This is a genomic window from Priestia sp. D3YE.R1, assembly GCF_049199565.1.
Taxonomy (GTDB): domain Bacteria; phylum Bacillota; class Bacilli; order Bacillales; family Bacillaceae_H; genus Priestia; species Priestia aryabhattai.
On sequence record NZ_JBLTHW010000002.1, the window covers coordinates 634,387 to 692,057 of the forward strand.

General features: G+C 38.5%; 57 protein-coding genes and 4 riboswitches (1 of these 61 running past the window's edge). Of the genes, 42 read left to right on the forward strand and 15 right to left on the reverse strand.

Annotation, left to right across the window (positions count from 1 at the left end):
* The 3 genes from ACOZIR_RS15405 to sigI all read left to right on the forward strand — a co-directional run.
* Nucleotides 1-1,208, forward strand: the end of a protein-coding gene (locus ACOZIR_RS15405) for a PAS domain S-box protein (protein ID WP_237758473.1). Its footprint begins 1,816 nt before the window's first position; 1,208 of the gene's 3,024 nt are visible here — the last part of the coding sequence; its start codon lies off the left edge, out of view; its stop codon occupies nt 1,206-1,208.
* A gap of 76 nt (nt 1,209-1,284) precedes the next feature.
* Nucleotides 1,285-1,380, forward strand: a riboswitch (yybP-ykoY riboswitch).
* 96 nt (nt 1,381-1,476) lie between these two features.
* Nucleotides 1,477-2,292 (forward strand): TerC family protein, encoded by an 816-nt coding sequence (locus tag ACOZIR_RS15410; protein ID WP_045293015.1) that lies wholly within the window; start codon nt 1,477-1,479, stop codon nt 2,290-2,292.
* Nucleotides 2,293-2,657: 365 nt separating this feature from the next.
* Complete coding sequence (sigI, locus tag ACOZIR_RS15415; protein WP_045293013.1) at nt 2,658-3,368, forward strand: RNA polymerase sigma factor SigI; 711 nt, start codon at nt 2,658-2,660, stop codon at nt 3,366-3,368.
* A 50-nt stretch (nt 3,369-3,418) separates the two neighbouring features.
* On the opposite strand, the gene ACOZIR_RS15420 is transcribed toward sigI, so the two are convergent.
* From ACOZIR_RS15420 to phaQ, 3 genes are all read right to left on the reverse strand, one after another.
* Entirely contained in the window at nt 3,419-3,616 is a 198-nt protein-coding gene (locus tag ACOZIR_RS15420) for an alpha/beta-type small acid-soluble spore protein (protein WP_013055933.1), read from the reverse strand.
* Nucleotides 3,617-3,759: 143 nt separating this feature from the next.
* Nucleotides 3,760-4,272 (reverse strand): polyhydroxyalkanoic acid inclusion protein PhaP, encoded by a 513-nt coding sequence (phaP, locus tag ACOZIR_RS15425; RefSeq protein ID WP_014461097.1) that lies wholly within the window; start codon nt 4,270-4,272, stop codon nt 3,760-3,762.
* Between the two features lie 168 nt (nt 4,273-4,440).
* Nucleotides 4,441-4,881 carry a poly-beta-hydroxybutyrate-responsive repressor gene (phaQ, locus tag ACOZIR_RS15430; RefSeq protein WP_013055935.1) on the reverse strand — a complete coding sequence of 147 codons (441 nt, stop codon included), beginning with the start codon at nt 4,879-4,881 and terminating at the stop codon, nt 4,441-4,443.
* 392 nt (nt 4,882-5,273) lie between these two features.
* Here phaQ and phaR point away from each other — a divergent pair, with 392 nt between their 5' ends.
* From phaR to ACOZIR_RS15460, 6 genes are all read left to right on the forward strand, one after another.
* Entirely contained in the window at nt 5,274-5,873 is a 600-nt protein-coding gene (gene phaR / locus ACOZIR_RS15435) for a polyhydroxyalkanoic acid synthase subunit PhaR (protein ID WP_028407873.1), read from the forward strand.
* A gap of 81 nt (nt 5,874-5,954) precedes the next feature.
* Nucleotides 5,955-6,698 carry an acetoacetyl-CoA reductase gene (gene phbB / locus ACOZIR_RS15440; protein ID WP_014461095.1) on the forward strand — a complete coding sequence of 248 codons (744 nt, stop codon included), beginning with the start codon at nt 5,955-5,957 and terminating at the stop codon, nt 6,696-6,698.
* A gap of 76 nt (nt 6,699-6,774) precedes the next feature.
* Nucleotides 6,775-7,863 carry a class III poly(R)-hydroxyalkanoic acid synthase subunit PhaC gene (locus ACOZIR_RS15445; protein WP_028407874.1) on the forward strand — a complete coding sequence of 363 codons (1,089 nt, stop codon included), beginning with the start codon at nt 6,775-6,777 and terminating at the stop codon, nt 7,861-7,863.
* Nucleotides 7,864-8,345: 482 nt separating this feature from the next.
* Nucleotides 8,346-9,725 (forward strand): TrkH family potassium uptake protein, encoded by a 1,380-nt coding sequence (locus ACOZIR_RS15450; protein ID WP_328121564.1) that lies wholly within the window; start codon nt 8,346-8,348, stop codon nt 9,723-9,725.
* A gap of 257 nt (nt 9,726-9,982) precedes the next feature.
* Entirely contained in the window at nt 9,983-10,144 is a 162-nt protein-coding gene (locus ACOZIR_RS15455) for a hypothetical protein (protein WP_045292840.1), read from the forward strand.
* A gap of 2 nt (nt 10,145-10,146) precedes the next feature.
* Nucleotides 10,147-10,320 (forward strand): hypothetical protein, encoded by a 174-nt coding sequence (locus ACOZIR_RS15460; protein WP_310878194.1) that lies wholly within the window; start codon nt 10,147-10,149, stop codon nt 10,318-10,320.
* A gap of 27 nt (nt 10,321-10,347) precedes the next feature.
* Here ACOZIR_RS15460 and ACOZIR_RS15465 read toward each other — a convergent pair whose 3' ends face one another.
* Nucleotides 10,348-12,117, reverse strand: coding sequence for a B12-binding domain-containing radical SAM protein (locus ACOZIR_RS15465; RefSeq protein WP_045292838.1), 1,770 nt, complete (start codon nt 12,115-12,117; stop codon nt 10,348-10,350).
* Nucleotides 12,118-12,310: 193 nt separating this feature from the next.
* On the opposite strand from ACOZIR_RS15465, the gene ACOZIR_RS15470 reads away from it, so the two are divergent.
* From ACOZIR_RS15470 to ACOZIR_RS15505, 8 genes are all read left to right on the forward strand, one after another.
* On the forward strand, nt 12,311-13,030 hold the full coding sequence (locus ACOZIR_RS15470) for a FadR/GntR family transcriptional regulator (RefSeq protein WP_045292836.1): 720 nt from the start codon (nt 12,311-12,313) through the stop codon (nt 13,028-13,030).
* Between the two features lie 138 nt (nt 13,031-13,168).
* Nucleotides 13,169-14,689 (forward strand): nicotinate phosphoribosyltransferase, encoded by a 1,521-nt coding sequence (locus ACOZIR_RS15475; protein ID WP_045292834.1) that lies wholly within the window; start codon nt 13,169-13,171, stop codon nt 14,687-14,689.
* A gap of 35 nt (nt 14,690-14,724) precedes the next feature.
* On the forward strand, nt 14,725-15,555 hold the full coding sequence (gene nadE / locus ACOZIR_RS15480) for an ammonia-dependent NAD(+) synthetase (RefSeq protein ID WP_045292833.1): 831 nt from the start codon (nt 14,725-14,727) through the stop codon (nt 15,553-15,555).
* A gap of 476 nt (nt 15,556-16,031) precedes the next feature.
* Entirely contained in the window at nt 16,032-16,751 is a 720-nt protein-coding gene (locus ACOZIR_RS15485; RefSeq protein ID WP_114897360.1) for a (Fe-S)-binding protein, read from the forward strand.
* A 17-nt stretch (nt 16,752-16,768) separates the two neighbouring features.
* Nucleotides 16,769-18,208 (forward strand): LutB/LldF family L-lactate oxidation iron-sulfur protein, encoded by a 1,440-nt coding sequence (locus ACOZIR_RS15490; RefSeq protein ID WP_071276275.1) that lies wholly within the window; start codon nt 16,769-16,771, stop codon nt 18,206-18,208.
* Nucleotides 18,186-18,899, forward strand: coding sequence for a lactate utilization protein C (locus ACOZIR_RS15495; protein ID WP_328121558.1), 714 nt, complete (start codon nt 18,186-18,188; stop codon nt 18,897-18,899). Before ACOZIR_RS15490 ends, ACOZIR_RS15495 begins: the two co-directional genes overlap by 23 nt.
* Nucleotides 18,900-19,290: 391 nt before the next feature.
* Nucleotides 19,291-21,447, forward strand: a complete 2,157-nt coding sequence (locus ACOZIR_RS15500; protein WP_237758469.1) for a PAS domain S-box protein — start codon at nt 19,291-19,293, stop codon at nt 21,445-21,447.
* 19 nt (nt 21,448-21,466) lie between these two features.
* Nucleotides 21,467-21,961 carry a methylated-DNA--[protein]-cysteine S-methyltransferase gene (locus tag ACOZIR_RS15505; protein ID WP_045292830.1) on the forward strand — a complete coding sequence of 165 codons (495 nt, stop codon included), beginning with the start codon at nt 21,467-21,469 and terminating at the stop codon, nt 21,959-21,961.
* 9 nt (nt 21,962-21,970) lie between these two features.
* On the opposite strand, the gene ACOZIR_RS15510 is transcribed toward ACOZIR_RS15505, so the two are convergent.
* The 4 genes from ACOZIR_RS15510 to ACOZIR_RS15525 all read right to left on the reverse strand — a co-directional run bounded on the left by ACOZIR_RS15510 (nt 21,971) and on the right by ACOZIR_RS15525 (nt 25,696).
* Entirely contained in the window at nt 21,971-22,135 is a 165-nt protein-coding gene (locus ACOZIR_RS15510) for a hypothetical protein (protein WP_169746666.1), read from the reverse strand.
* 134 nt (nt 22,136-22,269) lie between these two features.
* Nucleotides 22,270-23,328 (reverse strand): S-methyl-5-thioribose-1-phosphate isomerase, encoded by a 1,059-nt coding sequence (gene mtnA / locus ACOZIR_RS15515; RefSeq protein WP_221816079.1) that lies wholly within the window; start codon nt 23,326-23,328, stop codon nt 22,270-22,272.
* A gap of 35 nt (nt 23,329-23,363) precedes the next feature.
* Complete coding sequence (gene mtnK / locus ACOZIR_RS15520; RefSeq protein WP_328121559.1) at nt 23,364-24,536, reverse strand: S-methyl-5-thioribose kinase; 1,173 nt, start codon at nt 24,534-24,536, stop codon at nt 23,364-23,366.
* A gap of 135 nt (nt 24,537-24,671) precedes the next feature.
* Nucleotides 24,672-24,822: riboswitch (SAM riboswitch) on the reverse strand.
* A gap of 91 nt (nt 24,823-24,913) precedes the next feature.
* A complete protein-coding gene (locus ACOZIR_RS15525; protein ID WP_216142579.1) occupies nt 24,914-25,696 on the reverse strand; it encodes a carbon-nitrogen family hydrolase in 783 nt (260 codons plus the stop codon).
* A gap of 112 nt (nt 25,697-25,808) precedes the next feature.
* Here ACOZIR_RS15525 and ACOZIR_RS15530 point away from each other — a divergent pair, with 112 nt between their 5' ends.
* The 10 genes from ACOZIR_RS15530 to ACOZIR_RS15575 all read left to right on the forward strand — a co-directional run bounded on the left by ACOZIR_RS15530 (nt 25,809) and on the right by ACOZIR_RS15575 (nt 36,242).
* On the forward strand, nt 25,809-26,981 hold the full coding sequence (locus ACOZIR_RS15530) for a pyridoxal phosphate-dependent aminotransferase (RefSeq protein ID WP_328121565.1): 1,173 nt from the start codon (nt 25,809-25,811) through the stop codon (nt 26,979-26,981).
* Nucleotides 26,982-27,111: 130 nt separating this feature from the next.
* A riboswitch (SAM riboswitch) is annotated at nt 27,112-27,218 on the forward strand.
* 79 nt (nt 27,219-27,297) lie between these two features.
* A complete protein-coding gene (gene mtnW / locus ACOZIR_RS15535) occupies nt 27,298-28,542 on the forward strand; it encodes a 2,3-diketo-5-methylthiopentyl-1-phosphate enolase (protein WP_045292825.1) in 1,245 nt (414 codons plus the stop codon).
* Entirely contained in the window at nt 28,539-29,204 is a 666-nt protein-coding gene (locus tag ACOZIR_RS15540; RefSeq protein WP_328121560.1) for a 2-hydroxy-3-keto-5-methylthiopentenyl-1-phosphate phosphatase, read from the forward strand. Before mtnW ends, ACOZIR_RS15540 begins: the two co-directional genes overlap by 4 nt.
* On the forward strand, nt 29,201-29,839 hold the full coding sequence (locus ACOZIR_RS15545) for a methylthioribulose 1-phosphate dehydratase (protein WP_045292823.1): 639 nt from the start codon (nt 29,201-29,203) through the stop codon (nt 29,837-29,839). The genes ACOZIR_RS15540 and ACOZIR_RS15545 overlap by 4 nt, the downstream gene beginning before the upstream one ends.
* 15 nt (nt 29,840-29,854) lie before the next feature.
* Entirely contained in the window at nt 29,855-30,370 is a 516-nt protein-coding gene (locus ACOZIR_RS15550) for a 1,2-dihydroxy-3-keto-5-methylthiopentene dioxygenase (RefSeq protein WP_045292822.1), read from the forward strand.
* A gap of 122 nt (nt 30,371-30,492) precedes the next feature.
* Nucleotides 30,493-31,569 carry a sugar ABC transporter substrate-binding protein gene (locus tag ACOZIR_RS15555; protein WP_328121561.1) on the forward strand — a complete coding sequence of 359 codons (1,077 nt, stop codon included), beginning with the start codon at nt 30,493-30,495 and terminating at the stop codon, nt 31,567-31,569.
* A gap of 16 nt (nt 31,570-31,585) precedes the next feature.
* Nucleotides 31,586-33,091 (forward strand): sugar ABC transporter ATP-binding protein, encoded by a 1,506-nt coding sequence (locus ACOZIR_RS15560; RefSeq protein ID WP_045292819.1) that lies wholly within the window; start codon nt 31,586-31,588, stop codon nt 33,089-33,091.
* A complete protein-coding gene (locus ACOZIR_RS15565) occupies nt 33,088-34,122 on the forward strand; it encodes an ABC transporter permease (RefSeq protein WP_045292817.1) in 1,035 nt (344 codons plus the stop codon). Before ACOZIR_RS15560 ends, ACOZIR_RS15565 begins: the two co-directional genes overlap by 4 nt.
* Nucleotides 34,123-34,208: 86 nt before the next feature.
* Nucleotides 34,209-35,549 carry a CoA-disulfide reductase gene (locus tag ACOZIR_RS15570; RefSeq protein ID WP_045292815.1) on the forward strand — a complete coding sequence of 447 codons (1,341 nt, stop codon included), beginning with the start codon at nt 34,209-34,211 and terminating at the stop codon, nt 35,547-35,549.
* 453 nt (nt 35,550-36,002) lie between these two features.
* Nucleotides 36,003-36,242 carry an aspartyl-phosphate phosphatase Spo0E family protein gene (locus ACOZIR_RS15575; protein WP_013082228.1) on the forward strand — a complete coding sequence of 80 codons (240 nt, stop codon included), beginning with the start codon at nt 36,003-36,005 and terminating at the stop codon, nt 36,240-36,242.
* A gap of 71 nt (nt 36,243-36,313) precedes the next feature.
* Here the strand turns inward: ACOZIR_RS15575 and ACOZIR_RS15580 are convergent, their stop codons facing one another.
* Together ACOZIR_RS15580 and ACOZIR_RS15585 are read right to left on the reverse strand one after the other, a co-directional pair.
* Nucleotides 36,314-37,045 (reverse strand): ZIP family metal transporter, encoded by a 732-nt coding sequence (locus ACOZIR_RS15580; protein ID WP_328121563.1) that lies wholly within the window; start codon nt 37,043-37,045, stop codon nt 36,314-36,316.
* Between the two features lie 153 nt (nt 37,046-37,198).
* Nucleotides 37,199-37,966, reverse strand: a complete 768-nt coding sequence (locus tag ACOZIR_RS15585; protein ID WP_045292812.1) for a DUF4931 domain-containing protein — start codon at nt 37,964-37,966, stop codon at nt 37,199-37,201.
* Between the two features lie 199 nt (nt 37,967-38,165).
* Here ACOZIR_RS15585 and ACOZIR_RS15590 point away from each other — a divergent pair, with 199 nt between their 5' ends.
* Together ACOZIR_RS15590 and ACOZIR_RS15595 are read left to right on the forward strand one after the other, a co-directional pair.
* Entirely contained in the window at nt 38,166-38,636 is a 471-nt protein-coding gene (locus tag ACOZIR_RS15590) for a MarR family winged helix-turn-helix transcriptional regulator (RefSeq protein ID WP_045292810.1), read from the forward strand.
* A 170-nt stretch (nt 38,637-38,806) separates the two neighbouring features.
* Nucleotides 38,807-40,501, forward strand: coding sequence for a M3 family oligoendopeptidase (locus tag ACOZIR_RS15595; RefSeq protein ID WP_328121566.1), 1,695 nt, complete (start codon nt 38,807-38,809; stop codon nt 40,499-40,501).
* A gap of 80 nt (nt 40,502-40,581) precedes the next feature.
* Here ACOZIR_RS15595 and ACOZIR_RS15600 read toward each other — a convergent pair whose 3' ends face one another.
* Complete coding sequence (locus tag ACOZIR_RS15600) at nt 40,582-40,716, reverse strand: hypothetical protein (protein WP_014461068.1); 135 nt, start codon at nt 40,714-40,716, stop codon at nt 40,582-40,584.
* A gap of 134 nt (nt 40,717-40,850) precedes the next feature.
* On the reverse strand, nt 40,851-42,434 hold the full coding sequence (locus tag ACOZIR_RS15605; RefSeq protein WP_328121341.1) for a PAS domain S-box protein: 1,584 nt from the start codon (nt 42,432-42,434) through the stop codon (nt 40,851-40,853).
* 340 nt (nt 42,435-42,774) lie between these two features.
* Between ACOZIR_RS15605 and ACOZIR_RS15610 the strand changes: the two genes are divergently transcribed.
* Complete coding sequence (locus ACOZIR_RS15610) at nt 42,775-43,041, forward strand: hypothetical protein (protein WP_328121340.1); 267 nt, start codon at nt 42,775-42,777, stop codon at nt 43,039-43,041.
* 48 nt (nt 43,042-43,089) lie between these two features.
* On the opposite strand, the gene ACOZIR_RS15615 is transcribed toward ACOZIR_RS15610, so the two are convergent.
* On the reverse strand, nt 43,090-45,207 hold the full coding sequence (locus ACOZIR_RS15615; protein ID WP_421535708.1) for an AAA family ATPase: 2,118 nt from the start codon (nt 45,205-45,207) through the stop codon (nt 43,090-43,092).
* A 419-nt stretch (nt 45,208-45,626) separates the two neighbouring features.
* Between ACOZIR_RS15615 and nhaC the strand changes: the two genes are divergently transcribed.
* From nhaC to ACOZIR_RS15630, 3 genes are all read left to right on the forward strand, one after another.
* A complete protein-coding gene (gene nhaC, locus ACOZIR_RS15620; protein ID WP_045292803.1) occupies nt 45,627-47,009 on the forward strand; it encodes a Na+/H+ antiporter NhaC in 1,383 nt (460 codons plus the stop codon).
* A 290-nt stretch (nt 47,010-47,299) separates the two neighbouring features.
* Nucleotides 47,300-48,181 (forward strand): alpha/beta hydrolase family protein, encoded by an 882-nt coding sequence (locus tag ACOZIR_RS15625; RefSeq protein ID WP_045292802.1) that lies wholly within the window; start codon nt 47,300-47,302, stop codon nt 48,179-48,181.
* An 87-nt stretch (nt 48,182-48,268) separates the two neighbouring features.
* Nucleotides 48,269-48,394 carry a DUF6254 family protein gene (locus ACOZIR_RS15630; RefSeq protein WP_013082238.1) on the forward strand — a complete coding sequence of 42 codons (126 nt, stop codon included), beginning with the start codon at nt 48,269-48,271 and terminating at the stop codon, nt 48,392-48,394.
* Between the two features lie 70 nt (nt 48,395-48,464).
* Here ACOZIR_RS15630 and ACOZIR_RS15635 read toward each other — a convergent pair whose 3' ends face one another.
* Nucleotides 48,465-49,184, reverse strand: a complete 720-nt coding sequence (locus ACOZIR_RS15635) for a 3-ketoacyl-ACP reductase (RefSeq protein ID WP_013082239.1) — start codon at nt 49,182-49,184, stop codon at nt 48,465-48,467.
* 207 nt (nt 49,185-49,391) lie between these two features.
* On the opposite strand from ACOZIR_RS15635, the gene ACOZIR_RS15640 reads away from it, so the two are divergent.
* From ACOZIR_RS15640 to ACOZIR_RS15680, 9 genes are all read left to right on the forward strand, one after another.
* On the forward strand, nt 49,392-50,990 hold the full coding sequence (locus ACOZIR_RS15640) for a spore germination protein (RefSeq protein ID WP_045292801.1): 1,599 nt from the start codon (nt 49,392-49,394) through the stop codon (nt 50,988-50,990).
* A gap of 24 nt (nt 50,991-51,014) precedes the next feature.
* On the forward strand, nt 51,015-52,214 hold the full coding sequence (locus ACOZIR_RS15645) for a Ger(x)C family spore germination protein (RefSeq protein WP_045292800.1): 1,200 nt from the start codon (nt 51,015-51,017) through the stop codon (nt 52,212-52,214).
* Between the two features lie 11 nt (nt 52,215-52,225).
* Nucleotides 52,226-52,462 (forward strand): hypothetical protein, encoded by a 237-nt coding sequence (locus ACOZIR_RS15650; protein WP_045292798.1) that lies wholly within the window; start codon nt 52,226-52,228, stop codon nt 52,460-52,462.
* A 26-nt stretch (nt 52,463-52,488) separates the two neighbouring features.
* On the forward strand, nt 52,489-53,610 hold the full coding sequence (locus ACOZIR_RS15655; RefSeq protein ID WP_328121335.1) for a GerAB/ArcD/ProY family transporter: 1,122 nt from the start codon (nt 52,489-52,491) through the stop codon (nt 53,608-53,610).
* A 72-nt stretch (nt 53,611-53,682) separates the two neighbouring features.
* Nucleotides 53,683-53,726: riboswitch (PreQ1 riboswitch) on the forward strand.
* A gap of 229 nt (nt 53,727-53,955) precedes the next feature.
* Nucleotides 53,956-54,621 carry a 7-cyano-7-deazaguanine synthase QueC gene (gene queC, locus ACOZIR_RS15660; protein ID WP_045292848.1) on the forward strand — a complete coding sequence of 222 codons (666 nt, stop codon included), beginning with the start codon at nt 53,956-53,958 and terminating at the stop codon, nt 54,619-54,621.
* Nucleotides 54,621-55,061 (forward strand): 6-carboxytetrahydropterin synthase QueD, encoded by a 441-nt coding sequence (queD, locus tag ACOZIR_RS15665; RefSeq protein ID WP_045292794.1) that lies wholly within the window; start codon nt 54,621-54,623, stop codon nt 55,059-55,061. Before queC ends, queD begins: the two co-directional genes overlap by 1 nt.
* On the forward strand, nt 55,054-55,785 hold the full coding sequence (queE, locus tag ACOZIR_RS15670) for a 7-carboxy-7-deazaguanine synthase QueE (RefSeq protein ID WP_080890186.1): 732 nt from the start codon (nt 55,054-55,056) through the stop codon (nt 55,783-55,785). The genes queD and queE overlap by 8 nt, the downstream gene beginning before the upstream one ends.
* Nucleotides 55,786-55,883: 98 nt before the next feature.
* Nucleotides 55,884-56,381 carry a preQ(1) synthase gene (queF, locus tag ACOZIR_RS15675; RefSeq protein ID WP_013055985.1) on the forward strand — a complete coding sequence of 166 codons (498 nt, stop codon included), beginning with the start codon at nt 55,884-55,886 and terminating at the stop codon, nt 56,379-56,381.
* Between the two features lie 68 nt (nt 56,382-56,449).
* A complete protein-coding gene (locus tag ACOZIR_RS15680; RefSeq protein ID WP_045292792.1) occupies nt 56,450-57,151 on the forward strand; it encodes an NAD(P)H-binding protein in 702 nt (233 codons plus the stop codon).
* A 32-nt stretch (nt 57,152-57,183) separates the two neighbouring features.
* Here ACOZIR_RS15680 and ACOZIR_RS15685 read toward each other — a convergent pair whose 3' ends face one another.
* Nucleotides 57,184-57,411 carry a hypothetical protein gene (locus ACOZIR_RS15685; RefSeq protein ID WP_045292790.1) on the reverse strand — a complete coding sequence of 76 codons (228 nt, stop codon included), beginning with the start codon at nt 57,409-57,411 and terminating at the stop codon, nt 57,184-57,186.
* Nucleotides 57,412-57,671: the final 260 nt, after the last annotated feature.

Consider the following 57,671-nt stretch of genomic DNA (forward strand, 5'->3'; position numbering starts at 1 on the left):
CATTTTATGATATTACAAAGCAGCAGGAACAAGAACAAGACCTGCTTCATTCCAATCAGCAAATGATTATAGCCAAAGAAGAAGCCGAAAAAGCCAATCAAGCTAAGTCAGAATTTTTATCAAAAGTAAGCCATGAACTTCGAACGCCTTTAAACAGTATTTTAGGATATGCACAAATATTGGAAGAGCAAGGGGAAAAAGATTTAACGGAAAAACAATTGAATCGTATACGAAAAATTTTAAAAGCAGGTAATCATCTTCTTTATTTAATAAATGAAACGCTGGATTTATCGAAAATTGAATCAGGTCACTTAGCGATTAACCTTGAACCGGTGTCGGTAAAAGAAGCAATTGAAGACGCGCTTAAAATTATGAAACCATTAGCAAAAGATAAGCATAGTATATTTTATACTCGCTTTCACGCATACCAAGAAGTCTTTGTTGAAGTAGATGAACTTCGGTTTCAGCAGATCTTATTAAATCTGCTTACAAACGCCATTAAATATTCGCCTGCTTATCGCGATATCATTATCTATACCGACATCACTCAGCATCACGTAACCATATTGATTGAAGATAGAGGCTTTGGAATTCCAGCTTCAGAATTAAATCGGATTTTTGAGCCTTTCTACCGTGTGAATAGACTAGAAAAAGACGGAACAGGGATTGGGCTGGCGCTTGTAAAGCAGCTTGTTACCTTAATGAATGGAACGTGCGGAGTGCGAAGTAAAGAAGGAAAAGGCAGTACATTTTGGGTTCGTTTTCCCTTAGTACATCCACCTGTTCCTAAACGCTTATCTAATGAAAGGGAAGTCGAGTTATTTTTAGGTTTTTCCATGCCGATCTCCATTGTGTATATTGAGGATAACGATACAAATATTGAGCTTATGCAATCGATTCTTTCTCCATATAAAAATGTTAAGCTCTTAGTTGCCAAAACAGGAGAACACGGTATCGGGCTAATCAGGTCCATTTCACCGGATATAATCTTAATTGATATTGATCTGCCTGATATGAATGGTTTTGAGGTATGCACACAGCTTCAGCTGGAAAAAGAGTTGAAGCATATTCCACGAATCGCCCTGAGTGCAAGTGCGATGCAAAGCGATATCGATCAAGCTTTTTTAGTTGGCTTTAGTGAATACGTAACAAAGCCTATTCATATTTCAACGTTTTTAAATGTATTAAAACGCTTAACAAAAGCTTAACAAAAGTTTAGAGGGCTTTTAATTGACTTATTAGTGAACCTTTTATAAAATAAGAGCAACTTAATACATTTACTTCTTACGGAGTAAAGGGGAGTAGCGTCAGGGAAACCTGAAACAAAGTCGTCATTACATGGAATATTCCATCGGCTTTGTTGGCATAATGATTATGCTTAGCAAGACCTTTGCCATATTTGGCAAAGGTCTTTTTGTGTTTTATTCCGGTAATGAGGATAAATAAACTTATACAAAGAAACGAGAGGGGATTTTTATGGATGCATCGATTTTGTTAGAATATGGATGGGTATTGCTAGTGCTGGTTGCATTAGAAGGAATTTTGGCGGCGGACAATGCGCTTGTGATGGCCATTATGGTCAAACATTTACCGGAAGAAAAACGCAAGAAGGCATTATTTTACGGATTAGCCGGGGCCTTTATTTTTAGATTTGGTTCATTGTTTTTGATTTCATTTTTGGTAGATGTATGGCAGCTTCAAGCCATAGGAGCCATTTACTTATTGTTTATTTCCATTAATCATATTGTGAAGCGATATGTGAAAAAAGGCGATCATGAAAAAGTAAAAGAAACGAACGGAAAAAAGGGCTCAGGTTTCTGGATGACGGTTTTAAAAGTAGAAGTAGCGGACATTGCTTTTGCGGTTGATTCAATTTTGGCTGCTGTGGCTCTTGCTGTTACGTTGCCAACAACCAATCTTCCTAAAATTGGCGGACTCGATGGCGGACAATTCTTGGTGATCTTTGCCGGAGGAATTATGGGATTAATCATTATGCGCTTTGCTGCAACTTGGTTCGTCAAGCTATTAAATACGCGCCCGGGGCTAGAAACGGCGGCTTTTGCTATCGTAGGCTGGGTAGGGGTTAAGCTAGCAGTTTACACTCTTGCTCATCCGGAGTTAGGTATTATTGATGAACACTTCCCTGAATCAAAAGTATGGAAAATTACGTTTTGGGTTGTGTTACTTGGCATAGCAACTTCAGGCTGGTTTCTATCTAAAAATAAAGAACAAACTGCTCTTGAAGGCTCAGAGAAAGAAAAAGATGCCTTAAAGAAAATTGAAAATCAGTAATACAAAAAAATGCGCTTTTAATGCGCGTTTTTTTGTATATTAAGATAAAATACCTAGTTTAAATCGTTTTGAGAAAGGGTAAAAGAACTAACTGGTGTTTAATTACTTTATATCCGAATGTTTTGCTTTTTCGTTCATATTCTGTAAAGAACAGAAAGCAGCGTTAGATAATTCAGTTCAATGAAGTTTATTTCAGTTCATAAACATATATTTCAAATGTATGTTAATTGGTAAAATTGAGCTATTATGGGTTATAATAAAGAGAAATTAAAAGGAGCAGAGCGCTTCTTAACCCTGTTCGTCATCAAAATAATGGATAGTAGCATGGTATAAAGCAACTGAGTATAGTAAAAGAGGTGAAGCCAATGCTCACAAAAGTTCAAACGCCTCCATCGCTTGAAACGCTTGTACTGACGATTCAGCAAGGGGATAAACAATTACATAACGAAATGATTCAACAATATAAACCGTTTATTGCTAAAGTTGTTTCAGCTGTATGTAAACGTTATATAAGTGAAGCTGACGATGAATTTAGCATTGGTCTGATTGCGTTTAATGAAGCCATTGAAAATTACACAATCCAAAAAGGACGATCCCTTCTTGCATTTGCCGAACTGATTATCAAAAGAAGAGTCATCGACTATATTCGAAAAGAGAAGCGAAACCAAACGCTGCTCTATAACCGAATTGAAAATGAAGGTTTCATTCAAGGTAAGCTAGAAATGGATATATCGCTTTCTAACTATAAGAGGCAAAGTGAAACTTCATATATTCAAGAGGAAATGACTTATTTTTGTCAGACGCTAAAATTGTTTAAATTAACTCTTGAAGACATTATTAACACTTCTCCTAAACATAAGGATGCAAGGGGAAATGCAGTGGAAGTTGCATCTTTTATCGTCAACGAAAAAGAATTAAAAGATAAGCTGTTTTTAAAGCGGCAGCTTCCTATTCGCTTGATTGAAAAACATGTCAAAGTGAGCCGGAAAACAATTGAAAGAAACCGGAAATATATCATCGCGATGGTTATTATATTAGCCGGGGACTACGTATATTTAAAAGACTATATTATGTAAGAAAAAGGCACACGCAGGTGCCTTTTTTAGCCATGTTATGAAGTTATATTTTATTTTTGTGTGCTGCCGCTTAAGTGAGCTTGAGCTTGTTGCACCAAGCGTTTTGTGATTTCTCCGCCTACTGAACCGTTGCTGCGTGCAGCAGTGTCAGAACCTAGAGTTACCCCAAATTCTTGAGCGATTTCGTATTTATATTGATCTAAAAATTGTTCTACTCCTGGTGTTAATAGTTTATTTGTTCTGGCCATGATTAGTCATCTCCTTTTTTAGTTGTACAGCAGTTCACTGCTGTACCTGTATTATTTGTTGTTTACTGTTTTGCATACTGGTAATGGTTTGCAAGAAAGTATAAAAAAGCCCAGCTTTCAAAGAAGCTGGGCTTTTTTATATATTATTTTACAACTGCATATTGCTCAAGAGACTGAGCAAATGATTTTTGAAGAGATTTAACTTGCTCTACGTATGCATCAGATACGTGTTGGAACTCTTGGCGCGTTTTCTTTTGCTCTTCTACTAATTGTGTTACTACTTGATGATATTGTTCTTGAGCTTGCTTTACTAAAGAATAGCTTGATTTGCTTTGGTTAAGAGAAAGCTCTTGTAATTTATTTAATGCTTCATGCGTGCGGTTTGTCCATTCCTCATAAGAATCGGCAACAGCGTTTCCAGCTGTTTTACGTAAGTTTTCAACTGTTTTTTGTTGAAGATCTTCTAATTCAGCTTTCCACTGTTTGTCTGTTGCTTGAAGTTGTTCAACTGCTTTTGTTACAAATTCTTGCTGTTGCTCAAGTGCTTTTAACGTCCATTGCTCAATTTGTTTGTTTCCGTCTGCAATGTTTTGTAACCCCTTTGTCCATTGTTCCCACATTGCATCAATTACTGTATCATACTTTACTGTTGACATAATCAAATTCCTCCTTGAATAATTTGGTCTGGCGAACAGTTATCGTAATGAACAAAACGTTAAAGAAGAAATTCGTAGTTGTGTAGTAAACCTAACATTCCGCGCTCGCTGTTTGACCGTGAAATTTAACATTATATTAGGAAACGCAGATGTACTGCGTGAATCCCTTTAATCGTTTTCTTCCTCTTTTGATTCTTTTGACTTTTTAGAAGAAGAAGAGCTAAAAGGGAACAACATGTCGGTATACATGTGAAAAAATGAATCTAACATGTTTTGATACTGTTCAAGCGAATTAGCCCACATGCTTAAATATTGTTCACCGGCATCTGTTAATGAATAAATCCGGCGTGCAGGTCCTTCAGCTGAGGTATCCCATTGCGATGTAATCAAGTTGTCTTTTTCAAGCTGTCTCAGCGTGCGGTAGACATTTCCTTGATCAACTGATGTGAATCCAAAGCTCATTAGTTGCTGAATGAGCTTGTAACCATGTAGATTCCAACCTCTTAAACTTAAAAGAAGAAAAGGAACCATCAAGTTTTTTGGTGCACCGCTAATCGATTTTTCTAAGTTGTTTGAATTAGAGGTGTTATCTTTTTCACTTGATCCCAAGGTAATCACCCCTTCGAAAAAAGAGAATTTGTTTTCTATATGTGTAATTTACACCTAGATGAAAAAATTGTCAACACTTTAAAACAGGTCTTTCAAATACAGGAAAAAAGAACGATTTTTTGGGTTTCGACAAAAAGCGTCAAAAAAATTCAAAAATAAACAAAGATTTAGAATTGTTTATTTTGGGAAACGAATTTATAATAGTACATGTAGGTAATTTTTATAACATTTATAATTTGTTGGTAAGTGAATTGTGAAAAGATTTACATTATCCAATAAATAAACGCAAAATTGGTTGCGTTTACTTAGAGCTTCTAATATGTCGCTTGTCACATTAAGTGTCCATATTGAAAGCCATCACTTTTAACGTACACAAGAAAGGAGATGGAGTTTTGGAACAGCAAAAAGTATTTGATCCGTTTCAAGCATGGAAAGACGTATATGACAAAACCGAATCTTACTGGGGTAAAGTTATTGGGGACAATATGAATCGTGAAGAATTTTCCCAGCTCATGGGAAATGTGCTAAATATGAACCTTCAATATCAACAAGCAGTAAATGAAGTAACCGGGCGCTATCTGCACCAAGTAAATGTACCCACAAAAGAAGATGTAGCAAACGTTGCGTCATTAGTCATCAATGTGGAAGAAAAAGTAGAATTATTAGAAGAGCAATTTGACGATCGTTTTGATGAATTAGAAGCACAGCAAGAAAGTGCATCTGCTTTGAAAAAAGATGTAACTAAGCTGAAATCTGATGTCAAATCGTTAGACAAAAAACTCGACAAAGTTTTATCTCTTCTTGAAGGGCAGCAAAAAACACAAGACGAGTTAAAAGAAACGATTCAACAACAAATTAAAACTCAGGGTGAGCAGCTTCAGGCTCAGCTGTTAGAAAAACAAGAAAAATTAGCTGAAAAGCCAAAGGCAGAAGCTAAATCTGAAGCAAAACCATCAAACGCTCAAAAAACTGAGCAGCCAGCTCGCAAGTAAGGTATATGGTTTTTTATAACAACATTAACTGCTGTATTTACAGTAAAAATCATCGCTGAAGAAGCAAGGGGGAAATTTTTCATGACAACATTACAAGGTAAAGTAGCAATCGTAACAGGCGGATCTAAAGGTATCGGGGCAGCAATTACACGTGAGCTTGCTTCTAATGGAGTAAAAGTAGCAGTAAACTATAACAGCAGTAAAGAATCTGCAGAAGCAATTGTAAAAGAAATTAAAGACAACGGCGGAGAAGCTATTGCGGTTCAAGCTGACGTGTCTTATGTAGATCAAGCAAAACACCTAATCGAAGAAACAAAAGCTGCGTTTGGTCAATTAGACATTCTAGTAAACAATGCTGGAATTACGCGCGACCGTTCATTCAAGAAGTTAGGTGAAGAAGATTGGAAAAAAGTAATTGATGTAAACTTACATAGCGTATACAACACAACATCAGCTGCGCTAACGCACCTTTTAGAATCTGAAGGTGGTCGTGTTATCAATATTTCATCAATTATTGGTCAAGCGGGCGGATTTGGTCAAACAAACTACTCAGCTGCTAAAGCAGGTATGCTAGGATTCACTAAATCATTAGCTCTTGAACTAGCTAAGTCAGGCGTAACAGTTAATGCAATTTGCCCAGGATTTATTGAGACGGAAATGGTAATGGCAATGCCGGAAGAAGTTCGTGCAAAAGTTGTAGCAAAAATCCCAACTCGTCGCTTAGGCCACGCTGAAGAAATTGCACGCGGAGTTGTTTACTTAGCAAAAGACGGCGCGTACATTACAGGACAACAGTTAAACATTAACGGCGGCTTATACATGTAATAGATGCTGGCCCTGACTTTTGTCGGGGCTGTGCTTGTTAACTAACTACTAATGAAATGAAAGGGTGTGTATATTCGTGGCAATTCCTTACGTGCAAGAGTGGGAAAAACTAATCAAATCAATGCCAAGTGAATATAAAAGTTCTGCAAGACGTTTTAAGCGTGCATATGAAATTATGACAACAGAAGCGGAACCGGAAGTTGGATTAACACCAAAAGAGGTTATTTGGAAAAAGAATAAAGCGAAATTATATCGCTATACGCCAGTAAAAGATAACCTGCATAAAACACCAATTTTACTCGTATATGCACTGATCAATAAACCGTATATTTTAGATTTAACGCCTGGAAACAGTCTTGTTGAATACTTATTAAACCGCGGTTTTGACGTGTATTTACTTGACTGGGGAACTCCTGGACTTGAAGACAGCAATATGAAGCTAGATGATTATATTGTGGATTATATTCCAAAAGCGGCGAAAAAGGTGCTGCGCACTTCTAAATCTCCTGAGTTGTCTGTTCTTGGTTACTGCATGGGCGGAACCATGACATCTATTTTTGCTGCATTAAATGAAGACTTGCCGATTAAAAACTTAATTTTTATGACAAGTCCATTTGATTTTTCGGATACAGGTTTATACGGGGCATTCCTAGACGATCGCTACTTTAATTTAGATAAAGCAGTAGATACATTTGGAAATATCCCTCCAGAGATGATTGACTTTGGAAACAAGATGTTAAAGCCAATCACGAATTTCTACGGTCCATATGTAACGCTGGTGGATCGTTCGGAAAATCAGCGTTTTGTTGAAAGCTGGAAGCTCATGCAAAAGTGGGTTGCTGATGGAATCCCGTTTGCTGGTGAAGCTTATCGTCAGTGGATTCGCGACTTCTATCAACAAAATAAATTAATTAATGGTGAACTTGAAGTTCGCGGACGCAAGGTAGATTTAAAAAATATTAAAGCTAATATTTTAAACATTGCTGCTAGCCGTGATCATATTGCGATGCCGCATCAAGTGGCAGCTTTAATGGACGCTGTTTCAAGTGAAGATAAAGAGTACAAATTGCTGCAAACAGGTCACGTATCTGTTGTTTTTGGTCCAAAAGCAGTGAAGGAAACATATCCTTCAATCGGCGATTGGCTAGAAAAACGCTCTAAATAAAATAAAGACGAGGCTGGGGCAAAAGTATTTTAGCCGAAGTGAAAAACGAACCATTGATATCAGTGGTTCGTTTTTTTTGTTATGGTGAACGTAGGTTTCAAGTACGTAGTTGCTTCTAGCTGGTGATTGGAGGGCAAGGCGAAGACTCCTGCGGGCGCAGCGGCCGCTCGCAGAAAGCGAAGTCTTGCACGGAAATCAACAGCGGTGTCTCAAGTGTCCATACGAGCTCATGTATCTCATTTATTTGTCTTTAGATTAGATTAATTTAATTATGTCTCGACCTCGTTTTTTGTGTAAACAGACAATATTGAGTGAAGGTTCTTTATGCGGGCTACTTGGATTTATGATATCTAATGACAAGTGAAGTGACTTCTTTTATACTAATGTAGTCACCTTCTTGAACATGGGATTTTTTACATGGATATTGGGATCCGTGTAACAATGAGTATGCTTTGGGAAGAAAGAAGAAAACTATTAGTATTATAATAAAAAAGGAATGTCAGATTATGCCGCAACCATGGAAACGACGAGTAAGGCAGATGTCTTCAGCTCAAATTATTGTTACATTTTACATAGTGGCTGTTACGCTTGGATTTCTATTGCTTAGTATTCCAGAAGCTTTAAGGCCGGGAGTGAAGTTAGCATTTATTGATCGCTTATTTATTGCCGTTAGTGCGGTAAGTGTAACAGGGCTGACACCTGTCTCTACTCCGGATACGTTTAGTACGACGGGCTATTTTTTGCTCGCTTTTATCTTTCAAATCGGTGGTATTGGTGTGATGACACTCAGTACATTCATTTGGATGATTTTAGGTAAGAAAATTGGTTTGAAGGAACGTCAGCTCATTATGACAGATCATAACCAATCCCGCTTATCAGGATTAGTTGACTTGATGAGAAATATTTTATTTATTATTTTTGCTATTGAACTAGCTGGCGCCATTATTTTAGGATTACATTTTCTCCGTTATTATTCGAGCTGGACAGATGCGTTTTTGCATGGTTTCTTTGCTTCTGTCAGCGCTACTACAAATGCCGGCTTCGATATTACAGGATCTTCATTTATTCCGTATGCCCATGATTATTTTGTACAAGTAGTAACCGTTATTTTAATTACGCTTGGAGCGATTGGATTCCCTGTATTAATTGAGATTAAGCACTATTTTTTAACTTTTAAAGATAAGCGTAAATTTCAATTTTCGCTATTTACGAAGCTAACAACCATTATGTTTTTTCTGCTGTTAGCAGGAGGAACAATATTAATTCTTGTGCTAGAGCATTCAGGATTTTTAGCAGATAAGTCTTGGGATGAATCGTTCTTTTATGCGTTTTTCCAATCCGCTGCCACAAGGAGCGGAGGAGTGGCGACCATGAATATTAATGAGTTTTCGCTTCCTACGTTAATTATGATGAGCGCGATGATGTTTATCGGGGCTTCACCGAGCTCAGTAGGGGGAGGAATTCGTACAACGACGTTTGCATTAAATATTCTTTTCCTGTTTTATTACGTAAGAGGAAATAAGACGATTAAAATCTTTCGCCGCGAAATTCATGAAGATGACATTATTAAATCAGTAGCTGTATCGATGTTAGCTGTAATCATTTGCTCCATTTCTCTTCTTATTTTAAGTATTACAGAACATTTTTCTCTCATTGAGCTTATTTTTGAAGTGTGTTCAGCTTTTGGGACAACCGGTTTATCAATGGGAATTACAGGAGGGCTTTCTGATATCGGTAAATGCGTTATTATGATTTTAATGTTTATTGGCCGAATCGGTATGTTTTCATTTATCTTAATGCTTCGCCGTCCAACGTCTGAACCGGATTATCACTATCCGAAAGAACGTATTATTATTGGATAAAAGAGGCTGAGGTAAAAATATGTTAATTGAAGAAGGATCCGAACGAGCTTAATTCTTAATCAAGCTTGCACGGAAATCAACAGCGGTGTCACAAGCGGTTCAGATGAACTCATTTATCCCATTTGTTTGTCTTTAGATTAAAGTGATTTCGTTATGTTTCAACCGCTTTTTTACAGCTTTTTCTGCTTATATTGCGCATCAGAAAGTGCATTCTAAGAAAAGGAAGTTCAATGGACTTCCAAGCATAGGAGGGATAGATGATGGCAAAGCGTAAAGTAGGGTACAAACCAGCACTGACTAACAATAATACACCAAAAGAGAGCCTTTCAGATGCAGAATTTGCTGCTGAATATGCTGGCGGCGAGGAGCCAGCTAAAGGCGCGAATCGCAATTCTAAAAAAGGAAAGCAAGGTAAGTAACGATGAGCAAACATAAACAAGATAATAAGCACATCGCGAGCACCGAAGCAAAACAAAAACAATTACTGCAAGAAGAGTTTGGAACGGAAATGGGCGATCCGAACGCAGCTAAAATATATGAATCCCTAGGAAAAACAAAGTCTGATAAAGAGCATGAAAAGAAAAAAGAATGCTAAAGAAAAAAACCTCGGATATCCGAGGTTTTAGCTTACAACTGGAAGGCCAAATGCTTCTACAGGTGCTGAATAAAGTTTTGTATCATTTGCTTTTTGATCATAATAAGCAAGAAGAACAGATGGTTGTTCATTGATTTGGCCCGTTTGTTTATAATACATATAATCGAATGGAAGAATCTCTAAAACAGTGTGCTTGTATAATTCTTTTTCAGCAAGCTGTTCAGCTTCAAAAGCCTGTCCCATGATAGAAGGATTAGCAAGCATTTGCTGATAGTAATGAGAGCGGACTTGTTTTTCTACTTTATCGTCCCACCAAGGCTTACGAGGCTTATGCTTTTGGTTTTGTAAATAATCAATTTTCATAAATCCTTCAATCATTTCTTCATTTGAAAAATTCTCTGTTTGAATATACTGTCTAAGGCGTCTGAATAAATCTTCAAGCTGATGACCGATTCGAACCCAGCCCATTTCATCCCAATACGTCCCAAAGTTTTGGAAGAAATCAAAAGGCGTATCATAGCAGTGCTCTACTAAAAACTCGATTGTTTCATCCATTCGATGATCATTCCAAAACTTTTCTAAAATATCTTCTACATGTTTGATACGTACGACATCTGAAAATGGCAAAACGTTATTACTTAAAATTTCATAAGGCGACTGATCCATGTATTGATAATTATAGCGAGGCGCGCTTAAGCGTAAGCCGGTGCCGCGAAGCATTTTTAAAAAGCCTAGCTGAAGCTCTTCGGGACGAAGTGCAAATACATCATTAAACGTATTTTTAAATGAGTTATAATCTTCGTCTGGGAGACCCGCGATTAAATCTAAATGCTGGTCAATCTTTCCGCCTTCTTTTACCATTGTTACGGTGCGCGTTAATTTCTTGAAGTTTTGTTTACGTTTGACTAGTTCATTAACGGCATCATTGGTAGATTGAACGCCAATTTCAAAGCGGAATAATCCTTTTGGCGCGTTATCATTTAAGAACTGAATAACTTCTGGGCGCATAATATCGGCAGTAATTTCAAACTGAAATACGGTACCTTCACGATGTTCATCAATTAAAAATTGGAACATTTCCATGGCGTAGCTGCGGCTGATGTTGAACGTGCGGTCTACGAACTTAATCGTGCGCGCTCCGTTATCCATTAAATAGCGAATATCCTCTTTTACTTTTTCTCGGTCGAAATAACGAACGCCTACTTCAATAGAAGAGAGACAGAACTGACAGCTAAACGGACAGCCGCGGCTTGTTTCAATATACACAACGCGTTTTGAAAGTTCTTGGCGGTCTTCTTCAAAACGGAAAGGGGAAGGCATTTCGCGCAGATCAATTTTATTGCGCTGTGGATTAACAACTGGTTTTCCTTCTTTTCGGAAAGCCACGCCGCTTACGTTTTCAAACTGACGCTCGCCGTGAAGTTCATCTAACAGCTGTTTGAATGTTTCTTCTCCTTCACCAATAGCGATAAAGTCAGCTTCAGGAATACGCTCTAGCCAGTGAGTTACGTCATAGGTTACTTCTGGTCCACCGAATATAATGATGAGCTCGGGATTAATTTTTTTAAGCATTTGTGCGACTTTAATCGTTTCTTCAATATTCCAAATGTAACAGCTGAAACCAATAATATCTGGGTTGCGTTTATATAAATCCGTGACAATGTTCATAGCAGGATCTTTAATCGTATATTCGGCCATATCCACTTTATAGTCAGGCTCGGCATAGGCTTTTAAACATCGAAGGGCTAAAGAAGTATGAATATACTTCGCATTCAATGTACTGACAACAATGTTCATTCAAAAAGCTCCTTTTAACTCGTAATATGAAATCAATTTACTATTTTAGCACATTTGAGAAATAAAGTATAAATACCTTTGCACTTTTGTTGTGGCGGGGAAAAGATTTCGGTAAAATGTAACAGAAACGTAAAAGAAGAAAGAGTCTCGGTTAATGTGAACCTTGGTGAACGAAAAAAATGAGGTGGAAAACGTGGAATATAAGCGAATTAAGCCAAAAAAAATATACGAAGAAGTAGCCGAAACGCTTCTTGAGAATATAAAAGAAGGCAGCTTGAAGCCTGGAGACCGTTTGGATTCAGTGCAGCAGCTGGCGGAAAATTTCCAGGTAGGACGCTCAGCTATTCGTGAAGCTCTTAGCGCTTTGCGGGCGATGGGGCTTCTGGAGATGAAGCAAGGAGAAGGCACATTTGTACGCGAATTTAACTCAGATATGCTGTCCTTGCCTGTAACTAGCGCTGTATTAATGAATAAAAACGATATTGAGCATTTACTTGAAGTGAGAAAAGTATTAGAAATTGGAGCTGTTCGAGCGGCAGCTCAAAAGAGAACAGATGCGGATCTCGAACAGCTGTCTAATAGTCTGGAACAAATGAAAGGAGCGTTTGGCAATGAAGAACTGGGAGAGAAAGCAGATTTCACTTTTCATTTAGCCATTGCCAAAGCCTCACAAAATCCGCTTTTAGTAAAGCTTATGAATAACGTATCAGAAATGATGATTGAAACGATGAAAGAGACAAGACGCATCTGGCTTTATGCAGAAGAGAAAACGGCTGAACGGATTTATAAAGAGCATCAGCAAATTTATGAAGCTATTCTCTCTCAGCATGCAGAAGATGCTCAGCATTTTATGATGAGTCATCTTGATAATGTTGAACATGTATTAATGAAATACATACCAGAAGAAAAATAACGCCATTTCAGGTAGAAAAGTGCGCCCTAAACAACAGAAAAACTAAAATTCAAGCACCTTCCGATAATTTATGCTTGCTCTATTGTGAAAAGATTTACATAATAGAAACTAGGATTGTCAAATGGAGGGTTACAAAGTATGAAAAAGCAATATAGTGATGATAGTTTAGCTTTGCATACAGATCTATACGAACTGAATATGGCGCATACGTATTTTAAAGATCACATTCATAAGCGTCGTTCTGTATTTGAGGCTTACTTTCGCCGGATGCCGTTTGAAAGCGGTTATGCGGTGTTTGCCGGGCTAGAAAGAGTAATTGATTTTATTGCTAATTTCAGATTTAGCGAAACGGACTTAGATTATTTATATGAAGAATTACATTATGAAGCAGAGTTTATCGACTATTTAAAACAAGTTCGGTTTAACGGCAATATTCGTTCGGTTGTAGAAGGCGAAATGATTTTTGCTAATGAACCGATGCTGCAAATTGACGCTCCTTTAGCAGAAGCGCAGCTTATTGAAACGCCGCTTTTAAATATTTTAAATTTCCATCCGCTGATTGCGACAAAAGCCTCGCGTATTCGCTTGGCGGCGGGAGAAGATAATTTATATGAGCATACGGGTACAAATCAGCTTATGGAATTTGGTTCAAGAAGAGCACATGAGCTGGACGCTGCTTTTTACGGAGCGAGGGCTGCTTATATTGGAGGCTTTGACGCCACCAGTAATGTAAGAGCGGGAAAAGTGTTTGGAATTCCTGTGTCCGGCACTCACGCCCACGCGCTTGTTCAAGTCTATCGTGACGAATATAGTGCGTTTAAAAAGTACGCGGAATCACACCGTAACTGTATCTTTTTAGTAGATACATATAATACGTTAAAATCAGGTATTCCAAATGCTATTAAAGTAGCAAAAGAAATGGGAGAACGAATTAACTTTATCGGTATTCGATTAGACAGCGGAAGACTTCCATATCTTTCTCAAGAGGCAAGAAAAATGCTTGATGAAGCTGGCTATCATGATGTGAAAATTTTCGCTTCGAATGACCTTGATGAGTACAGCATTCTAGATTTGAAAGCGCAAGGTGCCAAAATTGATGGATGGGGAGTTGGAACAAAACTCATGACGTCCTTTGATCAGCCGGCGCTAGGAGCGGTGTACAAGCTGGTTTCGATTGAAGATGATCATGGAAACATGGTGGATACGATTAAGCTGTCAGAAAATCCAGAGAAAATTTCAACTCCTGGTCTAAAAGAAGTATATCGAATTGTAAATCAAGTGAATCACAAATGGGAAGGCGATTATATTACGATGCAGGACGAAGTGCCGAATGAAGAGCAGCATTTAAAAATGTTTCACCCTATTCATACGCACGTCAGCAAGTTTGTCACGAACTTTAACGCACGTAAAATTCACCAGCCAATCTTTGCACAGGGAAAGCTTGTGTATGAACAGCCTACCATTGAAGAAATGAGAGCCTACTGCTTACAAAACTTAAAGCATCTATGGGATGACTACAAAGTCATTACAAAATCGAACGAAGATGTATTTCGTCCTACAGAGTATCCAGTAGACTTGAGTACAAACTGCTGGGATAACAAAATGCAAAATATCGAAGAGACTAGAAGCAAGTTACTATCTGATACAGTGCTTGTGTAGATCCCATCAGCTAGTAATGAGAGGAGAGTTTTTTTATGAAAGAGCTACAAAAGCAAATTATTGAAGAAATGAACGTACAAAAAGAAATTAATCCCGCGGAAGAAATTCGCCGCAGCGTTGATTTTCTGAAATCCTACATGAACAAATATCCTTTTTTACGTTCATTTGTACTAGGTATTTCCGGCGGCCAAGATTCTACGTTAACTGGAAAGCTGGCGCAGCTAGCGGTTAATGAGTTGAATGAAGAAGCCGGAGAAGAGCGCTATCAGTTTATTGCTGTTCGTCTTCCATACGGCGTGCAGGCAGATGAAGCAGACTGTCAAGATGCACTTGCTTTTATTCAACCAACAAAATCTATTTCGATTAACGTAAAACCAGCAGTAGATGCGATGCTTTCTGCTGTTGAAGAAGCGGCAGATGATAAAGTTTCCGACTTCAACAAAGGAAATGTAAAAGCACGTGAACGAATGATTGCACAATATACGGTAGCAGGCATGTACAGTGGAGTCGTACTTGGAACGGATCACTCTGCTGAAGCTGTTACAGGATTTTATACAAAATTTGGTGACGGAGGAGCTGACTTAGTGCCTATCTTCCGTCTGAACAAGCGACAAGGAAAACAAATGCTAAAAGAATTGGGCTGTCCAGAGCATCTATATATGAAAAAACCAACGGCTGATTTGGAAGAAGATCGTCCACAGCTTCCAGATGAAGAAGCCCTTGGCGTAACGTATGAGCAAATCGACGATTATTTAGAAGGAAAAGATGTAGGTGAACATGCAAGTAACGTCATTGAAGGTCACTTCTTAAAAACACAGCATAAACGCCAATTGCCAATCACAGTATTTGATGATTTTTGGAAATAAATAAGTAAGAAGCTGAGACAAAAGTAGTTTAGTTGAAGGAAGATCCGAACGGTTTTGATTCTTGATGGAGAATCAAAACCGTTCGGATTTTTTTAATGATAGGACAAACATAGGTTTCACGTGTTTCGTTTCTTCTAGCGGTTGATTGGAGGGCAAGATGAAGACTCCTGCGGGAAAAGCGGAAGCGACGAGGAGGCTCATCGGCCGCCCTCGGAAAGCGCAGTCTTGCACGGAAATCAACTGCGGTGTCACAAGTAATCCACATTAAATGATTTATCCAATTTGTTCGTCTTTAGATTAAAAGGATTTAGTTATGTCTCAATCTCTTACTTTTTATGAAGAAAAGATAGCAAACAAAGAAAGGTATTTTTGAAAAACTAGTGAAATTAGAAAAACATAGGAGTATAATAGCATTAAGTCATCTGATGACCTGTTAACTAAAAGAAGTAAAATGATCAGCTTGGAGGGAGCAAATGATGAAAGTATCTTTATTTGCCACATGTTTGATTGATATGTTTCAAACAAATGTAGGAAAAGCGACGGTAGAATTGTTAGAACGATTAGGATGCGAAGTGGATTTTCCAAAGAGTCAAGTATGCTGCGGGCAGCCTGCGTATAACAGCGGTTACGTAAAAGAATCAAAAGAAGCAATGAAAAATATGATAAAAGCATTTGAGCATGCAGAGTATGTTGTATCTCCATCTGGCTCGTGTGTGACAATGTTTAAAGAGTATCCCCATCTTTTTAAAGGTGATGCTGCATGGTATGAACCTGCCGTGAAGCTTGCTGATAAAACGTATGAGCTAACGGATTTTATTGTAAACGTTTTAAAAGTGGAAGATGTAGGCGCCAGCTTAAATGGGAAAGCCACTTATCATTCTTCCTGTCATATGACGCGTTTGCTAAACGTAAAAAAAGAACCTTTTACACTATTAAACAATGTAAAGGGTCTTGAAATGGAAAACCTTGAAAACAGTCATAACTGCTGCGGATTTGGCGGGACGTTTTCGGTTAAGATGGGGCAAATCTCTGAACAAATGGTCGATGAAAAAGTGGGTTGTATAGCTAAGACAAACGCGGAGTACTTAATTGGAGCTGACTGCGGGTGTCTGATGAATATTGGAGGAAGAATTGAACGAAAAGGACAGCCTGTAAAAGTGATGCATATCGCTGAAGTGTTAAATAGCAGAATGTAAAGAAAGGAGAATACCGAATGTCTATGAAAATAGGAAACGATCAGTTTAAAAAACGCGTCGATGACGGAGTCAATAATGCGTTTATGCGCTTTGCGGTTTCAGGTGCTCAAGAGCGTTTAAGAAGCCGTAGATTAGATGCGGCGGAAGAGTTAGGGAACTGGGAAGAATGGAGAGCGCTTGGCGAAGAAATTCGTCAGCATACGCTTGAAAATTTAGATTACTATTTAGAGCAGCTCACTGATAATGTAGCTAAACGCGGAGGCCACGTTTTTTTCGCTCAAACAGCTGAAGAAGCGAATGAGTACATAAAAAATGTAGCGAGGCAAAAGCAGGCAAAGAAAGTTGTTAAATCCAAGTCAATGGTTACAGAAGAAATTCATATGAACGCTGCTTTAGAAGAACTAGGCTGTGAAGTTATTGAAACGGACTTAGGAGAATACATCCTGCAAGTCGATGATCACGATCCGCCTTCTCATATCGTAGCTCCTGCGCTTCATAAAAACAAAGAACAAATTAGAGATGTATTTCAGGAAAAGCTTTCTTATAAAAAAACAGAAAAACCTGAAGAACTAGCTCTTCACGCCCGGGAAATGCTGCGAAAAGAATTTTTATCAGCTGATATTGGCATCACGGGATGTAATTTTGCGATTGCAGAATCTGGATCTATTTCACTTGTAACCAATGAAGGAAATGCAAGATTAACAACAGCCCTTCCTAAAACGCAAATTACGGTTATGGGAATGGAACGCATTGTGCCAACATTTGAAGAGTTTGAAGTGTTGGTAAGCCTGTTAACTAGAAGTGCAGTAGGTCAGCGGCTTACAAGTTACGTAACAGCGCTTACAGGACCTAGACTTCCGGGAGAAGTAGACGGACCTGAAGAGTTTCACCTAGTGATTGTGGATAACGGACGATCTGCGATTTTAGGAACTGAGTTTCAATCTGTTTTACAGTGTATTCGCTGTGCGGCATGTGTGAATGTATGTCCCGTGTATCGCCATATTGGAGGACATTCATATGGATCTATTTATTCAGGTCCGATTGGAGCTGTATTATCTCCTTTGCTTGGAGGCTATGAAGATTACAAAGAGCTTCCATATGCTTCAACTTTATGCGCAGCCTGTACAGATGCCTGTCCAGTCAAAATTCCGCTGCATGAGCTATTACACAAGCACCGGCAGCGAATTGTCGAAAAAGAAGGAAAAGCACCTATTTCAGAAAAGCTGGCGATGAAAGCATTTGGCTTGGGAGCCGCTTCTTCTTCTCTATATACAGTGGGCGCTAAAGTAGCACCGGCGGCTCTTACTCCTTTTATGTCAGGAAGCAGTATTTCAAAAGGACCTGGACCATTAAAAGCGTGGACAGAAAGCAGAGAGTTTCCAGCACCTACAAAAGAGCGCTTGCGAGATTGGTTTGATAAAAGGAGTGATGATAATGAACGGAAGCATTCAAAATAGAGACAGTTTTTTAGACAATATTGCTGCTAATCTTAAGCGAAGCAGGCGAACAAGCGGCGTAGTAAAGCCACAATGGAAGCATGCTCCTCAGCATGAGGTCTACCGCAGCTATTCGCCGGATCAATTAAAGAAAGAGCTTGAAAACCATTGCGAACATATTCATACTCGCTATGTAGAAACATCATCGAAACACTTACCAGCTGCGCTTGAGGAAGCCGTAGCGAACTATGGAAATGGTCTTGTCTGCACGTGGAATGATCCTAGGTTTTCCGAATATGGATTGAATCCGCTGATGGAGAAATGGGAAACAAACCGTAGCCTTCACGTATGGAATTCGGTAAAAGGCGATGAGAATATTAAACTAGCTGAACAAGCAAATGTCGGCATCACGTTCAGTGATTTGACGCTAGCGGAATCTGGAACGGTTGTTTTGTTTAGCAGTGCTGCAAAAGGACGAGCGGTAAGTTTGCTGCCAGCCACTTATATTGCGATCATACCTAAAAGCTCAATTGTCCCTCGCATGACACAAGCCGCTGAAATGATTCATGAAAAAATAGAGCGGGGAGAAACGATTGCTTCTTGCATTAACTTTATTACGGGACCGAGCAATTCAGCTGATATTGAAATGAATTTAGTAGTTGGCGTGCATGGACCTATTCAAGCGACTTATATTGTAGTGAATGATCGATGAGGCTGGGACAAAAGTATTTTAGCCGAAGTGAAAAACGAACCGTGAATCAACATGTTTGATTCACGGTTCGTTTTCTTTGTTATGTTGAGCATAGGTTTTATCTGTTCCGCCCGCGGAAAGCGAAGTCTTGCACGGAAATCAACTGCGGTGTCACAAGCGGTTCAGCTAGCTCATGCATCTCATTTGGTCGCCTTTAGATGGAATTCATTTTATTATGTCCCAGCCTCTTTTATTCATGCTTCATTTTTAAATAGCGGGAGAATGCGAAGAAATGTCGCATTTTGAATAAACGTGGCTAATTTTAAAAAGGTAAAAAGCAAATCTTGTAGAATATTAAGTCTATAGATAAAAGGTGGGGAAATGGGAAGTGCAAAAGAAAGGAGCAATGAGCATGTCATCACAAAGAGAATTAACATCTGAAGCTGAGCAAAATCAGCGAGGTGAATTACAGCAGCTACGAGCTATTTTTAATGACGTATTAGATGCCATTGTCGTATTTGATGAGTATTTTCAAGTTATAAATGCAAATGAATCAGCCTGCGGGCTGTTTGAAAAAACAAAGGATGAGCTATTAACGTATCAAATGAAAGATTTTCTGATGTATTTTCCTTATGACATGATTGAAGCGTATTATCCAGCGCTTTTAGAAGAAAGCTATTTCAAATATGAAGGCGCGATGACGCTTCGAAGCGGCATGATGAAACATGTTGAATTTACTTCACACAAACATAGTCACATGTCGGGCATTATTGTGTGTACATTTCGAGATATTACGCAACACAAGATGATGGAAAATGAACGGTTTATTAGTCATCATATGTTTATGGATGTATTTAATGAAGCGGTAGATGGAATTGTCATTTTTGATCGAACCGGTCAGCTTATCGACGCGAACCCTTCATTTTGCGAGCGATTAAATTATACAAGAGCACAGCTTCTAACCAAAACGTTAGAGGAGCTTGTAGAACCTACTTATCATTATAAGGTAAAAAAACTATGGAGAACTCTGCATCAAGAAGGAAAGACAAGCGGCGAGCTGCCGATCAGGCTCGAAAATGGGGACGTTACTTTTTTTGAATTTACCACAACGGCTAATATATACAGTCAATACTATATGTCCATTATGAGAGACGTGACGGAAAAACGGCTGATGGAACAGCAGCTGTTGAGAAGCGAAAAAAATTTCAGGGCTATTTTTGAAAATGCGATTGAAGCGATCTTGATTTGGAGAGAAGATGGTGAAATCTTGAACGCTAATCTTGCTTCTTCACGTACATTTGAGCTCCCGTTAAACAAATTAATTGGAAGCAATTTGTATACGTTTATCGATACAAAAAGCTTTAGTGCGTTAAAGGTGCTTCAAACGTTTCAAACAAAAGGAGAAATTCGCAATCAGCTTCCTTTTTACATGCCAAATGGAGAAATCAAACAGTTGGAATTCACAGGGAAAAAAGGCATTATAGAAGGAGACCATTTAACCATTTTTCGAAACATCAGTGAACGTACAAAAATCGAACAGGAGCTTCGGAATAACGAAGAGAAATTCAGGCAAATCTTTAATGGCTCAATTGACGGGTTAGTTTTATGGGACGGCAAGCGAAATATTATTGATGTGAATTCTTCTCTTTGTGATATTCTAGAACTCAGCAAAGAGGAGATTTGTGCGCACTCCATGGAGGATTTTATTTCTTCAGCGAATTTAGATGCGGTCATTGAGCATAAAGAAACGATTGAGCAAAAAGGGGAAGCTGAAGGAGAGATTACGTACGTTACGGGGAACGAAAAAGTTAAAAATATCGAATTCTCTACGAAAAAAGATATCTTGCCAGGTCTATATATGACGCTTTTAAGAGACGTAACGGAACGAAATCAAATGCAGGAGCAGATTCGGAAATCGGATACGCTTCAAGTAGTCGGACAGTTAGCAGCTGGGATTGCGCATGAAATCCGCAACCCGATGACGGCTTTAAAAGGGTTTGTTCAGCTATTAGAAAGCAGCATTCAAGAAGATCACTCTCTTTATTTTGATATTATTAAATCCGAATTAAAAAGAATCGAAACCATTATTACAGAGTTTCTAGTACTCGCTAAGCCACAGGCCGTAAAGTTTGAAAAGAAAAATTTAGCTGCGGTTGTTAAAGAAACGATTGATTTATTAAATGCTCAAGCGCTTTTAGAAAATATTCAGTTTGAACTAAGTGTGTCCCCTCAGCTGCCAATGGTGTACTGCGAGCCGAACCAAATTAAGCAAGTATTAATAAATGTAATTAAAAATGCAATCGAAGTCACGTCAAACGGGGGAAGGATTTTTGTTGAAGTCTACTCTACAGAGCCGCACTACGTGACGGTCTCCATTCGAGATCAAGGAGACGGAATGCCAGAAGAGCGCATCAAGCGCTTAGGAGAACCATTTTATACGACAAAAGAAAAAGGAACGGGACTCGGTTTGATGGTCTCATATAAAATTATCGAAGAACATAAAGGGCGAATTGAAGTGGAAAGCAAAATAGGAGAAGGAACAGCTTTTCATGTTATTCTTCCAGCCTAAATAGAAAGGATAAGCAAGTATGTACTATGGAGAAATGAATTTATTTTCTGATTTGAAAATTTATATTGTAGCCTCGGAAAAAGGGGTTCAACATATTTTGTTTGATAGCGATGATCATAATGAGCAGCTTAAAGAACTTGTCCATGACGAGAATTTTCATCTTGTGAAAGAAGCGAAGCGACAGCTGCAGGATTATGCTGAAGGGCGCACGCTAACATTTGATGTGCCTTTGGATATAAAAGGAACAGACTTCCAAAAAGAAGTGTGGTTAACGCTTAAAGGTATACCTTATGGACAAACGTGGTCTTATAGTGATGTAGCGGAGTCTGTTAATCGCTCTAAAGCCGTAAGAGCTGTGGGACAAGCGAATCGTCGAAATCCACTGCCTATTATTTTACCTTGTCACCGTGTGATCGGTAAAAACGGAGCTTTAACAGGTTATGCAGGTTCCCAAACTCATATAAAAGAGAAACTATTAATGCTTGAAAGAAATGTAGCAAAAGGCGCTCTATAGTTTAAATAGCTATTCACCGTCTAATTTCCAGCCTTCTCCTTGCACAAAAACACCGTCAATTTGCTGAGGAGAAGGGAGGGAATTTAGTTCTTCATCTTGAGATAAATCGAATAGCTGATATTGCTGCTTACGATTCAGCGCTTTGTTTTTATCTGTTTTTTGCTCTGAACTCATAGTTACTCCTCCTTTATTTAAAAGAAATCCCCTATAATATATGTAGAAAAAGAAGAGAGTACTGTTACAATTGTGTTACAAATGCAGTTGGAAACCACTGCTCAATAAAAAAAGCCGCATAACAGCGGCTTTTTTTATTGAGCAGATTGCAGCAAAACGTTTTGAATAGATTCAAAAGACGGGGAATGGATAATTCCATGCTCTGTAATAATGGCCGTAATCAATTCGCTTGGCGTCACATCAAAAGCTGGATTGTACACGGAGATTCCGTCTGGAGCAATTTGCGTATCTCCAATGTGCGTTACTTCTTTAGGTGAACGTTCTTCAATAGGGATGCTGCTTCCGTCTTGAATAGATAAATCAAATGTGGACTGCGGTGCTGCTACGTAAAATGGAATACCGAATGCTTTCGCTAAAAGAGCAAGTCCATATGTTCCAATTTTGTTAGCCGTATCGCCATTTGCTGCAATGCGGTCAGCACCTACAATAATCCCATTAATTCCTTTTGTTTTAATTGTATGAGCGGCCATATTATCCGTAATCAGCGTAACGTCTACTCCCGACTGCTGAAGTTCCCATGCTGTTAAGCGAGAACCTTGAAGAACGGGTCTTGTTTCACAAGCAAATACTTCAAGCGGAATATCGCGCTGCTTAGATAAATGAAAAGGTGCTAATGCTGTTCCATAATAAGCTGTAGCAATTGAACCCGCATTACATATTGTCATGATTTTATCTTTCTTTTTAAATAAAGAAAGAGCATGATCTCCAATTCGGTAGCACGTTTCTTCATCTTCTACTTGAATTTGAATAGCTTCATGAACAACTTTTGTTTTAGCTTCATTAACGGACGAAGCGGATTCAGCGCTTTTCGCTACGCGTTCCAGTGCCCAAAATAAATTGACGGCAGTAGGGCGTGAACTAGCTAAATACTGTTGATCAAGAGCTAGCTTTTTGTTAAATTCCTTGACTGAATCTGTGTCATAGCTAAGCGCAGAAAGAGCAAGACCAAAAGCTGCCGTAATGCCAATTGCAGGAGCTCCGCGTACTTTCAAGGTAGTGATAGCATCCCATACGTCTTTAATGGTTTGCAGCTTAATATATTCAACTTTGCCAGGAAGCTGCTGCTGATCTAATAAAGTAATATATGATTCATTCCATTCCACTGAGCGCGGAAGTGATAGTGTATTTGTCATGCTGATACCGATCCTTTCATTGTATACATTATTCGTTATCGAAGTAAATGTTCAAATTCATTTGGTGAAACGTCTTGTTGGTGCAGAAGCAAATAGCGTCCAATTTTTAACGCAGTACGTTTAGCGTTAATTTTTCTTTCCTCTGAAGAAATTTCGTCTAAGTCCGCCACGTGAGCTAAGCCAATCGTACGTCGAATGATTTCACATCCTGCATATCCAATAGCATCTTGCCACGTTTGCGTTAAAATTTCATGTAATAAGCGCTCATCTTTAGCGAAAGGTTCAGTGTTTTCAGAGTGCCAAAGGGCAGTAAAGGTATCTTTGAATACGTTCCATGTTTTCGTAATGTGTGCAAATAACGGTTCGCGATTTGTTTCTCGAGAAAGAGCATTTAAAAATAAATTCGCAACAAATTGCCCTAAATCAAATCCAAACGGACCGTAAAAAGCGAACTCTGGATCAATCACTTTCGTTTCTTGACTGCTAGCAAAGATGCTGCCTGTATGTAAATCACCGTGGATTAGCGTTTGCGCATTTGTTAAAAATTTATATTTTAATTTTGCTGCTTGCAGCTTTACATCACCATCATTCCACAATTCTTCTACATCAGGACGCAGCGCTTTTTCAAATTCATTTGTATCAATATCAAAAAAAGGATCTGTAAAAACTAAATCTTCCGTAATATTGCATAAGTCCGGGTTGCTGTATTTGACAACTTCTTCTTTTTTATCCTGAGGCTTTAAGGCGAAATCAGACGTTTTGAAGGCAATATGTCCTAGAAAAGAACCGATATGTTGTGAGAGCAGAGGATAACTTTCACCTTGAATAAGTCCGGCGCGAGAAATCGTTAAATGAGACAGATCTTCCATAACCGTAACAGCAAGCGTTTCATCATGGTAATAAACAGCGGGTACAAGTTCTGGCGTAAATGCACCGAATTGCTTGAGCGCATTGCTTTCAATTGTGGCACGGTTCAAGGATAGAGGCCAGCTTTCGCCTACAACTTTTGCATAGGGAAGTGCTTGTTTGACGATAATGGATTTATTCGTTTGATCATTTATGATGTGAAAGACGAGATTTAAGTTGCCGTCACCGATTTCACGGGCAGTCAGTGCTTCTGTGGCATCAAAGAGACCTAGCTTTTTCACAAGTTTGATTGCTGAAATTTCTGTTAAAGGCTGATACTTCTCTGTTTTTGTTGTTGACATCGGAATCCCTCCATAGTTTATTAAACTGATTTGTTTACTAAGTTAATAGGTTTAAGAATTTATGGAGGCTTTTATAGTTTTAGAAAATATAAAAGCCTCTTTCGTTGGAAAGAGGCTTGATTGTAGTGTTCAAACCTCTTATCTGCCAGAAAGAATTACTTTCTGTTGGAATTAGCACCGTGCCTTTGTAAAACATGTTTTACGGGTGTGATCCACCTTAGGATGGAATGACGGTCGGTTGCTGGGCTTCACAGGGCCAAATCCCTCAGCCAACTCTTGATAAGAGTACGATTACTTATTCAATTTTGATTTGTTTGAATATTTTATGTTATCTGGTGAAAATCGTATCATGCAAAAAAAACGCTGTCAATACATAATTAATAAAATTCTGTGCGGCGATCTGTAAAGACAGGAATTTGTTTGCGAATTTCTTTTACAAGTTCCAGGTTAACGTCAGCACTTAAAAGTTCTTCGCTATCGCCAGCTTCAGCGATTATTTCTCCCCATGGATCGATGACTAAGGAATGTCCGGCAAATGTGTTATTAGGATCTTGGCCTACACGGTTACACGCGATTACATAGCATTGATTTTCGATTGCACGGCTAATGAGCAGTGCTTTCCAGTGGGCAAGTCTTGGAGCCGGCCACTGAGCGACAACAAACAAGACTTCTGCTCCGCTGCTAGTATGAACCCGAATCCATTCTGGAAAACGAATATCGTAACAGATAACTCCTGCGCATAAAGACTGTTCAAGTGTAAAAAGATTTTTTGCTGTTCCTGCTTCTAAATAGAGGTGTTCATCCATTAATTTAAATAAGTGCAGTTTACTGTATTGTGATACTTCACGACCTTTTCGGTCAAAAATATACATCGTATTCGTGACGCCTTGCTCTGTTTTTTTCGCGATCGAACCCGCCACAATATTTACTTCGTTCGTTTTAGCAAACTGAGAGATTAATTGCTTGGCCTGCTGTCCTTCCTCATCTGCAATTTCGTCTAGCCGCGTCAAATCATAAGCTGTATCCCATAGCTCAGGAAGCACAAGGATATCAGGATTTTCTTTCATGGCTTCCGTCATTTTTTGTTGAATATATTTTCGGTTTTTAGTTGGGTTTCCAAACGCAATATCAAGCTGCAAACACGTGATTTTTACACTCACTTTATCATCCGTCCTTTTTTTAGTAGTTGAAAAAAATGACTTTACAAGTTGAGTATTACAATATATTATTTGTGACTAGAATTTCAAGAATTTTTTGAGAAGGTGTGCGATGATGAAACAATTTGAGCAATCGGAACTATTAAAAAGTTTACCAAAACAATTTTTTGCATCACTTGTAGGCAAGGTAGGAAAAGTAATGGCCCAAGGGCATGACGTTATTAACTTAGGGCAGGGAAATCCTGATCAGCCTACTCCTTCACATATTGTAGAAACACTGCAAAAAGCAAGTGCTAATCCTATGCATCATAAATATTCTCCGTTTCGGGGGCACCAGTTTTTGAAAGAGGCCGTTGCGACTTTTTATAAGCGAGAATATGGCGTTGATGTAGATCCTGAAAGAGAAGTAGCTATTTTGTTTGGCGGGAAGGGTGGACTTGTTGAAATCCCGCAGTGCTTATTAAACCCTGGAGACACGGTGCTGGTTCCGGATCCTGGATACCCTGATTACTGGTCTGGAGTAGAGCTTGCAAAAGCAAAGATGGAAGTGATGCCGCTCACGGCTGGAAATCATTTTCTACCCGTATACGAAGAGATAAGTGAACGTGCCAAAGAACAGGCAAAGCTCATGTTTTTAAACTATCCGAACAATCCTACTGGTGGAGTGGCAACAGCAGAGTTTTTTGAAGACACCGTGGCGTTTGCTGCCAAGCACGATATTTGTGTGGTACACGACTTTGCCTACGGAGCAATTGGATTTGATGGTAAAAAGCCAATCAGCTTTTTACAGACTCCTGGTGCAAAAGAGACGGGAATTGAAATTTATACTCTTTCTAAAACGTATAACATGGCGGGATGGCGAGTTGGATTTGCTGTAGGAAATGAAAGTGTAGTAGAAGCTATTAATCTTCTTCAAGATCACATGTATGTCAGTCTCTTTGGAGCGGTTCAAGAGGCCGCGGCCGCAGCTCTGTTAGAATCTCAACAATGTGTGAATGATTTAGTTAAGCGCTATGAATCTAGACGCAATACCTTTATTCAAGGACTTCGAGAAATTGGTTGGGATGTTACATCTCCAGCGGGCTCCTTTTTTGCATGGTTAAAAGTTCCTGAAGGATATACTTCTGAACAGTTTTCAGATTTACTTCTTGAAAAAGCCCACGTTGTAGTGGCGCCTGGAGTAGGCTTTGGAACATATGGTGAAGGCTATGTGCGCGTAGGACTGCTGACGAATGAAGAGCGTATGAGAGAAGCTGTATCTCGAATAAAAAAATTAAATTTATTTTAAAAACGCATTGACAATCCTTTTTGAGTTGGCTTAATATGTAAGAAGTTAACGAGATTAATAACCGATAAATCCTAGCGGTATTTTTTATTTAGTATATAATCTACGAATTCAATTTAAATAAATAGCAACTTTCTTATTAAGAGTAGGTGGAGGGACTAGCCCGATGAAGCCCGGCAACCGACTTAACGCATGTTAAGCACGGTGCTAATTCTTGCAGCAGCAGCTGAGAGATAAGAAGAGCAACGAAAGCCTCTTCTTAATCACAGAAGAGGTTTTTTTATTAACGATATTAAACAGCAAGGGAGTTTTTAGCATAATGAGCGAAATCGTTGCAAGCTACTTACTACATGACAATAAAGGGAATTTTCATAAAAAAGCGGAAGGAATCGCTTTAGGACTAACCGTCGGCTCATGGACAGATCTGCCGCTTTTAGATCAACAGCAGCTTCAAAAGCATAAAGGGCGCGTCATGTCCGTAACTGAGCTTCAAGATTGCGAACGTGTAAACGGATATTTAGGCGGAGAAATTAAGCAGGCTATTGTCAAAATTGCTTATCCAACTGCCAACTTTTCAAGAGATTTACCGGCTATTTTAGTTACGGTTTTCGGAAAACTATCACTTGATGGAAAAGTGAAATTATTAGACTTGGATTTTCCTGATGCATTATTAGCTGAATTCCCAGGACCGCGCTTTGGAATAGAAGGTATACGAGAGAAACTAGGCGTTTATGACCGTCCGCTTGTGATGAGTATTTTTAAAGGCGTGATTGGAAGAGACATGACGTACTTAACAACTCAGCTGCGTGAGCAAGCGCTTGGCGGAGTGGATTTGGTTAAAGACGACGAGATTTTGTTTGATAGTGAACGAACACCTTTTGAAGCTCGCGTTACAGAAGGAAAAAAAGTACTGAATGAAGTATACGAAAAAACGGGACACCGCACGCTGTATGCTGTTAATTTAACGGGTCGAACGTTCGAATTAAAAGAAAAAGCGAGAAAAGCAGCTGAGCTAGGAGCCGATGCTCTTTTATTCAACGTATTTGCTTACGGGTTAGACGTACTGCAGGCACTTCGAGAAGATGACGAAATTAACTTGCCGATTATGGCACACCCAGCTGTTAGCGGAGCGCTTACGCCATCAGAGTTTTACGGTTTTTCAAATTCATTACTGCTTGGAAAGCTATTGCGCTTAGCTGGAGCAGATTTCTCACTGTTTCCATCACCATACGGAAGCGTAGCGCTTTCTCTTGAAGATACGACAGGCATTGCCTACGAATTAACTCGCCCTGTATACAAATATAAGCAGTCTTTCCCGGTTCCTTCAGCAGGAATTCATCCTGGAATGGTACCGCAGCTTGTGAAAGACTTTGGAATCGACAGCATTATTAATGCAGGAGGCGGAGTTCACGGTCATCCAGACGGCGCTATCGGAGGAGGAAAAGCATTCCGTGCGGCGATAGATGCCGTACTCTCTCATCAAACACTAGCCGAAAAAGCGGAAGAATCAAAAGAGTTGCAAAAAGCTTTGCAACTATGGGGAACAGTAGAGGTGAAAGCATGACATCGTTAAAAATCTTTTGTGACTTTGATGGAACAATCACAAATAGCGATAACATTATTGCTATTATGAAAAAATTTGCTCCTCCGGAGTGGGAAAGTATTAAAGACGACGTACTGGCACAACACGTCTCCATTCAAGAAGGAGTAGGGCGAATGTTTGCCTTGCTCCCCGTAGAATTAAAGGAAGATATTATTTCTTATATTTTAGAGACGTCTGCTATTCGAGATGGATTTGATGATTTTATTGCTTATACAAAAGAGCACCATATTCCGCTTTATATTGTAAGCGGAGGAATTGACTTTTTTGTAAAACCACTTTTGGGAAATCGAGTTGCAGAGGAAATGCTCTACTGCAACGGATCTGATTTTTCCGGTGAGCATATTTCCATTACGTGGCCTCATACATGTGATAAACAGTGTACAAATGACTGCGGCTGCTGTAAGCCAACGATTATTCGCCGTCTTGCAGATGAAAGAGATCATACGGTTGTTATTGGCGATTCAATTACGGATTTGCAGGCTGCCAAATTAGCTGATACGGTCATTGCACGTGACTTTTTAATTGAAAAATGTGAAGAGCTATCTCTACCGTATCGACCTTTTTCTACTTTTTATGATGTGATTCACCATTTACAAGAATTAACAGAAGAGGTGAAAGCATGAGTATCATGGCTCAGCAAAGATTACACGAGCTTGCGGATATAAAAGATGAGTTGGCAGAGCGCGATTGGTTCTTAGGCACAAGCGGAAACTTAGCGATTAAAGTGGACCAAAATCCGACAACTTTCTTTGTATCAGCAAGTGGAAAAGACAAAAGAAAACGTACAAATGAAGATTTTTTATTAGTTGATCAACATGGAAGACCTGCAGAAGAAACGCATTTAAAGCCTTCTGCTGAAACGCTTTTACACGTTAAGATTTACGAGTTAACGAATGCTGGGTGCAGTCTTCATGTACATACAATTGACAACAACGTGATCTCTGAACTGTACGGAGATGAAGGACTTATTTCATTTAAGGGTCAAGAAATTATTAAGGCGCTGGGTATTTGGGAAGAAGATGCGGAAATTACTGTTCCGATTATTCCGAATTACGCTGATATTCCGACATTAGCAGAAGAATTTTCTCACCATATAAAAGGCGATCAAGGCGCGATTTTAATTCGTAACCATGGGATTACGGTATGGGGGGAAAATGCGTTTGAAACAAAAAAAGCGCTAGAAGCCTATGAATTTCTATTTAGCTACCATGTGAAATTACTATCACTTAAAGGCATTAAGCCAAAGGTGCATTTATAAAAGGAGGAAACAACAATGGCGCAAATTCGCTTACATGCAAATAATAAAAGAATTGAAACTCAAGAGGAAGTATCAGCTTTTCTAGCAAACAATGAAGTTATTTATGAAAACTGGGATATTACAAAACTTCCAGAAAATCTTCGTGAAAAGTATGATTTAACTGATGAAGAAAAAACAGAAATTCTAAACGCTTTTGATGAGGATATTAAAGATATTTCGGAACGCCGCGGCTATAAAGCTCAAGATGTTATCTCGTTATCGGAATCTACACCAAATATTGATGAATTGTTAAAAAACTTTCAGCGCAAGCATATTCATACAGATGACGAAGTTCGCTTTATCGTAAGCGGTCATGGAATCTTTGTTATTCAAGGAAAAGACGGCGAATTTTTTGATGTTGAATTAGAGCCGGGCGATTTAATTTCAGTACCAGAAAACATTCTTCACTACTTTACACTAATGGAAGATCGTAAAGTAGTCGCTGTCCGAATTTTCGTGACAACTGAAGGATGGGTACCTATTTACGCATAACAACTACTTGTAAAGCATAGGTCATGATCACCCCGCTTTTACATCTAAAAGCGGGGTATTCTTTGGATTATTATAAAACTAACTATTTTTATGTGAATAATAAGTTTAATAGGAGGAACACCATGAAAAAGAGTAAAAAAATGCTGTGGCCACTTACTTTGCTCGTGCTTCTAGTTTTTGCGCTGGCTGCCTGCACGAAAGAACAGCCAAATCTAAACGAGAAAGCACAGGCAGCTCCAGCGCAGCAAGCGGTTTCTGCTAAGCCTTTACAGCAAGAAGGAAAAAAGATTACGAAAGATACAAAAATTGCTCTTATTTCTGAATTTACGTCAGGCACTCACGCTGCTCAGTACATAACAGGTGTGACAAAAGCGGCTAAAAAAGCCGGAGTACAGCTATCCGTTTCTGATTCAAACAATGATCAATCTAAAATGGCTGCGTATTTAGACACGGCTATTAACCAAAATGTTGACGGTATTATGATTGACCACGGCCGGGCTGAAACTCTTGAACCTGGCGTGAAGCGCGCGATTGCAAAAGGAATTCCCGTTATTGCAACAGACGTAGAATTAAAAGTAGAAGGCGTTACAACCATCGATCAAGACGATTATATGCTTGCACTGCAGGGCCTGAAACAAATGATGCAGGACATTAATGGAAAAGGAAACATTGTATATGCGTTTGTTGGAGGATTTGCGCCGATGGAAAAACGCGACAGCATTTATAAAATTATGATGAATCGCTATCCAGATGTAAAACAAATTGCTACGTTCGGAAGCGCAACAGACAACACCTCTCTAGACACCCAAAATAAAATGGCAGCCGTGTTGAAGCAGTATCCAAATAAAGGAGACATTGCAGCTGTTTGGGCACCTTGGGACGAATTTGCCAAAGGAGTCACAAGAGCGATTAAAGAAGCAGGACGAGACGAGATTAAAGTATACGGAGTGGACTTATCTGATGAAGATCTGCAAATGATGCAGGCAAAAAACAGCCCGTGGAAAGCGTCAGCTGCTGTAAACCCAGCTTCAGTAGGAGAAAAGCAGGTTGATTTGCTTCTTAAAAAGATTTCCGGTCAAGAGATCCCTCGTTATTATTCCTTTGATCCGGTTTTAGTCAAACAAACAGATTTGCCTAATCAAACGATTAATATGGATCAGCTTAGTCAGTACGTAGAAGAATGGGGTAAAAAAGAGTAGAAGTGGAGGGACAGATATGAAGAACGAGCTTTCAATGAAGAACATTACAAAAAACTTTGGTTCTTTTCAAGCGCTGAACAAAGTTGATTTTACTGTTCAAAAAGGGGAAATCCATGCTTTATTGGGAGCCAATGGTGCCGGTAAAAGTACTCTGATGAAAATATTGTGCGGAGCTTACGACGAGTACGAAGGAAAAATCTACAAAGACGGAGGAGAAATCTCTATTTCTTCTCCTAAAGAAGCGAAGAGCCACGGCATCGGCATTGTACACCAAGAAGTCGATGTAGCGCTGATTCCTTCGCTGTCAGTAGCTGAAAACATTGTATTAGACGTACAGACTTCTAAGAAAAGCAAGACATTTGTAAACTGGAAATCTATTTATAAGAAAGCGGAAGAAGCCCTTTCTTTACTTGGTTCTTCTTTATCCGTTAAAAAAAATGTTGTTGATCTAACTCTATCAGAAAAACAGCAGGTGCTTATTGCACGTGCAATTGTACAGAATGTTGACTATTTAATTTTGGATGAACCAACCGCACCTCTTAGCGTGGAAGAGACGAAACAATTGTTTTCTGTGATGAGAGAGCTGAAGAAAAATGGAGTAGGTATTATTTACATTTCACATCGCCTTCAAGAAGTGGTCGATATTTGCGATTGTTTAACTGTTTTAAAAGACGGACGCTATGTAGCTACAAAAGCAACGTCACACACTTCGGTTGAAGACGTGATTACGCTCATGTTAGGAACGTCTTCTGTGAAACAGTGGATCAAAAAATCAGTAGAAATCGGAAACGAACTTTTACATGTAGAAGCATTATCTCTTCCAGAGAGGCTTTCTAATATTTCTTTTCATGTAAAAGAAGGAGAAGTAGTCGGTATTGCAGGGCTTGTAGGAGCAGGGAAAACGGAGCTTTGCCGAAGTCTATTTGGATTAGAGCAATATGTCAGCGGTAGCGTTCGGTTAAAAGGCAAGAAGCTAAAGTTGAATAAGCAGCCTTATTATTATATTGCACAAGGTCTTTCTCTTGTTCCTGAAGAACGAAGAAAAGAAGGAATTTTTGTTCATGAATCGATTGCCGATAACTTAGTTTTGCCAAGTCTGTCCCGCTTTACAAACTATTCGTTTCTAAAGCGAGGAAAGATCAAAGAAAAAGCGCAGAAAACGACTGGGCAAGTTGGCGTAAAGTCTCATTCTATCGAGCAGTCAGTTGGAACGTTAAGCGGTGGAAATCAGCAGAAAGTAGCAATCGGAAAATGGCTTGTTACGGACTCTAGCGTGCTGTTGTTTGATGAACCAACTAAAGGAGTCGATGTCGGCTCTAAGCGAGAGATATTCGACTTAATTACAGGTCTTGTGTCACAGAAAAAAGGAGTTGTTTATGCAACCTGTGAATTCGAGGAGCTGCTAGGGGTAGCGGATCGAATTTATGTCATGTACAACGGAAAAATCGTGAAAGAATTATCCAAAGAAGAAGCAACTAGTGAAAAATTATTTTATTATACAGCAGGAGGAGTAAAAGGATGAGTGCGGAGTATGTAACAGAACCTGTAGCGAAACCAAAGAGAAAAATAAGCGTTTTCGACTTTTTTTATAAATATGGGACAGTCTTAATGATTTTCGTTATTATGATTATTTTTTCCATTGCCACACCTAACTTTTTAACAGGAGAAAACATTAGTGATATCCTGCGCTCTATTTCCATTGTTACCTTAATAGCGCTTGGTGTAACGATATCGTTAACCGTCAACGGACTCGATTTATCTGTAGGGTCTACGGCTGGGTTAGCCACTATTTTATCAGCCTCTATGCTTGTTTTACACAGACAAGAAATTGCAGTTGCTATCATTATTCCGATTATTGCATCGCTTCTCATCGGGTTAGTGAATGCTTTTTTAGTAGTGAAAGTAAAGATTCCTGATATTTTAGCCACTCTTTCAATGATGTTCATCGTCCAAGGGATTTTATTAACATATACAAAAGGCTCAGCTATTTATACCAATATGCCTTTACCAAGCGGAGAAAGAGCTCCGGGAATTTTTATTCCTTCTTTCCTTGCGCTGGGGCAAGGTCACTTTCTAGGTATTCCTGTTCCTGTTATCATTATGCTGCTGACTGTGCTGCTTGTTCATATCGTTTTTTCCTATACGAAGTTTGGGCGTTTTTTCTATGTAACAGGAGGGAACATAGAAGCAGCAAGGCTTTCGGGTGTACCGGTTAATCGTTACCGTATGTATGCCTATATGTTTTCAGGTTTGCTTGCTGGAATTGGAGGAGTCGTTTTAGCTGCTCGTATTGGAGTAGGAGAAGTGAACGCAGGCTCACCATTTTTAATGGATGCCGTAGCTGCTACATACATTGGCTTTTCCGTATTTGGAGCAGGGAAACCGAATGTATTCGGGACGCTGATTGGCTCTATTTTAATTGGTGTGCTGCTAAACGGATTAACGATGCTAAATGTTCCGTATTATATGCAAGACATTATTAAAGGAGCTGTATTAGCAGGAGCCTTGGCTTTAACATATTACCGCTCGAAACAAACATCTACGGCTGTGTAAACAGCCGTTTTTTTTCGTTTGAAATCGGGAAGAATAAGGAAAAACAATGGTATAGCCTATTATTTATGTAGAAAGAGGGAGTATAGATGAAACGTGTCGTCGTTATAGGAGGAGTAGCCGCTGGAATGAGCGCAGCTTCACAGCTTCGCCGGATGAAAGAAAAAGAAGAAGTGGAAATCCTTGTGTTTGAAAAAGGTGGAGATATCTCTTACAGCGCATGTGGCATGCCTTACTATCTGTCAGGTGTTGTAAAAGAAAAAGACGATTTGATTGCTCGGACGAAACAAGAATTTGAAGAGCGAAACATCTCCGTCCACCTTTTTCACGAAGTTAAAGAAGTAAATCATACAAAAAAGTACATAGTAGCGCAAGATGTAAAGACGCAAACAGAAAAAGAGATAACATATGATGAACTCATCATTGCAACTGGTACATCGGCTGTTAAACCCAATTTTATGCGTGATAACATGCCGAATGTATGCACATTAAAATCATTAGAAGACAGTGAAAGAATCTATACATATCTACAGGCTCACGCCGTAGAGAAAGTCACCATTATCGGCGGAGGATATGTCGGAATGGAAGTAGCTGAAGCAATGAAGGCTGTGGGAAAAGAAGTACGCGTCATTGAACAGGGAAAGCAGATTTTATCTATTTTAGATCAAGAAATGGCAGAGCATTTACAAAAGCAGCTAGATGACGATATTTTATTTCATTTCGAAGAAGAAGTAGAAGCATTGCTGCATTCAGATGGTTCTGTCACTCACGTTCAAACAAACCGTCAAACATATCAAACAGATTTAGTGATTGTAAATGTAGGAGTTCGTCCGAATACGCAATTCTTAGAGAGAAACGGACTAAGAATGCTTGAAAATGGAGCGATTTTAGTAAACGAGAAGCTGGAAACCAACGTGCCTCATATCTACGCAGCAGGAGATTGTGCAACGAGCTATCACCGCGTATTAAAAAAAGATGTTCACATTGCTCTTGGAACCATTGCCAATAAGCAGGGAAGGGTTCTTGGTTATCGATTAGGGGGAGAAAATAGAGAATTTCCGGGTGTTGTAGGTACAAGTATTGTCAAAGTAATGGACTATGAAATTGGAAAAACCGGCATTTCAGAAAGAGAAGCAAGAGAAAATTCTCTTTTATACAAAGCCATCACAGCGGAGGCTCCGAGTCATGCTTCTTACTATCCAGGAGCTGAAAAGATTGTGATAAAACTTGTTTATCATCCTGAAACAAAAGAGATTTTGGGGGTTCAAATGATTGGTAAAGAAGGAGTAGCAAAACGAATCGATGTATTTGCGACAGCTATTACTTGCCGCCTCACAACAGATGAAATAACCATGCTAGATCTTTCGTACGCTCCTCCTTACGCTACGGTATGGGATGCCGTACAGATCGCTGCTCAAAAGGCCGAATAGAAAAAGAGGATAAAACCAAAGTATATTAGTTAAAAGAAAATCCGAACGGTAAATCGTTCGGATTTTTTCATTGTGATGGTAAATATAAGGTTCATGTATGTAGTTGCTCCTAGCTGTTGATTGGAAGGTAAAGCGAAGCTTTGCACGGAAATCAACAGTAGTGGACTAAGTGATTCATATGAGCTCATTTATCCCATTTGTTCGTCTTTGGATTGGATTAATTTCGTTATGTCTCAATCTCTTTTTTCTATTCGACAAGCAGCATCTTTTGTCGAATAACAAATTGTAAAAAAAAGATAAATAGTATTCCTATAGTAATGTAAGCGCTTGTAAAATCCGACAAAATAATTTTTTTGCAAAAAAAATGTCTATTATTGCGACTCTATTTACATATTTAGTAGAATTTGTAATAATGCGTTATAAGCTAATTTCTTTGTCATAGGAGAGGATTTTGTGTTTGGAGTGAGAAATAGAACGAAATCAGAGAGATTATTAGTGGAAATCGTCCAAAAAAGACAAAAGATGGTGCAGCTCGGAGAAGAAAAAGGTCTGACTAATGAAGAAACCGTTACCTGTAGTCAAGAGCTTGATCAGCTCTTACTCGTTTATCAAAAGCAGCGTTTAAAAGAAGAGGAAGAAAAAACGTCATTTGCAACATTGATTAGCCGCTTTTTATCTTTTTCAAAGCTGTAATGTGTAATGCAAGACAAGCATTCGGGATCGGGCAGTAAAACAATTTTTCTGCCCGTGGCCTCTCTTCAGTTTTAAAATATGTTAATTAAAAAAATCATAAACAACATACCAAAAATAAATGAATAAGTAGCAAATCTTTCGTTTCCGTCGCCGTGACTTTCCGGAATCAACTCTTTATAAATAATAAAAAGCATGGCTCCAGCAGCAAAAGCTAATCCATATGAAACCAGAGAATCAACAAAGTTAGTTAAATAAAATCCGAGTAAAGCCGTTACAATTTCAACGGAGCCTGTAAGGGTCGCAATTAAAAATGCTTTTATTTTACTGATATTTTGCTGAGCTAAAAATAGCGCAACCAACAGTCCTTCAGGTGCATTTTGAAGACCGATTGCAAGTGCAATTAAGTTCCCTGTATTTTCAACATTTGAAGCGTAGCTAACACCAACAGACAGTCCTTCAGGAAGGTTGTGCAACGTAATAGCGGACACAATTAAAAGGGCTTTTTCATCAAATTGAATGCCGGTTTTAGAATGCTCAAGATCAATGTGAGGAATATTCTGCTCCAAGAGTGTTAATGTTACAACTCCAAGCAGTAAGCCAATGGCTAAGGAAAAAAAACCTCCGCTTTGAAGGGATTCTGGAATTAAGCTCATAGTAGAAGCAGCCGTCATAATACCTGCAGTGAGCGCAAGAAGCACATCTTTCCATCGATGAGTGAGTTCTTGATTCAAAAACAGAATAGGCAAAGCACCTACTCCAGTCGATAGGGCAGAAAGAATGCTTCCAATTAGTACCTCAGTCATAAACCGTCTCCTTTTACGTATTCTTCTTTTTATCCTCAATTCACATCGTTCTTTTAGTGTATGTTTTTTTGTTTTTTATGAGCATGACTATTTTAAAATTGAATCTCATTATGAAAAAACGTAAAAAAGTTGAACCAATGAAGGTTCAACTTTTTATGTGAAATACAGCTCCTGAACTTGGTTAGCAATGTGCTCAAGCTTATTGGAAACTTGAGGAATGCCATACCCTACGTACAAAGGAGATGTGGCAAAGCGAGGAATGATTTTCGCCGCAATTTTGCCATTTTGGAGATTATAAAAAAATAAGTTGTAGCTCGTGCAGCTACGATGAAAATGGTTTAATAAATAGTGAGCGGCCGTTTGAAGATAATCTGCAAAAGCGTGCAGCTCTTTGTCAATCTGATCTGTGATCACGTTAAATTCAAAAAAGCCCATTCGAGGTTTTACAGATAAATTAAATGTGACGTGTTCGCTTTGGGCAATTGTAACTCCTTCAAACTGCTCTGGCTTCACATTTTCATTTACATCCATCTCATTTAAACCAATAATTTGCATATGAGGATGCCGTAACGATCCTCCAGACATAGGGCCATGGTTTTTAAAGAAAAGAACAGAAGCATATTCCCCGCTGTTCATCATCGATATCCATCGTTCAGTAGCGAAACTCAGCAAGGTGTACAGATGTTCCTTTGGATAAACAGATAGTTCCGAAGAGCATTCATCCGTCTCAATAATAACCGTCTGATAAGCATCTTGTAGAACCGGAAATTTATTTTTTAGCCAAATGATAGGTCCTTGTTTTTCAATGATACCTGTAAGAGATTCAACATCACAAAATGGACAGGGATTTTGCCGATTAACGATTGTTTCAGGCTTTTGTGAACCAATCGCGGAATTAAATAATAAATGGGTTGGTTTCATAATCATTCACCTTTTTATGTAATGGTCATATGTTTATTGTATTAAAAGCATATGTATAAATCCACTTATATACATTTTTTATCAAAAAAATTGTACAAGCAGAGAGGATAACCGATGAAATAAGTCTGCTTTGATTGACTTTGAAGGGAAATTTTAGTATTATCTTGATATCAAGATAATATTAAAGGAACTGATTAAAATGACGAATGATGTAACTAGAGAAGAGTTAGACCAATCTCTTAAATTATTTATTGTACTATCTCGCGCCAATCGTTCAATTAATGATCATGTGCATAAATTTATTCAACAGCATGGAATGAATCCAACCGAATTTGCTGTCCTAGAGTTATTGTACCACAAAGGTCAGCAGCCTCTTCAGCAAATTGGCGGAAAAATTCTACTCGCAAGCGGCAGTATTACGTATGTAGTAGACAAGCTTGAGAAAAAAGGTTTCTTAGAGCGCGTTGCCTGTCCGAACGATCGCCGTGTAACCTATGCAGCGATCACTAAGCAAGGCAAGGAAATGATTGAAAGCATGTTTCCGAGTCATGAAAAAAGAATTCATGATATTTTATCCGTTTTGTCTAGTGAAGAAAAGGAAGCTGCTATTTCGATGCTTAAGAAATTAGGGCACTATGCAGATGAATTTTTGCCGGAATCGACTAATTAATTAAAGAAAGCTCGTTTGTTTCTGTTGAACAAACGAGTTTTTTCTATGACTTCTTTCATGACCAATCGACATAAAAAATAAAAAGTGACAAAAAATTGAAATTGACAGGAATACAGCTGGATAAAAACGAATTAGGTTACATATAGACTATAGAGGAAGGGGAACAAATGATGAAATTTGAGAATTATACATATACGCGACCTGATATGAATGAAATTGAAAAGCAGTTTGAAAAGGCTATTACACATTTTACGGAAGCAGCGTCAGTCAGTCAGCAAAACGAGGCAATTCGTTTAGCAAATAATGCGTACTCCCAGTACAGTACAATGGGGAACATCTGCTATATTCGTCATTCTATAGACACTGCGAATGAATTTTATAAAGAAGAACAAGACTATTTTGATGAAACGCAGCCGCTTTTAGAAGGATATGTAGAGAAATTTTACAAAGCATTAATTTCATCGCCTTTTAAACAGGAACTAGAAGAAAAATGGGGCAAGCAGCTGTTTTCTCTTGCTGAAATGCAGTTAAAAACATTTTCGCCGGAAATAGTAAAAGAGCTCCAGGAAGAAAATAAGCTATCGTCTCAATATACGAAACTAGTGGCGTCAGCTAAAATTGTATTTGAAGGCGAAGAAAGAACGTTAGCTCAGCTCGATCCGTTCATGGAGTCACCTGATCGAGAAATGAGAAAAAAAGCAGCAGAAGCGAAGTTTCAATTTTTTACCGATCATGAAGAGGAATTTGATGATATTTACGACAAACTTGTAAAAGTGCGGACCAAGCTTGCCCAAAAATTAGGCTATAAAAATTTCGTAGAAGTAGGCTATGCTCGTATGTCCAGAATAGGCTATGATGCTGAAATGGTTGCTGCTTTTCGCAAACAAGTAAAAGAGTATATCGTTCCCCTTACTGAAAAATTAAAAAAGCGTCAGCAGGAAAGAATTCATGTAGAGAGCTTAACTTATTATGATGAACCGTTTCAGTTTGAAACAGGAAATGCAGTACCAAAAGGTGATGAAAAGTGGATTATTGAAAATGGACGGGTTATGTATAAGGAGCTTTCTAAAGAGACGGACGAATTTTTTTCGTTTATGCTTGAAAATAATTTGATGGATTTAGTCGCTAAAAAGGGCAAAGCAGGCGGAGGCTACTGTACGTTTATTGAAGAATACAAAGCGCCGTTTATTTTTTCAAATTTTAACGGAACATCAGGCGATATTGATGTGTTAACGCATGAAGCAGGGCATGCTTTTCAAGTGTACTCAAGCCGAGATATGGAAACTAATGAGTATCACTGGCCTACGCATGAAGGAGCTGAAATTCATTCAATGAGCATGGAGTATTTTACATGGCCTTGGATGGAATTGTTCTTTAAAGAAGACAAAGATAAATACCAGTTTTCGCATTTAAGCTCAGGCTTAACTTTCTTGCCTTACGGGGTAGCCGTAGATGAATTTCAACATGCTGTATATGAACGCCCTGAGATGAAACCTTCGGAACGAAAAAGAACGTGGCGAGAAATTGAAAAAAAATATATGCCTTCTAAAAACTATGATGGCCATCATTATCTAGAAAGCGGAGGCTTCTGGCAGCGCCAGCTTCATATTTATACGTCTCCGTTTTATTATATTGATTATACGCTCGCTCAAATTTGTGCATTTCAATTTTGGAAAAAAGATCGAGAAAATCATGAACAAGCATGGCAAGATTATGTCCATTTATGTAAGCTTGGCGGAAGTAAGCCATTTTTAGAATTAGTGGAGGAAGCGAATCTGATTTCTCCATTTGAAGAAGGCTGCGTGCAGTCTGTAGTAGATGAAATTGAAAACTATTTAAACAGTATTGATGATAAAAAGCTATAAAAACAGGGCTTGAGACATAACAAAATCATTCGAATCTAAAGACGAACAAATGTGATAAACAATCTAGTATGAATCGCTTGTTACACCGCCGTTGATTTCCGTGCAAGGCTTCGCTTTCCGCGGGCGGCCGGTGAGCCTCCTCGGCGCTTATGCTCCTGCGGGGTCTCACCTATTCCGCTTTTCCCGCAGGAGTCTTCGCCTTGCCCTCCAATCAACAGCTAGAACCACCTAGATTAAACCTACGCTCACCCTCATAATAAAAAAATCCGAATGAGTTTGATTCTTAATTAAAAAATAAACTCGTTCGGATCTTCCTTCAACTAACATACTTTTGTTCTAGCCTCTTTTTTTAATGGTTCACTCCTTGTTCCCATAGAGGAATCGTAAGGGTAACGCTCGTTCCTTCGCCAACAGTACTTTTAATCTCAAATGTTCCTTTATGCTGATACAAAATGTTTTTAATCACAACAAGTCCAAGACCGGTGCCTGAGGGCTTCGTGGTAAAAAAGGGCTTTTGAATATGCGTAAGCAAATTTGAGGGAATGCCGACTCCTGTATCTTTAATGAATATAGTAAGATCTTTAGTATGCTGAGTAACGTTTAAATGAATTTCTCCTCCGCTAGGCATAGCTTCGAGCGCATTTTTTAATAAATTAATGAGTACTTGCTTAATTTGATTGGCATCACAGCAGATGTATGTATGCGGGGCTTCCACCTGCGTTTTAATGACGACATTTTTTAATACACATTCTGATTCAAACAAAAGAATAACGTCATTTAAAATAGTAGAAAAAGCATGCTTTTCCATAACCGTATCATGAGGTTTAGCAAGCAATAAGAATTCTCCAACGATTGAGTTAATCCGATTCAATTCACTCAGCATGATGGTTGTATAAGAATGATAGCGGCTGCTGTCTTCATGAATAAGCTGAATAAATCCATTCAGAGAAGTAAGCGGATTTCGAATTTCATGAGCGATTCCCGCTGCCATTTCGCCGGCTAAAGACAATTTATCGGTTTGGCGAAGAAATTTTTCTGTTTCCTTCTCTTCGGTAAGGTCACGTGAAATACCAAAAAGCGCAACGACCTGTTTATCACGATTAAAAATAGGTGAAACAGTGATTTCTACATCAATTATTTTTCCGTCTTTTCGCTTATCTTGAGTTTCAAAGGCAACCAGCTTTTCTCCTTTCTTAACCCTTTCGAATCGGCTTTCAGCGTCGCCTTTTAAGCCAGCAGGAATAAAAGGAATGGTTTTTCCGACAATTTCCTCCGCTGTCCATCCATATATTTGCTCAAAAGCATCGTTTACTTTAATCACTTTACCGTCTAGACTGAACACGGAAATGGCGTCGCGGTTATATGTAAAAAAAGATTGTAAATACTCTTGTGCTGAATAGAGTTCATCTTCGGTTTTATTCATTTTGACCGTGGTAATAGCAATTAGTTTTTTAGAGAAATGAGCACAGTACAACAAAATAATCATTGTGATCAGCGTAAATAAAATGAAATAAACGATATCTAATTTCACGAAGGTCACAGATGTAAAAAGAGTGTTGCTTACATAAAAGTACAAAACAATTATTATGGACATTAATGTGGAAATTACAATAGCGATATAACTATAATAAATAAAACTAACAATAATTCCAAGAAACAAAAACAAATAATTAATAACAGCAGGTTCAATAGATGTCATGTACGCAATATAGGCATAATAGCATATGAAAAAAGAATACATAATGATAGCAGGATGAAAACGAAAGTGATACATAGCCGTCACTAACAGTAATAAAACCCCTCCGCTTATAAAAACAATCATTTGAGGGGCAGCTGCAATAAAGTGATATAAAACAATGTGAACAACATATAGCAGCCAAAAAATAAGTAAAAGAATAAAATTCCGTTTTTTTATGAGGTTGTGTGATTCCATAAAAAATCCCTTTCTTAAATGGTGAATAATTTTATAGGAGAATAACTTTATAGTCATCTAGTCGCACGGTATAGTAATATATCACTCATATTAGCATAGTTACAACTGTGTGAATAGACGAATTGAGTACTTAGACCAAGGAAGATAGATCTAGAATGAAGCAGGTTATAAAACCTTAAGGAAATATAAGCGGAATATGAACAAAATGAAGGAGATGTAAAGCTTTTGTGATAACCTTGTAAAAGTGAACTTTTTTCCAATTGGATAGGCTATACTGCCAGTAGAGCCATATGAATGGTGACTACATAGAGGCTCAGATGATTCGAAAGGAGACGGTAAAATGAACAAAAGTTTATTAGTCAAGTTATTTGGATCACTTCTAGCAATTATGTTAATCACAGCATGCAACTCACAAACAGATGAAAAAGATGCAACAGAACAGCAAACAGAACAGTCGGATGATACTCAAGCGGAGGATACAACTACAGATGATTCACAGGAAACAATGAAGCAAGACGAAGCAGATGACTCATCTGGGGATGAAGCAACTGATGATCAAGAAGAATCAACGGATAGTGCGGATGAAAAAACAGATGAAAGTAAATAAACGGAAATATTTCTATAAAAAAACGCGACTCAAGTAGAGTCGCTTTTTTTATGAGTTTTGTACGGTAATTTCGCTTGCTTCATTTAACGTTACGTTCACTGTTGATACGTCCGCATCATCTAACAGTAAATCTGTAATTCGATCTTCAAGCTGTTCTTGAATTGCTCGGCGGAGTGGTCTAGCACCGAATGCAGGGTGATAGCCAAGTTCAGCCAGTTTTTCTTTTACTTCAGCTGCTACGTGGAGCGTGATGTTTTGCTCTTGTAATGTTTCTTTCAATTCAGCAAGCATAAGGTCAACGATTTTAATTAAGTTATCTTTTTCAAGGTGATTAAATTCAATAATTGTATCAAATCGATTTAAAAATTCTGGTTTGAAATAAGATGAAAGTGAATCTAAAACCGATGCCTGCTTAAGTGCGTCATTTTCTGCATCGAACCCAACCGTAATTTTCTTTTCACCTACACCAGCGTTACTTGTCATAATGATAACTGTGTCTTTAAAGCTTACTGTACGACCTTGACTATCTGTTAGACGTCCATCTTCTAAAATTTGCAGAAACATATGCTGAACGTCTGGATGAGCTTTTTCAATTTCATCTAGTAAGATGATAGAATAAGGATTACGGCGTACTTTCTCTGTTAATTGCCCTGCCTCTTCATGACCTACGTAGCCAGGGGGCGAGCCAATTAATTTAGACACGGCGTGTTTTTCCATGTATTCACTCATATCTAGACGAACCATTGCATCTTTTGAGCCGAATAGTTCTTCAGCTAATGTTTTGGTTAACTCTGTTTTACCGACACCTGTTGGACCGACAAATAAGAATGAACCAATTGGACGATGCTTCGCTTTTAATCCAGCGCGAGAACGTCGAATCGCTTTTGCTACTTTTTCTACAGCTTCCTGCTGTCCAATTACTTTTTGAGCTAAGTGCTCTGCTAAATGCTTCATTTTTGCTGATTCATTTTCTTGAAGTTTACCAACAGGGATACCCGTTTTCTTTTCAATAATTGCTTGAATGTCAGCAATATCCACATTCATTTTTTGCTGTTCTTCGTTCAATTGTTTTTCAAGAGCAGCTTCTTCATCGCGAAGTTTTGCTGCTACTTCATATTTTTCATCCTTTAGCGCCTGCTCTTTTTCTTTTGTAATTTCTTTTAAGCGAGCGGCCGCGTCGTCTTTATTTGTAATGCCTGCCTGTAAATTCATTTTTGAGCCTGCTTCATCTAGCAAGTCAATTGCTTTATCAGGCAAGAAGCGATCTTGAATGTAGCGGTGTGATAAATTTACACAAGCGCGGATCGCTTCATCTGTATAGTTAACGCCGTGATAATCTTCATATTTACTTTGAATTCCTTTTAGAATTTTAACGGCTTCTTCTACAGACGGTTCGTGAACCATAACCGGCTGGAAGCGTCGTTCAAGAGCCGCATCTTTTTCAATCGAACGGTACTCTTTTAAAGTTGTAGCTCCGACTACTTGAAGTTCACCTCGTGCAAGAGCAGGTTTTAAAATATTGCTTGCGTCCATTGAACCTTCCGCTGAACCAGCTCCTACAAGAAGGTGAATTTCATCGATAAATAAAATCACGTTTTTTCGCTGTTGAAGCTCAGAAATTAATTGTTTCATACGCTCTTCAAATTGACCACGTACGCCCGTATTAGCTACGAGAGATGCTACATCTAACAGATATACATCTTTATTTAACAGCTTGGCAGGAACTTTCCCTTCCGCGATTTTTAAAGCTAACCCTTCAACAACAGCTGTTTTACCAACGCCAGGCTCTCCAATTAGCACCGGGTTGTTTTTGTTTCTTCTATTTAAAATTTCAATGACACGCTCTACTTCTTCTTCGCGGCCAATAACAGGGTCAATTAATCCCGTTTTCGCAATTTGAGTTAAGTTTCGACCGAACTGGTCTAAAAATCCGCTGCCGCCATTTCCTTGCTGTGGCTGTTCCGGTGCAGCTTGTTCTTGTGACATTTGCTTGAATAAATCATCGATGTTCATAAAGCCGCCACCTCCAAAGCCTGATGGGATTTTATGTTCTTTCATTAGTGCTTGATAACATGTATGACATAAACGATATTGAGATTTTTGGTTATTTGTTTGTACATTTAATTGAATAGATGCTTCACGTTTATTACAGTTTTGACAAATCATTTAATTAGCCTCCCTAAATGATTTTAATCGAAGATCAGCAGGTGTTTGACCTTTCTTGACCTTTCGTAATTTTATTATACTTTGACCTTTTTTGACTTTCAAGTCTTTTGCTTAAAAAAATTTTAAGGGAAGTTTCTCGCTTATGTACAAAAGGTAGTACATTAAAAAAAGATGTGTTTTATGTGTACCCGTTCTATACATGTAAAAACATAAGAGGCATTTTGTACAATGATCTGCTTGAAGAGGGAATTAATATTAATAAGAAGAAAAGGGGAAAAATGAGTGCAAAGCTTACCGTTGGATAAAATAAGTCATTGACAGCAAGAAAGATAAAAATTATACTCAAGAAGGTTTGCACTTAACTGCGTAAAAGCATAAAAGCGTTTAAGTGAAAAAGAAAGATAGAAAGGGAATACCTCATGAAAAAAGAAATTTCATTTATACAATCAATAGCGGCGGTTTTGGTGCTATTAGCTATTATTTTTGTTTCATTATTTATGTTAAAGCTGCCGCCTCATATTCCGCTAATATTTGGTGTAGCATTTATTAGTGTGATTGGCTTTTTGTTGAAATATAAGTGGACAGAAATGGAGAAAGGAATTTTAGACGGTGTTAGACTTGGTATTAAGCCTATCCTGATTTTAATGCTGATCGGGATGCTCATTGCGATTTGGATGGTAGGCGGAACGATACCGACGATTTTATCCTACGGCTTCCACTGGATTTCACCGCAGTACTTTTTAATTAGTGCTTTGGTTATTACCGTATTAGTTTCAACATTCACGGGAAGTTCATTAACAACTGTCAGTACGGTAGGGGTCGCTTTATTTGGCGTAGGAACTGCTATTGGTGTACATCCAGGTCTAGCAGCGGGGATGATTGTTTCAGGAGCCGTGTTTGGAGATAAGATGTCTCCCTTATCTGATACTACAAATTTTGCTTCTGGTATCGTTGAAGTGCCGCTTCCTAAACATATTCAGCACATTACGTGGACGACGGTTCCAAGTATTGTCATTACCGCAATCATTGCATTGGTCATTGGGATGAACGGAAACCAGGAAAGCGTCAATTACGGAGAAATTCAAGGAATTCAAGAGGCATTAAAGCATACGTTTAATTTACACGTGTTGACGTTGCTTTCTCCACTTTTAGTTCTTATTTTTTCGATGAGAAGAGTCGATGTATTGCCAACGTTAGTTTTAGGGATTGTAACGGCCATTATTACAGGAATGATTACACAGCATGAATTTACGCTGAGTCAATTGCTAGGCGTTCTTCAAAGCGGACCGGCAGTAGAGTCAGGAAATAAAGTAGTCGATGCTATTGTAAATAAAGGCGGATTACAGTCCATGATGTTTTCTATTTCTCTTATCATGATTGCCTTGTCGCTAGGTGGCTTGATGAGAGCGGTTGGAATTATCGATGCTTTATTAAAAGGATTAGCAAAACAAATCCGCCGCAGCGGAGACGTTATTTTTGCTACGCTTCTATCTTCAATTGGGGTGAATGTCATCACAGGAGAACAGTATTTATCGATTCTTCTGCCTGGGCAGACGTTTAAGCCACTGTATGAAAAGTGGAACTTAGATCTGAAAAACTTATCACGAACGCTAGAAGACGGAGGGACGGTTATTAATGCTATTATCCCATGGGGTGTCAGTGGTGCTTTTATTTCAACAGCATTAAACATTCCAGCAGCTGACTATATTCCATTTACATTCTTTAGCATTCTCTGTCCGATCTTTTCAATTATTTTAGCATATACAGGCATTGGTATTGCCAAGAAAAAAGCTCAGTCTTAACTGAGCTTTTTTTTTGAAAAAGGACAGGTAAAAAACGACAAAAAAAGTATCATTCCACTTTTCAAATCTATAATTTAATAATACAATTTACTATACGTCTTTCTTGTTCATGTATTTGTATGAATTCTTATTTCTTTACAGATGAAGAAATTTGAGTTTTGCGGTATGATAAATAAGCTGTATTGGCGATGGGATGAATGCCCTTTTTAGCAAACATTTAAGAAGGGTAAAGCCAAATGAAAACACTCATTATAAAAGAGAAAAGATATTTATTGAGGAGAGGGTTTCTGTTGAAAAAATGGGGCATCATTGCATTAATCACTGTAGCTGTGCTCGGTGTGACAGCGGTTTTTAACCGAGCTGAAAGTGATGATGTAAATAAAGAAAAATTGAATTTATTATCGCCTTATTCAAATAAAGTAGATGTATATAGCATTACGTATCCTAGTGATAATTTAAAGATAAAAGGGTTTTTAGTACAGCCTAAAGACATTGCAGACAAACATTACCCGCTTTTAGTATATAATCGCGGAGGAAATCGCGAACACGGTATGATTCGCGCAAAAACACTTCAGTACTTATCATATTGGGCAAGTAAAGGCTACGTCGTTGTAGCGACTCAATACAGGGGAAATGGTGGAAGTGAAGGAACTGAGACCTACGGCGGTAAAGATATTGACGACGTATTAAATCTTATTAAGTGGGGAGAACAGCTTCCTTATGTAAATCATCAGCAAAAGGTAGCGCTAGGCTATTCACGCGGCGGTATGATGACGTATTTAACGATGAAAAACGGCGTTAAATTTGATGCAGTTGTCGTACAATCAGGTATTACAGACATGTTTCAATTCTACGATCAAAGAGGGCCTGAAATGAAACAAGTGCTGCGGACAATTGTAGGAGATCCGGCGCAATATCCAGAGAGGTATAAAAGTCGTTCTGTTGTCTATTGGAGTGATAAAGTAAATTCACCACTGTTAATTTTGCAAGGCGATCATGATCGTAAAGTTCACCACACTCAGGCTGAAAAGCTTGTGAAACAGCTAGATGAGCAGGGGAAAGAATACAAATATGTACTGTACAAAAACGGCGACCATCCGCTAACTGCTTATTATGATCAATATAACGAGGAAATTGATAAATGGTTTAAAATACATTTAGCTAAGCAGTAAAGAAATTGGAAGCAGTTTTGATGAATGGAAAAGAGCAGCTTGTTTTATCCTACTAGATGTAAGCATATAAAAAGGGGATGAAGCAAAATGACTCAGTCTAAAAGTCAAAAAGAGCGTCAGTGGAACGTGCGAAAACAATCACAAAACCCATCGCATGGAAAAGTAAAATCTTTTGAAGAACTATCAGAAGAAATCACACCTAAGCGCAAATAAGGTAACCACCATATAATATAAAGGAAGACACAAAAAAGGAGAGCTGAAGCTCTCCTTTTTCTATGTTTGTTTACGGATTTGTAGACCACATGCCCGCAGATTTGATAAAAATACGCGGATGCAGTTTTAATTGTGCTACCATAATTTCTGCTAGGTCTTCAGGCTGCATCACTTTATCAGGATTGCCATCTGTTAAGTTTTCTTTATATGCTAATTCCGTTGCTACTGTACTTGGTGTTAGGGCTGTTACACGAATATTGTGTTTGCGCACCTCTAGCGCTAGAGATTCAGTTAAGCCGAGCACGCCAAATTTTGAAGCGCTGTAAGCACTTGTAACGGGAGCGCCTTTTTGACCAGCAGTGGATGAGATATTGATGATGTCTCCACCATTCTTTTCGATTAATTGAGGTAGAACAGCGCGCGTTACGTAGTAAACGCCCATTAAATTCACATCAATGATTTGTTTCCACTCAGCTGGGTCTAGCTCTAAAAAGCTTCCGAATTTACCGATTCCCGCGTTGTTAATTAAGATATCCGTTGCCCCTAATTTTGTATGTAGATGCTCAACTGCTGCGTTTACTTCTTCCATAGAAGAAACGTCTGCTGTTGCGTAAGCAACTTGTACATCAAATGCTTCTAGTTCAGAAGCAACAGCCTTTAAATCCGCCTCTGTTCGAGCAATTAAACCGATATTTACGCCTTCTTTTGCTAATTCAATCGCAGTTGAACGACCGATGCCTTTTCCTGCTCCTGTAATAAGAGCTACTTTGCCTTTAAGTGATTGTGCCATATATAGACTCCTTTCAATGTTCCGCATAAACATTCTTCATAATAACAAAGAATTATCCATTACTATCCTATAGAAATGCACAAATGATGTCAAAAATAAAGATTATCAAAATGGCTTCAAGTATAAATTTCCTTTTCATACAAAAACTATATAGACTAAAAAGAAGAAATTCCGTTTCTTTTCGTTCAATGTAGTGGAGGATGAGCAATGCGTATAAAAAAACTATCTGAGTTAACGAATAAATCCAAACAGCGGAAAGAAAAAGCTGATGAATCGAAGGACTCTAAGAAAACTAGTGCTTCTTCTACACATGAAGAGCAGAAATTATCGGAGAGGGTGGGAGATAATTTATCCAGCATGAAAAAAGCACTGGGACAGAGTACGGACTTAGTGGTACGAGAGTTTCGAATTTCGATTGAAGAAAAATTCACTTTAGGTGTTGCTTACATCGACGGATTAGTAAATAAAGACGAAGTTGAACACTATGCGCTGGACTCCATTATGCACTATCAAGATGAACATTTAACACATGATGATGGCATCGTTAATATGTACGAATTGATTAAAAGCTATAGTTTGGCAGCAGGTGAAATCATGGAAGCAAAGACATTGGATGATGCTCTTCTTCGTGTTTTATCAGGAGATACGGTGCTGTTTTTAGAAGGGTATCAAACGTGTATTGTAGCAAGTACAAGAGGGTGGAGAGACAGGGCTGTTTCTGAACCACAATCTCAGACCGTTGTAAGAGGACCTCGAGACAGTTTCACAGAAACACTGCGAACGAATACTGCATTGATTCGGCGCCGAATAAAATCTCCAAAACTTTGGATTGAATCTCAGCAAATAGGAGAGTTTACAAAAACGGATATTGCGCTCGTTTACATAGACGGCATTGCGGATGAACAGGTCATTCAAGAGGTAAAGGCGCGTCTTTCTAAAATTGATATAGACGGTATTTTAGAGAGCGGATACATCGAAGAGTTGATTCAAGATGAAGATTATACACCTTTTCCTACTATGCATAACACGGAACGTCCAGACTCCGTGGCAGCAGGTCTTTTAGAGGGGCGAATAGCCATTTTAGTAGACGGTACACCTTTTGTATTAATGGTTCCTGCCCTATTTATTCAATTTTTTCAAGCGGCCGAAGATTATTACCAGCGCGCAGATATTAGTACATTGATTCGCTTAATGCGCTACATGGCATTTTTCTTAGCCCTTTTAACACCTTCTGCTTATATTGCTTTAACTACTTTTCATCAAGAGATGCTTCCTTTTGCTTTGTTAATTAGTATTGCAGCTCAAAGGGAAGGTGTCCCTTTTCCTGCTATTATTGAAGCGTTTATTATGGAAATCACGTTTGAAATTTTGCGAGAAGCGGGAGTCCGATTGCCCCGAGCAGTAGGTTCAGCTATTTCGATTGTCGGAGCACTCGTTTTAGGAGAAGCCGCCGTACAAGCGGGATTAGTATCGCCTGCAATGGTTATCGTTGTATCCATCACCGCTATTAGTAACTTTGTTTCACCGGTGTATGATATGGCCATTGCAGTAAGGATGCTGCGCTTTATTTTAATGGTTTTAGCAGCTACTTTTGGCTTGTTCGGTATTATCCTGGGGCTAATTTTAATGATTTTACATTTATGCAGCTTAAGGTCATTTGGAGTCCCTTATATGACACCTATGGCTCCCTTTGTGAAGCGTGACCAAAAGGATGTTCTAATTAGACGTTCGATCAAAAAAATGAAAACAAGGCCAAAGCTTATTAACGAGAAGAATATTTCACGTCAAAAGACGCAAAAAAACTAAACTGTGCAAAGGCGGCCGGTTACTATGAAAGCATTTCTGATGTTATGTATCTGTTCATTGCTGTTAAGCGGCTGCTGGAGCAGTCGAGAGTTGAATGAGCTAGCCATTACGGTTGCTGTCGGAATTGATAAAGCAGAAGATGGCATTATTGTTACAGTTCAGCTGATTAACCCTGGTGATATTCAAGCCAAAACCCCTACAAACGGGCCTTCTGTTACCACATTCTCTATTAAGGCTTCGTCTGTAATGGAAGGGTTAAGAAAAATAACGACAAAATCCCCGCGGAAAATTTATCTTTCTCATTTACGAATGCTAGTCATTAGCGAAAGCATGGCGAAAGACGGTATCGCTGAAGTTCTTGATTTCTTTGCTCGGGATCATGAAGTGCGTACCGATTATTTTGTTGTTGTTGCTAAAAACACGAAAGCATCGAGCGTGCTGAACGTATTGACAACAATCGAAAAAATACCGGCTAATCATATGTTTGCCTCATTAGATGTGTCACAGCGTATTTGGGCACCTACTAGAGGAGTGAAGTTAAATGAACTAATCAGTAACTTAACGAGTGAAGGAAAGCAGGCGGTGTTATCAGGAGTATTGGTGAAAGGCGACGTGAAAAAGGCAGGAGATATGTCCAACATTTCCCGCACTAATCTTTCCACCTTGCTCAATTTCAAAGGGTTAGGTGTCTTTCAAAATGATAAGCTTCTCGGCTGGTTCAATGAAGATGAAAGTAAAGGATATAACTATATTACAGGAAATGTAAAAAGTACATTAATTGTTATTCCATGTGAAAAGAAAGAAAAACAGCACGATATCGTCGGAGTAGAGATGCTCCGAACGAATGTGAAGGTGACAGCTACTATGAAAAACCATAAACCTCATATTCACGTTAATTTAAAAGGTGAAGCGAACGTAGCTGATGTAGAGTGTCAAGTGAATTTACAGGACCCGGCTGTAATCAATATGCTGGAACGAAAAACAGCAGCAGACGTAAAAGAAAAAATGAATGATGCGGTGGAAAAAGCTCAAAAAACCTACAAAAGCGATATCTTTGGTTTTGGCGAAGCATTTTACAGACAGGATGTAAAGAGATGGTACAAAATGAAAAGAGACTGGAACAGAATTTATGCAGAAGATTTAACCGTCGATTTAGATGCAAAAGTTCAAATCCGCCGCTTAGGCACGTTAAATAACTCATATATGAAGCAAATGAAGCATTAAGGAGAAAGAAAATGGAGGGATTTATCGCCTTACTTGTACTGCTTGCTTATTTGACTAAAAAAATCATCATCAATTTCCGAAAGAAAAAGTATTACCGTGAAATAGTCGTCTATTTTTGCCTCATAGGCTTGGGTCTATTCTTTTGGGGAGCGATTACCCTTCGTAAAGAAGTTCCTACGCCTCTGTACTTTTTAGAGGCCTTAATTAAGCCTCTTACTAAAACTGTTCATCATCTGTTTTTCCCGTGAGCAAGCATGTAAGAGAGAAGGTGCGTATGATGCAAATAAAAGAATTTATTAGTCCAAAACAATTTCTTTTTCTAATTTATGTTTTTTGTATCGGAAGCGCTATTTTGGCAGTTCCTGCTACGTTATTAGAAACCAATAGACAAAATGCGTGGTTTTGCGGTGTGCTTACTATGGGCTTTGCACTTTTAATTGTTGCGGTGCTTTTATGGCTGATTCAGCGTTACCCTCAGCAAACATTCATTCAAATAGCTAAAAAGGCGCTAGGTCCTTATGCCGGAACTTGTATTTCTCTTATCTACATTTTCTTTATGTTCATCCAATCTACATTCTCGCTTCGAGATATCAGTACGTTTATGACGACTCAAATTGTTCCTGAAACGCTTCCTACGTGGATTCACGCTCTTGTTCTATTAGCTGTCATATACGGAGGCTATCTAGGTATTGAAGTGATAGCGAGAACGGCGGAAATCTTTTTGCCGTGGATTATTGTGCCGTTTTTATTGTTAATTGTTTTAAATATTCCTCAGATGAAAATAGATCGTCTTTATCCTTTGTTTGAATTCCGCATGGCTGATTTAGTGTTAGGAACCACTTATTTTTTAGGAAATCCATTTATGGAGTTAGTTTTCGTTCTAATGATTACGCCTCATATAAAAGATGGGAAAAAGGTGAAAAGAATGTTTGTAATGGGCACTGTCGCATCAGGCTTGACGATTATAATTGCAGTTGCGGCTTGTATATTAGCGCTTGGCGCGAATATTGCATCGATGCACAGCTACCCAGTTTATTTATTAGGAAAAATGATTTCGTTAGGTGCCACAATTCAGCATGTTGAAGTATTAGTAGCTATTATTTGGATGTTATCTATCTTTTTTAAAGTTGTCATTGTGTTCTATGCTATTCAGTTAAGTATCGTCCAATTGTGTAATTTACGAGTGCGTAATTTTTTAAGCTTTCCTTTAGGCCTAATTATTACAGGCGTAGCGTATTATATTATTCCGAATACAGCATACTTTAATTATTTTGAAAAATATTACTGGCCGTTTTATTTATTCGTACTAAGCCTCTGTTTTCCCTTATTATTTATTGCTCTTTCTTATATAAAGAAAAATAAGGCAGCCAAAGGCGATAAAAACCAACAAACATAGCATTATTTATACGCATGTGGTATAGTATACGATGACAATTCAAGAAGAAACGCCGTACACGATTGTATATGTACGGGAGAGGTTCGAAAACTCCCTCTATAAAAAACTAAGATCATCGTTGATGACAAAAGACACGGTTTTAGCGTGTCTTCTTTCGCGTGCTTTTCTACAAATACGTCTTTTTGACGTGTATGTTGGCGAGGACGTGTATCTTAGTTGCTTTTTAGGGAGATTGCTGGAAAAGAGCAGTCTCTTTTTTGTGTTATAAATTAGTCACAAAGGGAACGAACGGTTCAATAAAGTTTCTTCTTCTTTTGATTTCAATCAAAAAGGAGACGAACAATGATGATGAAAAATGAAAAAGCTATTGTTGTATTTAGCGGGGGTCAAGATAGTACAACATGTTTATTTTGGGCTTTAAAAAACTTTAAAGAAGTAGAAACGGTTACTTTTCAATACGGTCAGCGTCATAGTCAAGAAATAGAGGTAGCAAAGGCTATTGCAGCTGATTTGGGTGTGAAGCATACCGTATTAGATATGTCACTTTTAAATCAATTAGCACCAAATGCATTAACGCGAGATGATATTGCTATCGAGCAAAAAGAAGGAGAATTGCCTACCACGTTTGTGGATGGCCGCAATCTGTTATTTTTGTCATTTGCAGCCGTACTGGCTAAGAACAGCGGAGGCCGCCATATCGTAACAGGCGTTTGTGAAACTGATTTTTCAGGATATCCAGACTGCCGAGATGTATTTGTGAAATCGTTAAACGTTACGCTTAACTTATCAATGGACTTTGAGTTTGTGATTCATACACCGCTCATGTGGATTGATAAAGCAGAAACGTGGGCTTTAGCTGATGAGTTAGGGGCGCTTGAGTATGTGCGCGAAAAAACGTTAACGTGCTACAACGGTATTGTTGCTGATGGATGCGGCGAATGTCCCGCATGTCAATTGCGAAAACGCGGGTTAGATCAATACTTGCAAACAAAAGAAGGAGGAGAGAAATAATGCTGCAACAAATGTATCCTCAAGTATTTCATGACTATGAATATGAACTGAACAAAGATATGCAGTTTGCTGCGGCACATTTTGTTCCTCACCCAGAAGCAGGAAAATGCCGTCAAGTCCATGGACATACGTATTTTGTAAATCTAACTGTTGCCGGAGATACATTAGACGAAGCGGGTTTTTTAGTAAACTTTGCGCTATTGAAAAAAATTGTTTCTGGTCAATTTGACCATACATTATTGAACGATCATTCTATCTTTAACGAAGAAAATCCAAATGATTTTCCTACAACTGAAGTTGTTGCTCGTAAAATTTATGAGTTGGTTCAAGAATATCTAGACACACTACCAAATAAGCCTTCTTGCGTACAAGTATTCGTGCGGGAAACGCCGACAAGTTACGTAGTTTACCGCCCAAAGAAGGTGAAAAAACGTGGCTAATACAATTCCAGTACTTGAAATATTCGGACCAACGATTCAAGGGGAAGGAATGGTTGTAGGACGTAAGACGATGTTTGTTCGTACCGCAGGCTGTGATTATTCCTGCAGCTGGTGTGATTCAGCTTTTACATGGGATGGATCAGCTAAAAACGATATTCGTCAGCTAACAGCAGAACAAATTTGGATGGAGCTAAAAGAAATTGGAGGAGAGTGCTTTGATCACGTCACCATTTCTGGGGGAAACCCTGCGCTTATCAAGGCAATTGGTTCACTTGTAGAGCTTTTGCACAGTCATGGGGTAAAAGCAGCACTTGAAACTCAGGGAAGCCGTTATCAGGATTGGTTCCTAAAGATCGATGATTTAACGATTTCTCCTAAGCCTCCAAGCTCATTAATGAAAACAAATTTCTCCGTATTAGACGATATTATAGAGACATTAATAAAGGAAAAACGCATGGGGCACATAAGCATAAAAGTCGTTATATTTAATGATGAGGACTTTGAGTATGCAGCATCTGTTCATGAACGTTATCCTGAGGTTCCATTTTTTGTTCAAGTAGGCAACGAGGACTTAACGACAATCGATAATGCGTCTTTAACACAAGAATTGCTTAAAAAGTATGAGTGGTTAATCGACAAGGCAGTGGCAGCTAAAAACATGAACGATGTAAGAGTTCTGCCGCAGGTTCATGCCCTGGTTTGGGGAAATAAACGAGGCGTGTAAGCGCATAGCAAAAAATTTACAAAGAAAAATAAAAACAGATATATACAAAATAAAAAAACGCTGTTAGAATGACAATCGTAGAAAGAGAGGAAATGCAAATGAGCGGTCGAAAAGATGAAGAATTAGAAGGTGTATCACTCCTTGGAAATCAAGGAACAAACTATTTGTTTGAATATTCACCAGAGATTCTAGAAGCATTTGATAACAAACATCCAAATCGTGATTATTTTGTGAAATTCAACTGTCCGGAATTTACGAGCTTATGTCCAAAAACGGGTCAGCCGGATTTCGCAACCATTTATATTAGTTACATTCCAGATGAAAAAATGGTGGAAAGCAAGTCGTTAAAGCTTTATTTGTTCAGCTTCCGTAACCATGGAGATTTCCATGAAGACTGTATGAATATTATTATGAATGACTTAATTAAACTGATGAATCCAAGGTATATTGAAGTATGGGGAAAATTCACACCACGCGGCGGAATTTCAATTGATCCATATACAAACTATGGCCGCCCTGGTACGAAATATGAAGAAATGGCTAATTATCGCCTAATGAATCATGATTTATACCCAGAAACAATTGATAATCGTTAATTCGAACAAACAGGTTGTGTATGCAACCTGTTTTCCATTGCAAAAACAACAGATGAGAAGGTGAAAGAATGTCACAGAGATCAGCATTAGTATTAGGTGCAAGCGGACTTGTTGGTCAAGAACTTTTAAAAATGTTATTAAGCAACAGCTTATATAACGATGTGACAGTGTTTGTTCGAAAAAAGCTACCAATCGAACACACAAAGCTACGTCAGCTCGAAATTGATTTTTCAGAGCTTGATAAGCACGAAGAATGCTTTGCAGTTGATGATGTATATTGCTGTTTAGGCACGACAATGAAAAAAGCAAAAACAAAAGCGAAATTCATTAAAGTTGACTACGAATTTCCTTTAAAAGCGGCTAAATGTGCAGAAAAATATCGCTGCAAAAACTTTTTAACGATTACAGCAATTGGTGCTGATCTTCGTTCGCCATTCTTTTACAGTAAAGTAAAGGGGCAAGTAGAAGAAGATATCGCAAGCTTATATATCCGTTCTACTCACTTTTTCCGCCCATCGTTATTATTAGGTAAGCGCCAAGAGTTTCGCCTATTTGAAAAGCTTGGGGGATACACGTTAAAGTCGTGTTCATTTTGCCTTGTAGGAAAGTGGAGAAAGTATCGTCCAATTAAAGCGTATAACGTAGCCAAATCCATGATGAAAGCTGCACTTGAAGATAAATGCGGTGTTCATGTACATGAAAGCCAAGATATCTATACAGGTGAATGCTATTATTCGTTTACCAACGGCAAGCGCGTGTTATCAAAATAAAGAAAAGCCTCTTCATATGAAGAGGCTTTTTTCTATCTTCCGTCAGCATCCGCGTTCCCATCGCCATCCCCATCACCATCGTGATCGTGATTAGCAGCAGATTCACTCCAGCTTGTGTAGGAGTTAGAATCTTCTTCGGCATAATTCATGGGTTCAACGGATGTTTTTTTATTTGAAGTTTGCTTGCGTTTAAAAACGAACTGCACGATGAAAAAAAGAATGACAATAAGTGCAACGATAAACAATACAGTATCAAACATGCTAATAATTCCTTTCGGTAAGTAGGTAGTAGTAGCTTGTTCTTATTGTCACACGAAAATAAGACCCTTTCAAGAAAAAATGGGGCCTGTTTTTGTTTCTTTAAGGAAACTTTTTTTATCTTAGCCATATATTATTGTATGAAGAAACATTTTAGAAAAGAGGGAATACAGTGAAAAAAAGTTCGAAGGATGTTAAGGTTCAACAGTATATTTACCTCATGTATAAGCTGGGAATTATTACAGAAGAACAAAAGAATCAA

Excerpts from the sequence above, each read along its gene's own strand:
- ACOZIR_RS15610 (WP_328121340.1), top strand. The coding sequence starts at position 42,775 with ATGAACAAAAGTTTATTAGTCAAGTTATTTGGATCACTTCTAGCAATT.
- ACOZIR_RS15615 (WP_421535708.1), bottom strand. The coding sequence starts at position 45,207 with ATGATTTGTCAAAACTGTAATAAACGTGAAGCATCTATTCAATTAAAT.
- ACOZIR_RS15455 (WP_045292840.1), top strand. The coding sequence starts at position 9,983 with ATGATGGCAAAGCGTAAAGTAGGGTACAAACCAGCACTGACTAACAAT.
- ACOZIR_RS15570 (WP_045292815.1), top strand. The coding sequence starts at position 34,209 with ATGAAACGTGTCGTCGTTATAGGAGGAGTAGCCGCTGGAATGAGCGCA.
- ACOZIR_RS15655 (WP_328121335.1), top strand. The coding sequence starts at position 52,489 with ATGATGCAAATAAAAGAATTTATTAGTCCAAAACAATTTCTTTTTCTA.
- ACOZIR_RS15580 (WP_328121563.1), bottom strand. The coding sequence starts at position 37,045 with ATGACTGAGGTACTAATTGGAAGCATTCTTTCTGCCCTATCGACTGGA.
- ACOZIR_RS15640 (WP_045292801.1), top strand. The coding sequence starts at position 49,392 with ATGCGTATAAAAAAACTATCTGAGTTAACGAATAAATCCAAACAGCGG.
- ACOZIR_RS15685 (WP_045292790.1), bottom strand. The coding sequence starts at position 57,411 with ATGTTTGATACTGTATTGTTTATCGTTGCACTTATTGTCATTCTTTTT.
- ACOZIR_RS15540 (WP_328121560.1), top strand. The coding sequence starts at position 28,539 with ATGACATCGTTAAAAATCTTTTGTGACTTTGATGGAACAATCACAAAT.
- mtnK (WP_328121559.1), bottom strand. The coding sequence starts at position 24,536 with ATGTCAACAACAAAAACAGAGAAGTATCAGCCTTTAACAGAAATTTCA.
- sigI (WP_045293013.1), top strand. The coding sequence starts at position 2,658 with ATGCTCACAAAAGTTCAAACGCCTCCATCGCTTGAAACGCTTGTACTG.
- ACOZIR_RS15630 (WP_013082238.1), top strand. The coding sequence starts at position 48,269 with ATGACTCAGTCTAAAAGTCAAAAAGAGCGTCAGTGGAACGTGCGAAAA.
- ACOZIR_RS15510 (WP_169746666.1), bottom strand. The coding sequence starts at position 22,135 with ATGAGTTCAGAGCAAAAAACAGATAAAAACAAAGCGCTGAATCGTAAG.
- ACOZIR_RS15585 (WP_045292812.1), bottom strand. The coding sequence starts at position 37,966 with ATGAAACCAACCCATTTATTATTTAATTCCGCGATTGGTTCACAAAAG.
- ACOZIR_RS15545 (WP_045292823.1), top strand. The coding sequence starts at position 29,201 with ATGAGTATCATGGCTCAGCAAAGATTACACGAGCTTGCGGATATAAAA.
- phbB (WP_014461095.1), top strand. The coding sequence starts at position 5,955 with ATGACAACATTACAAGGTAAAGTAGCAATCGTAACAGGCGGATCTAAA.
- ACOZIR_RS15460 (WP_310878194.1), top strand. The coding sequence starts at position 10,147 with ATGAGCAAACATAAACAAGATAATAAGCACATCGCGAGCACCGAAGCA.
- queF (WP_013055985.1), top strand. The coding sequence starts at position 55,884 with ATGAGCGGTCGAAAAGATGAAGAATTAGAAGGTGTATCACTCCTTGGA.
- ACOZIR_RS15410 (WP_045293015.1), top strand. The coding sequence starts at position 1,477 with ATGGATGCATCGATTTTGTTAGAATATGGATGGGTATTGCTAGTGCTG.
- ACOZIR_RS15635 (WP_013082239.1), bottom strand. The coding sequence starts at position 49,184 with ATGGCACAATCACTTAAAGGCAAAGTAGCTCTTATTACAGGAGCAGGA.
- ACOZIR_RS15465 (WP_045292838.1), bottom strand. The coding sequence starts at position 12,117 with ATGAACATTGTTGTCAGTACATTGAATGCGAAGTATATTCATACTTCT.
- ACOZIR_RS15500 (WP_237758469.1), top strand. The coding sequence starts at position 19,291 with ATGTCATCACAAAGAGAATTAACATCTGAAGCTGAGCAAAATCAGCGA.
- nadE (WP_045292833.1), top strand. The coding sequence starts at position 14,725 with ATGAAAGAGCTACAAAAGCAAATTATTGAAGAAATGAACGTACAAAAA.
- ACOZIR_RS15555 (WP_328121561.1), top strand. The coding sequence starts at position 30,493 with ATGAAAAAGAGTAAAAAAATGCTGTGGCCACTTACTTTGCTCGTGCTT.
- ACOZIR_RS15490 (WP_071276275.1), top strand. The coding sequence starts at position 16,769 with ATGTCTATGAAAATAGGAAACGATCAGTTTAAAAAACGCGTCGATGAC.
- ACOZIR_RS15495 (WP_328121558.1), top strand. The coding sequence starts at position 18,186 with ATGAACGGAAGCATTCAAAATAGAGACAGTTTTTTAGACAATATTGCT.
- ACOZIR_RS15605 (WP_328121341.1), bottom strand. The coding sequence starts at position 42,434 with ATGGAATCACACAACCTCATAAAAAAACGGAATTTTATTCTTTTACTT.
- ACOZIR_RS15485 (WP_114897360.1), top strand. The coding sequence starts at position 16,032 with ATGAAAGTATCTTTATTTGCCACATGTTTGATTGATATGTTTCAAACA.
- ACOZIR_RS15680 (WP_045292792.1), top strand. The coding sequence starts at position 56,450 with ATGTCACAGAGATCAGCATTAGTATTAGGTGCAAGCGGACTTGTTGGT.
- ACOZIR_RS15565 (WP_045292817.1), top strand. The coding sequence starts at position 33,088 with ATGAGTGCGGAGTATGTAACAGAACCTGTAGCGAAACCAAAGAGAAAA.
- ACOZIR_RS15650 (WP_045292798.1), top strand. The coding sequence starts at position 52,226 with ATGGAGGGATTTATCGCCTTACTTGTACTGCTTGCTTATTTGACTAAA.
- nhaC (WP_045292803.1), top strand. The coding sequence starts at position 45,627 with ATGAAAAAAGAAATTTCATTTATACAATCAATAGCGGCGGTTTTGGTG.
- ACOZIR_RS15645 (WP_045292800.1), top strand. The coding sequence starts at position 51,015 with ATGAAAGCATTTCTGATGTTATGTATCTGTTCATTGCTGTTAAGCGGC.
- ACOZIR_RS15475 (WP_045292834.1), top strand. The coding sequence starts at position 13,169 with ATGAAAAAGCAATATAGTGATGATAGTTTAGCTTTGCATACAGATCTA.
- phaP (WP_014461097.1), bottom strand. The coding sequence starts at position 4,272 with ATGTCAACAGTAAAGTATGATACAGTAATTGATGCAATGTGGGAACAA.
- mtnA (WP_221816079.1), bottom strand. The coding sequence starts at position 23,328 with ATGACAAATACACTATCACTTCCGCGCTCAGTGGAATGGAATGAATCA.
- ACOZIR_RS15550 (WP_045292822.1), top strand. The coding sequence starts at position 29,855 with ATGGCGCAAATTCGCTTACATGCAAATAATAAAAGAATTGAAACTCAA.
- ACOZIR_RS15505 (WP_045292830.1), top strand. The coding sequence starts at position 21,467 with ATGTACTATGGAGAAATGAATTTATTTTCTGATTTGAAAATTTATATT.
- mtnW (WP_045292825.1), top strand. The coding sequence starts at position 27,298 with ATGAGCGAAATCGTTGCAAGCTACTTACTACATGACAATAAAGGGAAT.
- queC (WP_045292848.1), top strand. The coding sequence starts at position 53,956 with ATGATGAAAAATGAAAAAGCTATTGTTGTATTTAGCGGGGGTCAAGAT.
- ACOZIR_RS15420 (WP_013055933.1), bottom strand. The coding sequence starts at position 3,616 with ATGGCCAGAACAAATAAACTATTAACACCAGGAGTAGAACAATTTTTA.
- ACOZIR_RS15560 (WP_045292819.1), top strand. The coding sequence starts at position 31,586 with ATGAAGAACGAGCTTTCAATGAAGAACATTACAAAAAACTTTGGTTCT.
- ACOZIR_RS15590 (WP_045292810.1), top strand. The coding sequence starts at position 38,166 with ATGACGAATGATGTAACTAGAGAAGAGTTAGACCAATCTCTTAAATTA.
- queD (WP_045292794.1), top strand. The coding sequence starts at position 54,621 with ATGCTGCAACAAATGTATCCTCAAGTATTTCATGACTATGAATATGAA.
- ACOZIR_RS15595 (WP_328121566.1), top strand. The coding sequence starts at position 38,807 with ATGAAATTTGAGAATTATACATATACGCGACCTGATATGAATGAAATT.
- ACOZIR_RS15530 (WP_328121565.1), top strand. The coding sequence starts at position 25,809 with ATGAAACAATTTGAGCAATCGGAACTATTAAAAAGTTTACCAAAACAA.